The following is a 53,528-nucleotide window of genomic DNA, read 5'->3' as shown; positions in this document are numbered from 1 at the left end:
TGCGGCTGGAATGAGTGATGGCGTACGCCCGGCTTCTGACTTGTAGTTCCGATGCCGTCAGCGGGTCAAACAGGACCACGCGCTGACCACGGAGGCCGAGGGCAAGAGCTGTGAGGGCGCCGGTGGGGCCAGCGCCCAAAACATGAATCTCTGGAGGGGATGGAGCCATTCAGGGAGTCTGGCCACCCATCCCGATCCAGTGCGAGGCGATCAGCCCAGGCCGAGCAGCCCGTGAACGAAGGATTCGCCGCCCAGGGCCAACTCAGTGGCCAGCAGGGCAATGAAACCGAGCATGGCCATGCGCCCGTTCAGCTTTTCGGCGCGGTCGTGGAAACCCCAACCCTGGGTTGCTTCAACCACTTCCATGCGGGGTTCCGTGGCGAAGGCGTTGAGGCGGCCGCCGTCTTCCGTGGTGACCTGTGCACCGCGCACGACAGGAGTGGTGGGAGAGGACTGGGACATCGATGCCGCCGTTTGATTACTAAGAAGTGTAAACCAGGTTTAAGAAATGTTCAGCAGTGGCTGCTCGACGCCGGCTGTTCAACGCCGGCTGTTCAGGCGGAGTTGGCAGAGCTCCTCAAAGGCGGGGCGGAGCAGGAAGGGGTACTCGCCAACCCACATCCGCATGCCCGGCAGCCAGGCATCGCTGAGGGCTCCGATCTTTGAGAAATCCTTACGCTCGCTCAGTACCAGGCAGCGGATCAGGCTGCCGCGGCGGATCGACTGGTGCTTCTTCTCCATCGGAAAGGCCACCCTGCCGAGGTAACCCTCTTCGTCTTCAAGTTCGAGCAGCATCCAGGTGCGTCGGTTCTCCACGAGTTCCAGCCGCCCGCGGCTGTCGGCCTGCTCGTGGCGGTTTTCCACCCGCTCACGCGTGATCACGTCCGCCACCTCGCCCTCAAACAGGGCAGCCTCGGGATAGCGCCGCAGTGTGGCGTTGCGCTGGCCGGCCTGAACGATCGGGCCCCAAAGCACATAGAGAAAGAACACAACGCTGATCACTAGCCAGACGGGGCCCCAGCGGCTGCCGAGTTGCGCTTGGTTGTAGATCAGGAACGTGATCACCCCACCGATGGCGGCGATCATCAGGCGCTGCAGCACCTCCTGGGGGTTGCCGAGGGCAAAGCGGAACTGATTTCCGGTGGCAACGGCTGGGATCAGCCGTTGCAGTTCACCGGGGCGGAGAGGGATGAGCATGGTGTCGCCTTCAGATCAGGCGTTCAAGGCCATACACAAGGCTGCCGAGGCTGCCCACCTTGCGCACCGTGAGCAGCACCCCGGGCATGTAGGCGGAACGGTCGATGGTGTCGTGACGCAGGGTGTAAGTCTCCCCGGGGGCACCGAACATCACTTCCTGGTGAGCCACCAGGCCCGGCAGCCGCACGGAGTGCAGCCGCAGGCCGCTGTCCCGCTGTCCGCCGCGGCAGCCCGCCAGGGATTCATGCTCGTCCACTTCCTCGGGATTGAAGCTCTTGCCCAGCTCTTCCATCAGCTCAGCGGTTTTGATGCAGGTGCCGCTGGGGGCATCCGCCTTGCGGTTGTGGTGCAGTTCCGTCAGTTCCGCGTGGTCGTAGAACCGTGCCGCTGCGGCTGCCGCTTGTTGCAACAGCACCATCCCCACAGAGAAATTGGGGATCACGGCCCCACCCACGGACGCTTTGGCCGAGAACTCGGTGAGGTCGTTGAGTTGTTCAGGCGAGAGTCCAGTGGTTCCGATCACAGGGTGAACGCCATAGGCGATCGCCGCGCGGGTGTGCTCATAAACAACGGAGGGGTGGGTGAAATCCACCAACACGGCGCCGCTGCCGCTGTCCCGCACCGATTGGCTCACAGCGCAGAGACAGCCTTCGAAATCAGCCGTCACGGCCACCTCCAGCTCGCCAAGGCCCAGCTCCAGACCCACGTCTGCCCCTTCCTTGCCGGGGGTGTTGTCGATGGCGCCAACCAGGCTGCAGTCTTCGGCTCCCACCACAGCCTTGATCACCTCGGCGCCCATGCGCCCCAGGGCACCGGCAACAACGACGGGAATCGGAGCGGTCATGAAAGCGCAGCAGACGCTTCAAAGCCTATGGGTCGGCTCGTGTAACGGCCGATCAGAAATCCTCGCGCCCTAAGGGCCAGTCGCCGTAAGGTTCTTCACATTGCTCAAAGCGCGCTGATGTTCACACAGGTCCGCTCCGCCGATCGCCGCGTTGCTCCTGTGGAGGGCCAGAACCACAAGTCCGTCATGAAGGCGGTTTATGTGGTGCTGGAGCCCCAGTACCAAAACGCTCTCACCCAGGCAGCGACGGCTCTCAATGCATCGGGTGGCGATCTCGGGATCGAGCTCAGCGGCTATCTGATCGAAGAACTCCGAGACGACGACAACTACGCCGGCTTCTGTGCCGATGTGGCTGAGGCTGATGTCTTTGTGGCCTCCTTGATCTTCATTGAAGATTTGGCTCAGAAGGTTGTGGACGCCGTCGCCCCACACCGCGACCGACTGAAGGCGGCTGTGGTCTTCCCGTCCATGCCGGAGGTGATGCGGCTCAACAAGCTGGGCAGCTTCTCGATGGCCCAGCTCGGTCAGAGCAAGAGCGCCATCGCAGGCTTCATGAAGAAGCGGAAGGAAGCCGGAGGTGCTGGTTTCCAGGACGCGATGCTCAAGCTGCTGAACACGCTGCCCACCGTTCTCAAGTACCTGCCCGTTGAGAAGGCGCAGGATGCCCGCAGCTTCATGCTCAGCTTCCAGTATTGGCTGGGTGGAACCCCCGACAACCTGCGCAACTTCCTGTTGATGCTGGCAGACAAATACGTCTTCCCAGCTGCAGAGGGCGAGGAGCGTCCGGCGATGGAGGTGGCGGAGCCCGAAGTGTTCCCCGACCTCGGTATCTGGCACCCCCTGGCTCCCTCGATGTTCGAGGACCTCAAGGAATATCTGAACTGGACCTCCAGCCGCACCGACCTTTCTGAGGAAGCCCGCAAAGGTCCGGTGATCGGTTTGGTGCTGCAGCGCAGCCACATCGTCACCGGTGACGATGCCCATTACGTGGCCACCATCCAGGAGCTGGAGTTCCGTGGCGCTCGCGTGATTCCGATCTTCTGCGGCGGTCTCGACTTCTCCAAGCCGGTCAACGCTTTCTTCTACGACCCGCTGAATCCCGAGCAGCCCCTGGTGGATGGCATCGTCTCTCTCACCGGTTTTGCGCTGGTCGGCGGTCCGGCCCGTCAGGACCACCCCAAGGCGATTGAGTCGCTGAAGAAGCTCAACCGTCCTTACATGGTGGCGCTTCCCCTCGTTTTCCAGACCACCCAGGAGTGGGAACAGAGCGACCTTGGCCTACACCCAGTGCAGGTGGCCCTGCAGATCGCCATTCCGGAACTGGATGGCGCCATCGAGCCCATCGTTCTCTCGGGTCGCGACGATGCCACCGGCAAGGCGCACACCCTCCAAGACCGGGTTGATGCCATAGCTGAGCGGGCCATCCGCTGGTCATCGCTGCGGATCAAGCCCCGAAACGAGAAGAAGCTGGCGATCACCGTGTTCAGCTTCCCTCCCGACAAGGGCAACGTCGGTACGGCGGCTTACCTCGACGTCTTCGGCTCCATCCATCGGGTGATGCAGGAGATGAAGGCTAAGGGCTACGACGTGCAGGACCTGCCTTCCACGCCTCGTGAGCTGTTGGAGGCCGTCATCAACGACGCCGATGCCATGCAGGGCTCTCCGGAGCTTTCAATCGCCCACCGCATGAGCGTTGAGGAGTACGAGCGTCTGACGCCCTACTCCGAACGGCTCGAAGAGAACTGGGGCAAGCCCCCGGGCAACCTCAACAGCGATGGTCAGAACCTGCTGGTTTTCGGTCGCCACTTCGGCAACGTTTTCGTTGGCGTTCAGCCCACCTTCGGCTACGAGGGTGATCCGATGCGCCTGCTTTATTCCCGCAGCGCCAGCCCTCACCATGGCTTCGCGGCTTACTACACCTATCTCCAGAAGATCTGGAAGGCTGATGCGGTGCTGCACTTCGGCACCCACGGCTCGCTCGAGTTCATGCCCGGCAAGCAGATGGGCATGAGCGAAACCTGCTATCCAGATTCACTGATCGGTGCGCTGCCCAACCTCTACTACTACGCCGCCAACAACCCCTCCGAGGCCACGATCGCCAAGCGGCGGGGTTATGCCTCCACCATCAGCTACCTCACCCCTCCTGCTGAAAATGCCGGTCTTTACAAGGGCCTGAAGGAACTTGGTGAGCTGGTGGGCTCCTACCAGCAGCTGCGTGAGGGTGGCCGCGGCATTCAGATCGTCAACACGATCATCGAGACGGCACGTCAGTGCAACCTCGATAAGGACGTTGACCTTCCTGAGGAGGATGCCTCGACCCTCGACCTGGAGGGACGTGATGCCTTGGTGGGCGCCGTTTACCGCCAGTTGATGGAGATCGAAAGCCGTCTCCTTCCCTGTGGCCTGCACACCATTGGCAAGCCTCCCACCGCAGAGGAAGCCGTTGCTACCTTGGTGAATATCGCTGCTCTCGAGCGTGAGGAGGATGGGCTCCGCTCACTCCCCGGCCTGCTGGCTGAGGCGATGGGCCGCTCGATCGAAGACATCTACAAAGGCAACGACGAGGGCGTTCTCGCCGATGTGGAACTCAACCGCACGATCACGGAGACATCCCGCGCTGCCATTGGCGCCATGGTTCGCACGCTCACTGGCCGTGATGGTCGGGTCAGCCTGCGCAACAGCTTCGGTTGGTTCTACGACCTGCTGGCCAAGTTTGGTTTCAAGCTTCCCTCGCCTTGGCTGCGGGCCTGTTGCAGTGCTGGCTTCGTTCAGATCGATGCCACCGAGCTCGACAAGCTGTTTGCCTACTTGCGCTTCTGCCTTGAGCAGGTGTGCGCCGACATGGAGATGGAGAGTCTGCTGAAGGCTCTTGATGGTGAATACATCCTTCCGGGCCCCGGTGGTGATCCAATTCGGAATCCTGGTGTGCTGCCCAGTGGCAAGAACATCCACGCCCTCGACCCGCAGGCGATTCCCACCCGGGCCGCTGTGGCTGCAGCGAAGAGTGTTGTGGACAAGTTGATTGAGCGTCAGCGCGAGGAGCAGGGCACCTGGCCCGAAACCATCGCCTGCGTGCTCTGGGGAACCGACAACATCAAGACCTACGGCGAATCCCTAGCCCAGATCCTCTGGTTCGTTGGCGTCAAGCCGATGCCTGACTCCGTGGGTCGGGTCAACAAGCTTGAGCTGATTCCCCTAGAAGAACTCGGGCGTCCCCGCGTTGATGTGGTGGTGAACTGCTCCGGTGTGTTCCGCGATCTGTTCATCAACCAGATGGCGCTGATCGATCAGGCCGTGAAGATGGCTGCCGAGGCTGACGAGCCTCTGGAGCAGAACTTTGTGCGCAAGCACGCCCTCGAGCAAGCGGAGAAAGAAGGCACGAGCCTGCGCGATGCGGCGTGCCGGGTGTTCTCCAACGCCAGCGGCAGCTACAGCTCCAACGTGAATCTCGCGGTGGAGAACAGCACCTGGGAGGAGGAAGGTGAGCTGCAAGAGATGTACCTCTCCCGCAAGACCTTCGCCTTCAATGCCGACAATCCCGGTGAGATGAACCAGAAGCGGGAGGTGTTCGAGAACGTGATGAAGACGGCGGATGTCACCTTCCAGAACCTCGATTCGGCTGAGATCTCCCTCACCGATGTGAGCCACTACTTCGACTCCGACCCCACCAAGTTGATCGCTGGCCTGCGTGATGACGGCAAAGCTCCCACCAGCTACATCGCCGACACCACCACGGCCAATGCTCAGGTGCGTTCGCTGAGTGAAACGATCCGCCTGGATTCACGCACCAAGCTGCTGAATCCCAAGTGGTACGAAGGCATGCTCGACTCCGGCTACGAGGGTGTGCGTGAGGTAGCCAAGCGGCTCAACTTCACGCTGGGTTGGAGTGCCACCAGCGGTGCCGTTGACAACTTCGTCTACGAAGAAGCCAACGAAACCTTCATCAATGATCCTGAGATGCGCAAGCGTCTGCTGGAACTCAACCCCAACAGCTTCCGTCAGATCGTGGGCACCTTGCTTGAGGTGCATGGCCGCGGATACTGGGAGACCTCGGATGAGAACATCGAGCAGCTTCAGGAGCTGTACCAGGAGGTTGAGGATCGGATTGAGGGTGTTGTCACCGACTGATCGTCGACCAAGTGTTGAACATCAAAGCCAGAGTTCCTACCGGGCTCTGGCTTTTTTGTTGGCGATGAATAATGGGCAACTCAGGCGTTCAGGGGCTTGAATTCTGCATCTCTTGCGGCTTGGCTGATCTCTGACGTCTTGAAATCAATTCCAGCCCATTGTTGATACATATACAGGCTGCGTTTTCTCCCTAATCCGAAGGGTTCAAGTTCGCCATTCTCATCATTCAAGCAGCGGATTGATGTCGGTGCGTTGTTGAGGCTGCCGAGCAGTGTGTGTACACGTTTGAGTGCGCGAAGGTTGTAATCGTGCCAATTGCTGTGATCGCCCCAATGGGTGGCTGCATGCTCTTGATCTGTATGTTCTGTCTTGTAGAGATGAAACAGCAGCAGGCGATTTGGGGCGTAGATGTTGAAACCCGAAGTCCACAGTCGTGCCGACATGGCAATCTCTTCGCCAGAGAAGTAGAGCTCGGGGTCGTAGGGCACTTCGCCCACGATTGAGCCCGGGCCGAACAGGAAACCTCCTGCGATAAATGCCCCGTGGATGGGGCGATCAGGTTGTTCTTCTGGCAGTTGGAATCGGCTGATGCCTCGCAATTTGAGAATGCCGTAGGCATCAAAACCGGCGGCTGCCATCACAGGCAGGGTTGATGTCTGCAACCGGCACGGCTGATCAAAGCCGTTCGGGTAAACACTGAGAACGGCGCGCTCATCGCTGCATTCCCTCCAGGTTGTCAGAAGTAGCTCATCCCAGTGCTCCACGGCCCGCATGTGGCTGTCGATCTGCAGCAGAAAGTCTTCCCCGCTGTAAGCACTTTGAGCTTGTCGTCGGGCCCAGCAGGCTCCGCGGCTTTCAGTTGCATCGAACCTGATGCTCTTCAGGTGTGGATGATCCGGAAATGCGCTTGTTCCCCAGTGGGGTGGGTCATCAGCCGCCAGTTGCAGGCTGATGCCGAAGCGCAGGCGCTCTGGCTGGGCTGCCCGCTGAATCAGGTTGTGCAGTGTGGCCGGGAGATCCGGATCCCTGTAGGCCGCGATCTGAACAAAGATCGTGGAGCTCACCAGAGTGCAGCCGCCATGCGCAGCGTCTGGCTGATGGGCCCCACATCGTGCACCCGCAGCACGGCAGCACCCGCCTGGGCGCAGCGGCAGGCCACGGCAGCTGTTCCCCAGAGACGCGCTTTGGGTCTGGGCTCATCGAGCACGGCGCCGATGAAGCGTTTGCGTGAAGGGCCGATCAGCACCGGTCGCGGACCTGCGGTGAGTTGTTCCAGATCCCGCAGCAGCTGCAGATTCTGCTCGTGGGTCTTGGCGAAGCCGAGACCCGGATCCCAGATGATTTGGCTTTCATCAATGCCGGCTTGAATCGCAGCTTCACTGCGCTCCACCAACGCTTCTTTCACATCTGCCACGACATCGGAATAGGTCGTGAGCTGATCCATGGTTTGACTGTCACCGCGGCTGTGCATCAGCACCACCGGACAGCCCGCATCGGCGACCACCCTCAGCAGATCGGGATCCCGCCTGCCACCGCTTACATCATTGATCCAGTTGGCCCCTGCTTCCAGTGCCTTGGCGGCCACCGGCGCCAGAAACGTGTCGATGGAGATCAGCGCCTCTGGGCAGCGCTGCCGGATGCTCTTGAGCGCTGGTAGGAGCCTCCGCAACTCCTCTTCGGCGCCCACCTCCTCCGCTCCAGGTCGGGTGCTTTGCGCCCCGAGATCCAACACGTCCGCACCGCGGCTCAGCTGCCGCTGAGCTTCAGCAAGGGCCCGGTCACTCGCCAGAAATTTCCCTCCGTCGCTGAAGGAATCCGGGGTGACGTTGATCACCCCCATCACGACTGTGCGTTGGCCCCAACCTTGGGGCCAGCCGCCTGAATCAAGCCGCTTGGTAGTTGGCAATCCGTCCAAAGCTTTTGGGCTCCAAGGAAGCACCCCCCACCAGCACCCCGTCGATATCGCTCATGCCCATCAACTCATCAATGTTGCTGGGTTTGACGGAGCCGCCGTACTGAATCACCAGATCGGGGGAGCCAACCCAGCTACGAATCAGACCACAGATGCGGTTGGCTTCTTCGGCAGCGCAGGTCTTGCCTGTGCCAATCGCCCAGATCGGTTCGTAGGCCACCACCAGTTTCTCGGCATCGAGACCCTCCAGGCCCTGCTCAATCTGACGGCGGATCACCCGTTCAGCTTCGCCCCGTTCGCGTTGCTCATCGCTTTCGCCAACGCAAACGATCGGAATCAGACCGTTGGACTGGGATGACCTGGCCCGGTGGTTGATCTGTTCGTCGCTTTCACTGAAGTATTTCCGCGGTTCGCTGTGGCCCACGATCGTGTGGGTCACCCCGTGCTCCTTGAGCATGGCTGGGGAGATCTCCCCGGTGAAGGCTCCCTGGCCTTCCCAGTGCACGTTCTGGCTCGAGAGGCAGACGCGGGAGTTCTGGCTGAGTTCCGCCATGGTCGACAGCGCCGTGAATGGTGGTGCAAGCACCAGGTCGCGGTCGTCCGGGGTGTCAGCAATCAATGGCAGAAAGGCTTCCATGAACTCCCGCGACTGGGCACAGGTCATGTGCATCTTCCAGTTGCCAGCGATCACCGGTCTGCGCACGCCTTGCTTCCCCATGGAATGTGGCAGCCAACTTACGGCCCGGTCGCGTTTTCATCCCCGACAACGGACTCCTCACCAGCAAGCACAACCCGATCTCCCGGGGAAAGCTGACGGCCCCGCCGGGTTTCAACGCTCCCATTCACCTCCACTTCACCCATCTGGATGCGTTGCTTCGCTTCACCGCCGGTGGAGACCCAACCCTTCCATTTCAGGAACTGATCCAGCTTCATTGGGCAGAGTTTTGAGCTCACCATTGATACTGTGCCGCGATGCTGACCCCATCCCAGGCCGGATTTCGCCGGCTGCTGCCGTTGCTCCGTCCCCATCTGCGGGAACTGCTCTGGGGGGGCTGCTGCATGGTGATTTACGTCGGCAGCTTTCCACTGCTCGTGCAGCTGGCCGGAGATTTGTTCCCCGCACTGGGCTCGGGTGATCTGACTCGGGTGCTTCAGCTGATCGGGCTGGCGTTGCTGATCTTTGCTGTTCAGAAGATCGCCCAGTTCGCTCAGGACTCGCTTCTTGCCGGCCCTGCACTGCTGGTGAGCCAGGACTTACGGCGTGATCTGTTCCGCCGCCTGCAGACCGTCGAGCTGAGGGCGCTCGAGAAGCTTTCAGCGGGTGATCTCACCTACCGCTTTACCGAAGACGCCGATCGTGTCAGCGAGGTGCTGTACAAGACCATTCACGACACGGTCCCCAGCGTGCTGCAGCTGCTTGCTGTGCTGGGGATGATGCTCTGGCTCGACTGGAAACTGACGCTGGCCATCCTGTTGCTGGCGCCCGTGATCGTCTGGCTGATCAGTCTGTTTGGTGCTCGTGTGATGGCGGCCACGGAGCGCAGTCAGAAAAAGGTGAGCGAACTGGCCGGTCTGCTGGGTGAGGCCATCGAAGGTTTGCCCCTGGTGCGTGCTTTTGCCGCCGAGCCTTGGCTGCAGGACCGTTTCGAGACGGAAATCGATCAACACCGGCAGGCTCGCCATCGCACCTACAGCCTTGTGGCGCTCCAGCATCCGGTGGTGGGCATCATCGAGGTGGTGGGTCTGTTTGCCGTGCTCGCCCTCGGAGCCTGGCGAATCCAGACCGGTGATCTGAGTATCGCTGGGCTGAGCAGCTACCTGACGGGGCTGATCGTGCTGATCGATCCCATCGCCCACGTCACCAACAACTTCAACGAATTTCAGCAGGGTCAGGCGTCGCTGCGCCGTTTGCGGGAGATCGAGCGCGAGCCCCAGGAGGCTCCGGATCCAGCTGAGGCGCATTCCATCGGTGCTCTCCAGGGTGATCTGGTCTTTGATCAGGTGAGCTTTGGCTATGACCCGGTCCAGCCGGTGCTGCATCAACTCAACCTGCGGGTGGATGCGGGCCAGGTGCTGGCCATTGTTGGCCCCTCCGGTGCGGGCAAAAGCACTCTGCTGTCGCTCCTGCTCCGGTTCAACACGGCGCAACAGGGCGAGATTCGTCTCGATGGCACTGACATCAGCTTGATGCGCGCCCGTGCGCTGCGTCAGCAGGTGGCCCTGGTTCCGCAGCGCACAACCGTCTTTTCCGGAACCATTGCCGAAGCGATTCGGTTTGGCCGTCGTGCGACGGACGACGAGGTGCGCGATGCGGCACGGTTGGCCAATGCGGATGATTTCATCCGTGCCTTGCCCCAGGGGTATGAAACCCAGCTCGAGGAACGGGGAACCAACGTTTCCGGTGGCCAACTGCAGCGGATCGCCATTGCACGGGCGGTGCTTGGCAATCCAGCGCTTTTGCTGCTGGATGAAGCCACCAGTGCCCTTGATGCTGAAGCTGAGGCGGCGGTGCAACTCGGACTGAAGCAGGCGATGAAGGGGCGAACCGTGTTGGTTATCGCCCATCGTCTGGCCACGGTGCAGGAGGCCGATCGCATTGTGGTTCTTGAAAAGGGAGCCGTGGTCGATCGAGGAACCCACGACGAGTTGATGCAGCGTGGTGGGCGTTACCGCGAATTGTGCGAACGGCAGTTCATTCGAGATCGGCAGAAGTCCTGAAGCCCTCTACGATCTGGCCGCCGGTACACCGCCATCCCGGCGAAGAACGATGACTGATTCCGCAGCCAACAACCCCGTCTTGACCTTTGAAGGCAAGCGCTACGACCTCAACACCCTTCCTGATGAGCTCAAGGAGCTTGTGCGTGGCATGCAGGTTGCCGATGCTCAACTGCGGATGCACGAAGACACCCTCAAGGTTCTGGCGGTGGGTCGTCAGAGCTTGGCGACCCAGCTCAATGAAAGGCTCAAGTCTGTGACTCCGTTGCCCGATCAGGGTTGATTGACTGCCAATAAAAAAGGGGGGGCTCAACAGCCCCCCCTTTTTTATTGCTCGCCGCTGTGCTCAGTCGCTGAAGCTGTAGGCCTTGGTAAGTTTGAACACGGTTCCGGAAAGCAGGATCAAGGCCACGAGGTTGGGGAGAGCCATCAGGCCATTGAGGGTGTCGGCAATCGACCAGATCACGCCGCGGTCGCCTGCGACAGCACCAATCACGACAACAGCCACCCAGGTCAGACGAAAGGGCAGCACGGCGGAATCACCGAAAAGGTAGGTGGTGCAGCGTTCGCCGTAGAAGCTCCAGCCGAGAATGGTGGTGAAGGCGAAGACCACCAGTCCCAGGGTGACCACCACGCCGCTGCCGGCGATGCCGGTGTTGAAGGCAGCGATGGAGAGGTCTGCGCCGCTGAGCTTGTCGCCGGCTGCATCGAGGATCAGATTGGCTTTGGTGGTGATGATCACAAGGGCAGTCATCGTGCAGATGATCAGGGTGTCGATGAAGGTGCCCAGCATGGCCACCGTGCCTTGGCGAACGGGATCATCGGTTCTGGCAGCCGCGTGGGCGATCGGAGCACTGCCCAGGCCCGCTTCATTGGAGAAGATGCCCCGCTTGAAGCCCATCAGCACCACCTGACCGAGGGCCCCACCGGCTGCGGCTTGGCCGGAGAAGGCGTTGGAGAAAATCGTGGCGAAGGCTTCAGGCACGCTGCCCAGATTGGCCAGCAACACCAGAAGGCATGCAGCGATGTAGAGGATCGACATCAACGGAACAATGGCGGAGGCCGCCTGGGCGATGCGTTTGATGCCCCCGATCACGACAGCGAAAACCAGGGCTGCCAAAACGACTCCGGTCGCCAGCCTCGGGATGCCAATCAGGCTCAAGGCAGACGACACCTCAAAGGCCTGAACCCCATTGCCAATGCCGAAGCCCGCCAACATGCCGAAGAGGGCAAACAGGCCCGCCATCCAGCTCCAGCCGCTGCCGAGTCCGTTGCGGATGTAGTACATCGGCCCACCCACGTGGTTGCCGTCTACATCGGTTTCGCGGAACTGAACCGCGAGCACCGCTTCGGCGTACTTGGTTGCGATGCCGAAGATCGCGATGATCCACATCCAAAAGACGGCACCAGGTCCACCAACGGCGATGGCTCCCGCCACACCGGCAATGTTTCCCGTGCCGATCGTGGCCGACAACGACGTCATCAGCGCTTGGAAGGGAGTGATCTCTCCTTCCGTTTGTGATGCACCCGGCCGAAGCATCATCGAGATGCCATAGCCCAGCCGTTGCAGCGGCATGAACCGCAGGCCCACCATTAGAAGAATGCCCGTCGCGGCAATCAAAAGGACGGTGGGCCATCCCCAGACGATGCTGTTGATCGGGCCATTGATGGCCTGAATGGTCGACTCGACTCCGCCCATGCCTTTCAACAGGTTTGGGCGGATGGTCTCATAGCCGGCTTGCACCGGCAATCAACTCAGAGCGATTCGAGATCTTCAAAACGGAAGGTCTGGCTTCCGGCGGGGGTATCGCCATGGGCTTCGGTGGTCACGACCCGCTCGGTCAGCACCCAAGGGCCATCTCCAGGAAGAGCAGCGAAGCTGTCTTTGAAGCTGCTGCGGCCGCCCCGGGCTTCTCCCGTTGCCGGGTCGGCGTACTGACTGGTGTAGGTGTGGCTGAGGTAGCCCGCACCCGTGTCGGTGACATCAGTGGTGTAGATCGTCACGACGGTGCCGTGGATGTGGCGGTGAACCATGGTCACCACGTCATCTTTGATGCGGTACTTGTCTCCTTCACCCTTGCCGCCGACGAGCACTTCGGTTCCCACTTCGTTGGTGTCACCGGCGGTGAAGGTGTTCTCACCGTGGGTCTGCTCGAAGCTGCGACGCACGCGATGGATCGCGACTTCCCAGAGCTGGGAATTCACCGCCTTGAGGATCTCTTCGTTTTCAATGCCGTCCACCTTGGCTTTGAGATCGGCACCGATCTCAAACGTGCCCTCGACCCGTTGATCGCCCTGTTGCCAGATGCAGCGGCCGCGATAGCCGGAGAATCCAGGCGCCCAGGTGTAGCGGTTCTCGTAGGCGCGACGGAAGTCATCACGCAGGTCGCTTCCAGGCTTGACGGGAACGGAGGCTGTCACAGCGTTGAGGTGGCTCCCGCAACCCTACCGGTGGCCTAACGCTGCATGGCGTGCACGTCCTGCAGGGCATGGATGCTGAGCCTCGGCTGTTGCTGGAGCGCTGAGATCGCCTCCACCGCTGCCCTTGCTCCCGCGAGGGTCGTCACCGTTGGAACGGCGTAATCGAGCGCTGCCCGACGCAGGTACTTGTCGTCATGGGCAGCTTGGCGGCCAATCGGTGTGTTGATCACCAACTGCACCTGATTGGAGCGGATCTGATCCTCGATGTTGGGGCGCCCCTCGTGCACCTTGAGCACCGATTGCACCTTCAATCCCGCGTTTGCGAGCGCCTGAGCCGTGCCTGATGTGGCAGTCACATCGAACCCGAGTTCGATCAGCCGAGCGGCGATGGGCACCAGCGCCTGTTTGTCGCGGTCGTGGGTGGAGAGGAACACCGTCCCCTGGGTGGGCAGCGCTTCTCCAGCACCGAGCTCAGCCTTGGCATAGGCCATGCCGAAACTGTCGGCGGATCCCATCACCTCTCCCGTGGAGCGCATTTCCGGCCCCAGCACCGTGTCGGCCCCCGGGAAGCGCCGGAACGGCAGCACCGCCTCCTTGATCGACTGAAGCGGCGGCTTCGGCTCGCTGGTCATGCCGATGTCGGCCAGGGTTTCGCCCGCCATCAGTCGGGTTGCCAGGCGAGCGAGAGGTTGACCTGTGGCCTTGGCGACGAAGGGGACCGTCCTGGAGGCGCGGGGGTTGGCTTCGATGATGTAAACCACTTCCGACCCATCGGTGTTGCGCTGCACGGCGAACTGGAGGTTGATCAGACCTCGCACCTCGAGCGTTTGCGCCAGGGAGAGACTCCACTCGCGAATCGTGTTCAGTGCCGCCTCGCCGAGGGAAACCGACGGCAAGCAGCAGGCCGAGTCGCCGGAATGGATTCCGGCCGGCTCGATGTGCTCCATCAGACCACCCACGATCACAGCACCGGTGTGATCGCAGAGGGCATCAACGTCCACCTCAACAGCGTTTTCGAGGTACTGGTCAATCAGCACCGGATGGTCGGGCTCCACCTGAACGGCTTCGCGCATGTAGCGGTTGAGTTCCTCTTCGTCGAACACCACTTCCATGGCCCGTCCGCCCAGGACGTAAGAGGGACGCACGACGACTGGGTAGCCCACTCGTGTGGCCACGGCCCGTGCTTCCTCTTCGCTGCGTGCCAAGCCGTTGCGGGGTTGGCGGATGTTCAGATCGCGGAGGATAGCTTCGAACTGCTCGCGGTCTTCGGCCCGGTCGATTGATTCAGGGGAGGTGCCCCAGATGCTGGTGCCCGTGGCGCGCCCCTCATCGCTGTCCAGCCAGCGCAGCAAAGGAATGGCGAGTTTCAGAGGCGTTTGTCCACCGAATTGGACCACCACGCCATCGGGACGCTCCGCTTCGATCACATTGAGAACGTCCTCCAGGGTGAGCGGTTCGAAGTAGAGGCTGTCGCTGGTGTCGTAATCAGTGGACACCGTTTCTGGATTGCTGTTCACCATCACCGTGGTGATCCCTTGATCCTGCCCTGCAAAGGAGGCATGGCAGCAGCAGTAGTCGAATTCGATGCCTTGTCCGATCCGGTTGGGTCCACCGCCGAGGATCATCATCTTGCGGCCGTCCTCACGACGACTCACCTCGGACGAGGCGGGAAGGGGCTTGAGGGATCCGTCGGCCTGCAGGGTCTGCAAGGGACGCTCGTAGGTCGAGTAGTGATAAGGAGTGGAGGAAGCGAACTCCGCTGCGCAGGTGTCGACGGTTTTGAAGACGGCGCGAACATCGAGCTGATGGCGCCGCTGACGCACCGACAATTCGTCGCTTTTGGTGTGCCAGGCGATCTGTCGGTCTGAAAAACCCAGCTGCTTGGCCTCAAACAAGCTGTCGGCATCCAGCTGATCCAGGCTTTTGCCATTAATCAGCCTGGCCTCCGCCTCAATGATCCGCCGCAGTTTGGCCAGGAACCAGGGGTCAATCCTGCTGATCCGATGAATCTCCTCATCGCTGCGTCCGCGCACCATCGCCGTTCGCACGCTGAGGATGCGCTCCGGAGAGGGGGTCCTGAGCTGACGATCCAGCTCAGCATCCGTAAGCTCCGGTTCCTCCCGGTCGCCTCCCCAGCCCGAGAATCCGGTTTCCAGGGAACGCATGGCTTTCTGGAACGACTCTTCGAAACAACGGCCGATGGCCATCGCTTCGCCCACCGATTTCATTGAGGTGGTGAGCACCGCCGGACTGCCTCGGAATTTTTCGAAGGCGAAGCGTGGAATTTTGGTGACGACGTAATCGATCGTCGGTTCGAAGCAGGCAGGCGTCTTTCCGGTGATGTCGTTGAGGATTTCGTCGAGGGTGTAACCGACGGCGAGGCGAGCGGCGATCTTGGCGATCGGGAAGCCGGTGGCCTTGCTGGCCAAGGCCGACGATCGGCTCACCCTGGGATTCATCTCAATCACCACAACGTCACCGTTGTCGGGATTGATCGCGAACTGGATGTTGCTGCCGCCCGTCGCGACACCGATCTCCCGAATGATGGCGATCGATTGGTCGCGCAACCGCTGGTATTCCCGGTCCGTGAGGGTCTGGGCTGGAGCCACCGTGATCGAATCCCCGGTGTGCACCCCCATGGGGTCGAGGTTTTCGATGCTGCAGACGATCACGACGTTGTCAGCCAGATCACGCATCACCTCAAGCTCGAATTCCTTCCAGCCCAGGAGCGATTGCTCGATCAGAATCTGAGACACCGGACTCGCTTCAAGCCCGCTTTTGCAGATTGCTGCGTATTCCTCGGGGTTGTAGGCAATGCCCCCGCCACTTCCCCCCAGTGTGAAGGCGGGCCGGATGATCCGGGGGAAGCTTCCAATCGCGGCCCCGACGGCTTCGGCTTCTTCTTGAGATGAGGCGATGCCCGAAGGGCAGACCTTCACCCCGATGCGCTCCATGGCCTGCTTGAACAGCAGACGGTCTTCCGCCTTCTGGATTGCTTTGAGATCGGCACCAATCAACTCAACGCCAAAGCGTTCGAGGGTGCCGTTTTCCGCCAGGGTGACCGCCAGGTTGAGGGCGGTCTGCCCGCCCATGGTCGGCAGCAGAGCATCCGGGCGCTCCTGATCGATCACCCGTGTCACCACGTCCGGCGTGAGTGGCTCGATGTAGGTGCGATCGGCCATCTCCGGGTCGGTCATGATCGACGCCGGATTGGAGTTGATAAGGATGACTTCATATCCCTCGGCTCTGAGGGCCTTGCAGGCCTGGGTTCCGGAGTAATCGAACTCACAGGCCTGGCCGATCACGATCGGACCAGATCCCAGCAAGAGAATGCGACGCAGATCAGACCGCCTCGGCATGGGAAATCGTCCTTGGCCAAACAGATCAAGCCTCTCACGCGGCCTTGCCCCAACCGGGGGACTTGGCCTCGCTACGGTGAAGGGAGATCAGCACCAGAGTTGCAATGAGTGAGCTCCAGCGCCTGAAGGGGCTGCTGCCACCGGAAATGCAGAGCTGGGTGTTTGTGGAATCAGCTGCTGCAGTCGATCCTCCATTGATCACCCTTGAGGAAATCGGCCGGGATGAAGTGGAGATCCAGGTGGATCTCGACGAATGGGACGCCCTGGCGTTGGATCACCGCAATTTGCTGTTCTGGCATGAAGTTGGTCGGATCCAGAACGACACAATTCCCCGGGACGGTTGGGAGATGGCTGCTCTGGCCATCGGTCTCGGCGGTGCCATCGGTGAATTGTGGGTTCAGGACGGCCTGCTGTTGTTGATGGCCCTTGGCCTGTCCGGCTTTGCGGGGTATCGGCTTTATCTGAAGAACAATTCCGAAAAACGCCTGCAGGACGCCATCAGTGCAGACGAGCGTGCGATCGATCTGGCCTGCCGATTTGGTTACAGCGTGCCGAACGCCTATCGCAGTCTTGGAGGCGCATTGAAGGAGCTGGTCGAAAAGACCCGCAAGAAGCGCCGCCGCAGCTACTACGAAGACCGGCTTGAGGCGCTGCGCAAGAGTGCCAGTAAGGCCAGAGCTGAAATGGCCCAACAGGAGGGCTCACGCAGCTCCGTTACCAGCGAGAACGTTTATGGATAGCGAAAAGCTTGCTGAACTGGTGGCCGATGCCTGCGATGACCGCAAGGCCACCGACATCCGTCTGATTCGTGTTGATGAGGTGTCCAGCCTGGCGGATTGGATGGTGATCGCAGGCGGTCAGTCCGACGTTCAGGTGCGTGCCATTGCCCGGTCGGTTGAAGACCGCCTGGAAACTGAGGCAGACCTGCTCCCCTTGCGCAAGGAAGGGCTGAATGAGGGGCGCTGGGCGCTTCTTGATTACGGCGATGTGATCGTTCACGTGCTGATGCCCGATGAGCGCGGCTACTACGACCTTGAGGCGTTCTGGAGTCACGGCGAAAGCCGAACCTTCTTACCGTCGGTGAAGTAGCCGCTTGATCCATGGCAGAAGCGGTGTCCTGCCCCGTTCCACCGGAGCAGCGGCCTCTTGAGGAGTTTCAACAGCTCTGCGAGTCGTGGTTCTTCTCCTGGCCAGCGGGTCAGGAACCTCGCCTGAGCCAACGCCTAGCAGGCTTCTGGCTGCTGATGTTGCCGGTGTGCAGCCTGATCGCCAGTGGTAGTTGGACCCTGAAGCAGGATCCGCCCCGGCTCCTGGCCGCAGCCGCTGTGGCCGCTCTTGTGCTTCCCCTGCTGTTGCTGGTGCGGCAATGGCTGGGCTGGACCTACGTCATGCAGCGGCTTCTGCGTGAGTCCGTCGACTACGAGGAATCCGGCTGGTACGACGGGCAGACCTGGGAAAAGCCTCTGTCTTGGCGGGAACGCGACCTGCTGGTGGCCCGGCATGAGGTTCGTCCGATCCTGGGTCGTCTGGGACGGGCCATGGCCACCTCAGCGGGTTTGATGCTGGCCGGTGCCAGTCTCTGTCAGGCTCTCTGAACCAATCGGGGTTCCGATGACTTTGCCTTCGGGCTTCAGCCCTGCAGCCCGGACCGGGTCAGCCCCCCTTGAGGTCTGCTTGCAGCGCGGATCGATCACGGAATCGGTGCATCGCGTTCATGCCGTGGTTTGTGATGGCCGAGGACGGGTGTTGATGTCGGCAGGAAACCCCGGCTTGGAAAGTTTCATTCGTTCGGCTCTTAAGCCTTTTCAGGCCCTGCCGTTTCTCAGCAGTGGAACCGCCGACCAACTGGATGTTGATGAACGGGGCATCGCCATCAGCTGCGCGTCCCATGCGGGCACCAATGCCCATGCCCGGGAAGCCTTCCGGTTGCTCTGGAAAGCGGAGTTGGACAGCGCCTCACTTCAATGCCCTGTGCCGAATGGGGCTGATAGTCCTCTTCAGCACAACTGTTCCGGCAAGCACGCTGCCTTCCTGGCCACCAGCCGAAAGATGGGCTGGCCGATCGAGACCTATCTCCAGCAGGACCACCCTCTCCAGGTCGAAGTGAACCGCAGGGTCGCTGAACTGATCGGCTTGCCTGCTGAGGAATTGGTTGCCGAGCGGGATGACTGTGGCGCTCCCACCCTGGTGTTGCAGTTGGCTCAGATGGCCTTGCTCTACGCCCATCTCGGTGCCTCACAACATGCCGAACTCGAGCAGATCAGTCGGGCGATGCTGAGTCACCCCGACCTTGTGGCTGGTGAGGGTCGTTTCGACACCGAGCTGATGCGGCGTAGCCACGGCCAGGTCCTGAGCAAGGGCGGTGCAGAGGGCATTCAATGCCTCAGCCGCGTGGGTGAAGGTCTTGGAGTAGCCATCAAGGTGGAAGACGGCTCCCGTCGTGCCAAGCAAGCGGTTGCACTGCATCTCTTGCGTCAACTCGAGTGGCTCACACCCATGGGGCTAGACGAGCTCGATGAGCAGGTGCTGGTCGTGAACCCGAGCGTCAAGCTCAGCGTGTCCGGTGCCTTGCAGTCGTGACTTTGCGGTCATCTGCGACACCGACATGTATGATTTTCGGGTCGCCGCGGGGTAGAGCAGTCTGGTAGCTCGTCGGGCTCATAACCCGAAGGTCGGGAGTTCAAATCTCCCCCCCGCCACCAAATCTGATTGAATCAACAATCTCCCTCCTGGGAGATTTTTTTTGTCTGTCGTGCCTCCATGAGCAGTCGCTCCATGAACTGCGATGGCCCCTGGGACGCCATTGTTGTCGGCTCGGGAGCGAGTGGCGGCGTGGCCGCCATGACCCTGGCTGAAGCAGGAGCGCAGGTGCTTGTGGTGGAGGCAGGACCTGACCTCAACAGCACGCAAGCCTTCGGGGCTGAACCGGGAAATCTGCTGCGTCGGATCGTGGGCCTGACCAGCGGCAGCCATCGCCAGCAGTCCCAGCATCCCGGCTACTGGAAAGCCAACCCTCGTCTGTATGCCGACGAGCGTCTGCATCCCTATGAGCACCCGGCGGATCAGCCGTTTCTGTGGACGCGAGGTCTGCAGGTTGGCGGTCGCAGCCTCACCTGGGGTGGCATCACCCTGCGTCTCTCGGATGAAGATCTGGCTGGTGTGAATGTGGAGGGTGAACAGGTCCGTTGGCCGTTGCGCAGTGGTGAGCTGACACCGCACTACGCCGAACTGGAGCGCTGGCTGGGCGTTTGTGGTGGGCGCGATGGTTTGCAGCATCTGCCGGACGGTGAAACGCAACCGGCTCTGGCGGCGACGCCGGCGGAACAGCGTTTTGCCGAAGCTGTGCAGCAACGGTTGGGCTATCCCGTGATCCCCTCGAGGGGGTTTGGTCCGGCGCCGCAGGGAGAAGATCCCGCCTGGCCCCGCTCCAGCAGTCGCGGCAGCAGCCTTCCTCGCGCCATGGCCACAGGACGCACCCAGCTTCTCTCTGCGCATCTGGTGGAGCATCTCTTGATGGATGCCGGCGGAGATAAAGCCATTGGTGTGGTTGCCGTTGACCAATCCAATGGCAACCGCAGGGCGTTGAAGGCGGATCTCGTGGTCCTGGCCGCTTCCACGATTCAGTCCGTCTCCATCCTGTTGCGCTCCCGTCGTGGCGAACAGAGCAACGGTTTGGACGACCCCTCAGGACGACTGGGCACACGCTTGATGGACCATGTCTCCACATCGCAGTTTTTTGCCTTCCCCGAGCCTGTTCAGCGGGAACAGCCCATGCTCACGGGCGCTGGAAGTTTTTTCGTTCCGTTTGGCCGACACCTGCCATCGGCTGATTTTCAGGGCGGCTACGGCCTCTGGGGTGGCATTGGACGGTTTGATCCGCCGCGTTGGTTACGGCGTCGCCCTTCAAGCATCACCGGGTTCCTGATTGGTCACGGCGAAGTTCTTCCCAGGGCTGACAACAGGGTGACCCTGAGTGAGCGCACGGATCGCTGGGGCGTGCGTGTCCCCTCGATTGCCTGCCGTTGGAGCAGCAATGAACTTGCCATGGTGAGGCACATGCGCGCCTCGATCCAGGCCTGCATCGCCGCCGCCGGAGGCGAAGCCAAATCGATCAAAGACCTCTTTCACCTCCCCTTGGTAGAACCTTTCCTGGAGGGTGCTGTTGCGCTGTCTGAAGGTGCAGCCCCCCCCGGGTATTACATCCATGAGGTGGGAGGAGCTGCGATGGGGAGAAGCGAGACCAGCAGCGTCGTTGATTCCTCCAACCGTCTTTGGCGTGCTCCCAACGTTCTTGTGGTGGATGGCGCCTGTTGGCCGACGTCGGCCTGGCAGAGCCCAACGCTGACGATGATGGCCTTGAGCCGTCGGGCCTGCCTGCTGGCCCTCAGTGGTCGGGGCGGATGAACAGATCGTGGAGGTAGCGCTCGGTCACGGCGCGGTCGTCACAGCCGTTCTGAAACAGAAAGTGGGCGAGAGCAGAACTCATCACGCGGTATTGGTCCCAGGTGGGGTGCTCCCCGATGAAATCCTTCATGCCTCTATAGAGCACCTCGGGGATTTCCGTCTCAAGGCTCACGAAGCTGGCTTTTGAAGCAGTCCCGTGCTCCGTGGTCCCCATTTCATGGCATCGCTCGAGGTGATTTCGATCCATTCCGTCCAGCTTGTCTCTGTCCAACGCCCACCAAGAAAGCCACATCACCGGCGCTTGCGTCAAAGCCGTCGCCATTTGTTGAATTGCGGGTGAGATGAGATGAGACAGCAGTCTGTGACTGGGTTTGGGAGTGCGGGAAGTGACAAGGTGCGGTTGCTCTAGGTCGAATAGACGGTCTGTCAACCCGGTGGCGCAATTCCCTCGGAAATTCACAGGTTGACCGTCACAGCCGGCGAGCCAACCTCAGCCTGTGGAAAACGACGTTTTTTTATGTGGAAAAAGGGGGTGAACCCTGGCGAAGCAATTTCGATAAGAAAACCTGATCTTTACTTCGTCGCTGCTGTCGCTTTCGAGAACCGTGTCATTGGCGACAAGCCATCAGTAGGTTCTCTTTGGATCCATGGAATCAATCTTTAGGCGCGCCGTTTTTGCGCTTCAACGTGGTAGGGCCCAGGGGATGGTCGGCGTGGGGATAAGGGGGGTGATGGTGGTCATGGCTGTGGTCTGAGCCATGGCTGTGATCTGAAGAGTGGCTGTGGTCATGGGCAATCGGGATGCCGTCGGGTTGGCAGGCACCCGTGCACTCCAGTTCGCAAAGCGTGCAGCTTTCCGAAAGGCCTTCCACATGGTGGTGGTGGCTTTCCTGGGCGCGTCCCACGTCCTGTTCGAAGCCCAGCACCTGGGCGCGGTACTTGCAGAGCGAGCAGTTCATGGCGGTGTCCCCCCGCAGCACCTCCTCGACCCGTTCCTTGAAGGTGTCCACCACGAGTGTGTGGTTTCCCAGATAGCCCGCAGAGAGAAACTCCACCTCGGGGTGATCGGCAGCCACAAGCTCGGTGTGTTGGCGGATTCGGCTCACCAGAACCCCTGAAAAGAGGAAATAGGGCACCACCACCACCCGGCGGAAGCCCAGTTTCACGGCGTGACGCAGCCCCGGTTCCACCAGGGGGAAGGTCACACCGGAATACACCGTTTCTCCCCAGCCGAAACCAAATCCTTCCACCAGCAGCCGCGTCACCTTGGCCACGTTGGAGTTGGCGTCTGGATCCGAGGAGCCTCGACCCACCACCACCAAGAGAGTTTCGGCCAGGGGAACGTCGTGCTCAGCGGCATTCAGGCACTCCTGAACGCGAGCCCCGGCGGCCGACACCATCAACCGGTCCACCCCCAGCTCCCGGCCGTAATCGATCGGTAACCCCGTTTTGGCCGTGTACGTGTTCAGAACGGAGGGGATGTCGTTCTTGGCATGCCCCGCTGCGAAAAGCATGGCGGGAATGGCCAGCACCTTGGTGACGCCTTTCTCGCGGAGCGCTTCAAGACCATCCCGAAGGATGGGGCGGGCAAATTCCAGGTAGCCGTGTTCCACCGGCATCGGGGCCAGCCGAGGCCGCAGGGCGTCCACCATCTGGGCGAACTCTTCAACGGCCAGTCGGTTGCGACTCCCGTGGCCGCAGATCAGAACGCCAAGACGCTCGTTGTCGGTTTCCGCGTGCTGTTCGGCCAAAAGGTCGCTCTGCTGTTCCAATGGTTTGACGATATCGGTCGCATCGCAATGGATTCAGACCGTCCCGTTTTCTTCAACGCGCAGGCGGCTGATGCGAGGCGATCCGGTCTGGTCTCCCCTCGACCAGCGGAGTTGGCTGAGTTAGTTCAGAACTGGTCCGGTCCCCGGCCGCTGCGTCTCTGTGGCGGGGGCACCACATCTCGGGCCGCCGTGGCCGACCACTGGACCCTGGATCTGCAAACCCATTTCCAACGTGTGGAGTGGCAACCCGCGGATCAGTCGGTCTGGATTGGCGCGGGCTGCCGCATGCGAGACGTGCTGGAGGTCTTGCTTCCCCACAGCCGAACCGTCGCGGCTGGTTTGTCGGGTCTGCCTGGGCTTGGCTATGTGCTCACGGGTGGCATGGGACCGCTAAGCCGGCAGGTGGGGCTTGCTGTGGATCAAGTGCTCGAGATCCATGGGGTCTGGGGTGATGGCAGCCCCTTTGCCCTGTCTCGGGTTGACGATGCCGGTTCGCTGGAGTGGAGAGGCCTCTGCGGTGCAGCCCCGTTTCTGGGGGTGGTGAGTGCGCTGCGCATGGCCACCCAGCCGCTCCTGCCGCTGTGGGTGGAGCAATGCGTGGTGTCTCCGGATCAACTGCCAGAGCTCATGCTCAGGGCCGAAGCATCAAACGCCAGCACCAGTCTGCAGTGGCATTGGGAGAGGGCTGACGAGGTGCAGTTGCTCCGGATTGCCGATGCCCCCTGGACCGGTGCGCAGAAGATCGAAGGGTTGCACCAGCTCCCACCCTTGCGGGGATCGGCTCCGATGCCTTCGCGATCTCACACGGAGGTGGTTGGCTTGCTGGGGCCGGCAGCTGCTGAGCTCTGGAGGGTCGTGATGCCGGATTTATGCCGTTTGCTGCAGCATCGTCCTCATCCCTTCTGCAGCCTGGCCTGTCAGCAGCTGGGGGCGGCAACGCAACAGGTTGCCGCGGAGGCCAGCTCGTTCGTGCATCGCACTGCCGAGTGGAAGCCCTGGATCACCGCCGCCTGGACTCCTGGAGATGCCCCGGGCCAGAGACGCAGTCTTGCTTGGTTGGAGGAGGTCTGGCAGGTCCTTCAGTCGGTCTGCCCTGGTGTGCATCTGGCGCAGTTTCATGACCATCTGCCCTTCCATCACAAGGAGTTGGAGGCGGCGTTCGGCCCCTGGTTGCCCGAGTTGCGAAAGCTGAAACAGCGCTTGGATCCAGCAGGCACCCTGCCGACGCTCTGATTTACGGTCGCCCCTAATCGGCATCCTTTGATGGCCAAACGATCCAGCCCAACCCTGATGAATCAGTGGTTGGCCAACTCCAGCAAAGATCTGCTCTCGGGTCTGGTGGTGGCTTTCGCGATGATCCCCGAGGCCATTGCCTTCTCTGGGATCGCTGGGGTGGACCCCAAAGTGGGCCTGTTCGGAGCCTTCTGCCTGTCGCTGACCATCGCCGTCGTGGGTGGTCGCATGGCCATGATCACCTCAGCCACGGGCTCCACCGCCCTGTTGATGACAGGCCTTGTGGCCACCGGTGAAGCCCGGGGGCCAGGTCTGGGGGTCCAATACCTGATGGTGGCGGGGCTGGTGACGGGTCTGCTGCAGATCCTCTGGGGGTATCTGCGTCTTGCATATCAGATGCGCTTTGTTCCCCAAGGGGTGCTGAGCGGCTTCGTTAATGCGCTGGCTTTGCTGATTTTTCAGGCCCAGCTGCCCCAGCTCGGTCTCAACCTTCACGCTGGAGATGGTGACCATGGGGCCTCGTCGTTGCTCCCCCACGGCGGCCAGATCCCCGTCGTCTGCGGCTTGGTCCTGCTGGGCCTGGTGATCATCTATGGCCTTCCCCGGATCACCCGGGTGGTGCCTTCACAGTTGGTGGCCATCATCGTGTTGACCGCGATCAGCGTGGGATTCAGCTTCGATATCCCCACGGTCAGCAGCCTCGGCACCCTTCCTTCAGGTCTGCCCTCCTTCAGCCTTCCTTTTGGTGAAGGTGGTGTTCCCTTCAGTCTGGACACCCTTGGCTTGGTGCTTCCCACCGCCTTGGCCATCTCTTTGGTGGGTCTGATGGAAACCTTCCTGACCCAGGACATCCTCGACGACAAGACCGACACCACCACCAACAAAAACGTTGAGGCCCGGGGCCAGGGCATCGCCAATATCGTTTCCTCCCTGTTCGGTGGCATGGCCGGTTGTGCCCTGGTGGGTCAGTCCGTGATGAATGTGGACAACGGCGGCCGCACGCGACTGTCCACCCTGTTCTCGGGGGTGAGCCTGCTGGCGATGATCCTGCTGGCTGGGCCCTGGCTCAAGCAAATTCCGATGGCGGCTCTTGTGGCCGTGATGATCAGCATCGCTGTCAGCACTGCTGACATCAACGGTCTGCGCAACCTGCGTCGCATCCCCAAGAGCGACACCTCGGTGATGCTGATGACTTTTGCAGTCACCATGCTCACCACCCCGCACAACCTCGCCCTTGGCGTGTTGGCAGGCGTGGCGCTGGCAGGAATTCTGTTCAGTCGCAAGGTGGCCAAGGTGATTCAGGTGGAGGCCGTCGAGATCAGCGATCAGGAGCGGTTGTACCGGGTGCAGGGGCAGCTGTTTTTTGTGAGCAAGGTGTACTTCCTCCAGGGATTTGATCTTCACGACCATCCCGAGCGCATCACGGTTGACCTCTCCCAAGCCCACATCTGGGACCAGAGCGGCGTGGCTGCGCTGGATCAGCTCATCCGCAAATATCGCAGCGGTGGATCCGTTGTCAGCGTGATTGGCCTGAACGAGGAAAGCCTTGATCTGTTCGAGCGGATCGGTGGTCAGGAATCAGCCCATGCATGAGCCTCGGCTTGGTTGGCAAGACAGGCCCTGAGGTCTTGGCGCATCGCCATGATCCGCTGCTGGATCTGTACGTCCGCAGGGTTGGTCTCCACGTACTGCTCGGTGACGTCGTTGCTGATGCTCATCAACAGGCATAGGGTTTGAACATCACCGCCAGACCGTTGCTGAGCACTCTCTAGAAGGAAGCCCAACAGCGCCATCTTGTTGTTGTAGGTCCCAAGGTCGTGCTCGTCCCCCGCGACAGCAAAGGGAGTCGTGCTTCCAGCGATCAGTCCTGCCAAAAGGCAGGCCCAGACCTTCATTGCAGCCAGGCTGATTGCCATGAACCTAGGTCGGATGTGGGGGATGTGCTGGGGATCTGGGACAATCCCTCCCGATCCGTACCAACGCTGATGTTCCGATCAAGTTCACGTGTTCTGATCGTTGCGCTGGCCGGGTTGTCCTCGTTCCTGGCGTCCTGCGCGTCACTGGACAGTGCAGCTGGCTCGCGTCTGGATCTGGTCAAAGCGCGTGGTGAGTTGCTTTGTGGGGTGAGCGGCAAGATTCCAGGCTTCAGTTTTCTCAGTCCTGATGGTCGTTACACCGGCCTGGATGTCGACATCTGCCGTGCCATGGCTGCCGCTTTCGTTGGTGATGCCGAGAAGGTTCAATACCGGCCTTTAACCGCGCCCGAGCGGTTCACGGCCTTGCGATCGGGCGAGATCGATCTGTTGTCTCGCAACACCACCCACACCCTCAGCCGCGATGCTGTGGGGGGCAATGGGCTGCGCTTTGGACCTGTGGTGTTCCATGACGGACAGGGGGTGATGGTGAATGCCGCCAGCGGAGTGCGTTCGCTGGCTGACTTGAGCGGCAAGTCCATTTGCGTGGGATCGGGCACCACAACCGAGCAAAACCTCAACGACGCCTTCGCCTCCGAGGGGCTTCCCTACACACCGATCAAATATCAAGATCTCAATCAGGTGGTGGGCGGCTACCTCCAGGGGCGCTGCGCAGCCATGACGTCTGATCGCTCGCAACTGGCGGCGGCACGCTCAGGGTTCAGTGATCCCCAGGCGCATCAGATCCTCGACGACCGGATCAGCAAGGAGCCTCTGGCTCCAGCTGTGGTGGGTGGGGATCAGCCAATGGGTGATGCCATGACCTGGGTGATCAACGCTCTGATCGAAGCCGAGGAACGGGGTATCACCCAAGCCAATGTTGATGCGGTGGTGAAGCAAGCCGCAGCTGACCTCTCCCAGACCGCTCTGCGGCGTTTCCTGGGGGTGGACCCAGGTCTGGGTCGCAAACTCGGACTCGCCGATGACTTTGTTGTTCAGGTGATCCGTGCCACCGGCAATTACGGCGAGATCTACAACCGCCATCTCGGACCCGACAGTGCCGTGGCGATTCCCCGGGGGGCGAACCGGCTGTCCGGTGAAGGTGGTTTGATGATTTCCCCACCGTTCACCTGATGCGGCAGCGTCGTCTCCTGGTTCAGGTTGCTGTCGCCGCCGTATTGCTGGGCCTTGTGGCTCTGCTGGTCAACAATCTGGCGGTCAACCTGATTCGAACGGGCTTGGGACTGGGTTTTGGCTGGCTGGGCCGACCCGCTGGTTTTGCTCTGGCGGAAACAGCTCTCCCCTATGCCCCATCTGATAGCTACCTCTGGGCCCTGACCATTGGTTGGCTGAACAGCCTCAAGGTGATCGCGGCTGGCCTGGTCTTGGCCACCGGCCTGGGTGTTGCTGCCGGTGCAGCCCGCGGTAGCAACAACCGTCTGCTGCGCAGCCTGGCCGGAAGCTACGTGGCCTTGATTCGTCAGATTCCTCTGCTGCTGCAGTTGCTGTTCTGGTATTTCGTTGCCTTCCTTGGCCTTCCCTCGGTGCCGATCGGTGGGTTGATCCGGCTTTCGAATCAGGGCATTCAGTTGTTGGGCCTGAACCTCAGCGTTGAATTTTGTGCGGTTCTTGTGGGGCTCACGGTGTTCACGGGTGCATCTATTGCCGAGATCGTGCGCGGTGGCATCAATGCGGTGCCGCGGGGCCAGTGGGAGGCCTTCCGCAGCCTTGGGCTTGGAGAAGGGCTTGGGCTGTGTCGGATTGTGTTGCCTCAGGCCCTGCCGGCGATTCTTCCTGCGCTCACGAGCCAGTACCTCAATCTCGCCAAGAACAGCACCCTGGCCATTGCCGTGGGCTACGCCGATCTTTACGCCGTCAGTGACACCACCATCACCCAAACCGGCCGCGCCATTGAGGGCTTCCTGCTGTTGTTGCTCAGCTTTCTGCTACTGAATCTGTTGATTAGCGGCGGCATGGCTGCCTTCAACCGTGCCGTGCTGGATCGTCTGAACAGGAGCCGCTGATGAACCGTTGGTTGGATCGCGGGATCACCCTGCTGCTGCTGGCTCTGCTCGGATGGGCTGGCTGGTCCATGCTGCATTGGCTGCTGGTGGAAGCCGACTGGTCTGTGGTGACCACCAATCTCCCGCTGTATGCAGTGGGCAGTTTCCCTGCGGATCAACGCTGGCGTCCGTTGCTGTGGATGGCAGCACTGATCACGCTGACGCTGCTGACCCTCACTGGTCCGAAGCGTGGCTGGGTTCGCCGTTGGTTGCCGTTGGTTTGGATCGCGATGGCACCGCTGGGGCTCTGGCTGTTGGCCGGAGGATTGGGTCTGCTGCCGGTGGGGACGCGCAGTTGGGGTGGTCTGACGCTCACGCTGCTGCTCACTGGAGGCAGTGGAGCTTTGGCGCTTCCGTTGGGGATCCTCCTGGCCCTCGGCCGGCGCAGTGAGCTGCCGGTGCTGCGTTGGAGCAGCGCCGCTTACATCGAGTTGATGCGGGCTGTGCCCTTGATTGCGGTTCTGTTCTTTGGACAACTGCTGATCCCGTTGTTTCTGCCTCCAGGGCTTGAGATCAATAGAGTTCTGCGGGCGGTTGTGGCCTTCGCCTTGTTTGCAGCGGCCTACATCGCAGAGGATGTTCGCGGAGGCCTGCAGGCGATTCCGCCCACCCAGCGGGAAGCTGCAGCCGTGCTGGGGCTGTCGCCGCGCCAAGTGCTGCAATTGGTGGTGCTGCCTCAGGCGCTGCGGGTTGCACTTCCATCGCTCACCAATCAGGCGGTGGGTCTGCTGCAAAACACAAGCCTGATGGCCATTCTCGGTTTGGTGGAATTGCTGGGCATCAGCCGCAGCCTGTTGGCGAATCCTGCTTTCGTCGGCCGCTATCTGGAGGTCTACCTCTGGCTTGCTGCGGTTTACTGGCTGGCGTGTACCGCCATGGCGCTGCTGGCCCGCCACCTGGAAGTTCAGCTTGACCCTGCCCGCTCCGCTTCATGACTGTCGCCATTCGTGCCACTGATCTGGTTAAGAGCTATTCCCAAGGGGTTCGAGCTCTCGATGGCGTCACCCTTGAGGTGAACAGCGGCGAAGTGCTGGTGGTGATGGGGCCTTCCGGCTCCGGCAAGAGCACGCTGATTCGTACGTTCAACGGTCTGGAGTCGTTGGATGGCGGCGCCTTGGATGTGCTTGGGGTTCGCTTGGACGCCACCCATGCAGAACGTCAGGTGCGGGAGATCCGCAAGCGCGTGGGGATGGTGTTTCAGCAGTTCAACCTTTTCCCTCACCTTTCCATCCTCGAAAACATCACCCTTGCCCCGATCAAGGTGCAACAGCGTGCCAAGGCGGCTGCCGAGCAGTGGGCAATGGATCTCCTTGACCAGATGGGCATTCGCGAGCAGGCCCACAAGTACCCGGCGCAGCTCAGCGGTGGTCAGCAGCAGCGGGTGGCGATCGCCCGGGCTCTGGCCCTGGATCCTGAGGTGATGCTGTTCGATGAGCCCACCAGTGCCTTGGATCCGGAGCGGGTGAAGGAGGTGTTGGATGCGATGCGCCGGCTGGCGAAAGGCGGCATGACGATGGTGGTGGTCACCCACGAACTGGGCTTTGCCCGTGAGGTGGCGGATCGGGTGATGTTCATGGATCGGGGCCAGGTGGTGGAGACCTCTGATCCAGAGACCTTTTTCAGCAATGCCAGGGAGGAACGCAGCCGCAGGTTCCTCAATCAGATGCAGCACTGAACGGTTTGCCCAACCGTGTGACGTGCTTCAGGCCGATTGTCGTTCTCTCCAAGCCTCAGTGGGCTTTCGGCTGTGCTTGTCCACCGTTGAATTTTTGCTGACCGTCCTAGGTATCGACTGCTTGCCCTGCCAACGGAAGTAGGCCGTCACGCAGATCAGCCAAAACGCCACAAAAGCAAGGGTCAGTGCCAGTCCGTGCATCCGAAAGAACGTCAGCACGACATGGATGGACAGGGCGACTGAGCCTCCCAACAGAAACGTATTGCTCAGGAACGAAGCGACGGTTGCCTTGAAGGATTTCAACTCTGTCGCGCCAATCCGGCTCACATTACCGAGCAACAATTGTGATGCCAGCCCCAATGTGGTTGCCTCAGAGCCCCCCGTTGCTTCGTTGCGCAAAAAAAGCCCCTCCGGGTAGGGGAGGGGCTGTAAGGAATTCAGCTTGGGTGATGGATCAGTTGATCACTCGTCAATCTGGTCGGCAGCTTCGCTGTGCTCCGCAGCTGCACCCGTAGGGATCAGACGGATGGCTTTCTTGCCAAGCTTGATTTCGAACTCGTCGCCGGGTTCGAGGTTCAGCATGGCGGTGTAAGCCTTGCCGATCAGCAGATTGCCATTGCCCTGAACTTTGGCGATGTAGCTCAGTTTGCGACCACCTTTGCCAATCGCAGCACCACCGCTGCTCAGATTCACGCCCTTGGCCTCGAGCAGGGCCTCGTAGAACGCTGTGAAATTAAGGCGATCGCCACCATCTTTCTTGTCAGAGACATATCCGCAAGCTCTCACCAGATCGGATTTGGAAACATCTCCAAGTTCTTTGACCTTGGCAAGCAGCTCGGAACCGGTCAGCATTTTAAATGCGTCTCAATACATACATAGTTCATAACTGGTTGGCTGGCTGGATGTCAATCAATCGAGCCGATATTGCCAAGGCTCAGTGCTTTGAAAGGTTTGTATCTAGGGATGCGTCTCTGTGGTCTGGCTTTTGAGACTGCTCTCCTGCGATGAAGCTTGCGGGCTGATGTTGAGGCGTCCTCAGTGGTTTAAACCTCAGCACTGTCTGACGGTTCAGAAACGATCGTGTACTCGACACGATCATCATCAGAGCAGCAAAAATCCCCGTAGTAACGCTCGAGTTCATCGTAGGCAGCTTTGTAGCTGTCAAAGCGCAGCCTTGTCAGCTGATCCTCTGATTGATCACCGCGCACGATGCGATGGCGTGAAGCTGGTTGCATCAGCTGAATCCACGCGGCCAATCAAAAGTCAGATTAAGCCTGGGGCTGAGGCATCAGTCACCACAGCTTTCTAGGGTCGATTGATCTGATGGAGGTGTCCATTCTTCGGTTCTTGCTGGAGCTTGTGCCCTCCCTTCTGATTGGGTTCTGGGCTGGTCGTCGCCATGAAACCCTGTCCACTTGCTTGGCCGCACCGCTGGTGAGGTTCGGTGTGCCGATCAGTGTGATGGGCCTGCTGTTGAAGGGTGGCCTCAGCGGCGACATGTTGCAGGCCGCAGGCCTTGCGGTCTTTGCCATGGGTCTTGTTCTGCTGGGGGCCGCGCGCCTGCCGGGATTGGCTGAGCTGGCGTCTCCCACGCTGCGGCTTTGCAGCTGCACTGGAAACACGGCCTATTTCGGGGTTCCTCTCGCCCTGGCTTTCCTTCCCGATGAGGCTCTGCCCATCAGCATTGGCTACGACCTCGGGGCGACTCTGCTGGTCTGGAGCCTGGGACCGCTGCTGATCGAGGGGCAGGTGGATGGTCCCCAACGATTGCGAGGGTTGCTGAGCAGCGTTGCTGGGAGTCCGGCAACCCGCGGGCTCATCGGAGCTTTGCTGGTTCAGGCGACCCCATGGTCTGCATCGGTGGCCGATGCGCTGTGGTGGCCTTCGCGCTGCGTGATTGTGCTGGCTCTGATGGTGGTGGGCATGCGCCTGGGCAGCATTCATCGCCAGGGCATTGCGCCGGAGGCACGTCCTCTGCAGCTGCTGAAGCCACTTGTGGCCAAGCTGCTGCTCTACCCGTTGCTGCTTTGGCTTCTGGCGTCTCTGCTGCAGTTCAAGTCTTTGATGGTTCAGGCGGTTGCTCTGCAAGGAGCCGCGCCGACGGCAATCTCTCTTTTGCTCATCGCAGAATCAGTGGGTGCTGATCAGGAGCGGGCCGCAGGGCTGGTGTTTTGGAGCACCTTGCTGGCCTTAATCACAGCGCCTGCATGGGGTGTGCTGCTGCGATCTCAGTTCTGAAAACGGCGAAAGGTGAGGTTGATGCGGGTGCTCTGCACTTTGCGCCGCTGAGGAACACTGTGCATCCATCGGCTCTGACAGCCCGGGTGCATCACCAGAAGGTCACCATCGGCCAACGGCAGAGACATTTTTAAGTGTGCAGTTTTGCGGTGGCGGAGCTGAAAATCCCGCGTTGCCCCGAGTGAAAGGGAGGCAATCGGAGCCCGCTGATCAATTTCCGGTTCGTCATCGGCGTGCCAACCCATGCGGTCATCGCCATGGCGATACCAATTCAGCAGGCATCCGTTGAAGTTGGTTTCACAGGCTTCATTCACCTGGTGCAGCAATGGCTTGAACCATGCAGGCCAGCCATCACCGGTGTGCATGGCACCGCTGTAGCGGTAGTGAATTCCTTCATTGGCAAGAAACACCGTCATTCGCGGGACTGGGTGGCGCTTGCCATAGACCTGAACCACGGGCTGCTCCCACTGAAGCTGGTGTTCAAGCTGTGTTTGCCAGTGCCTGGCAAGCTCTGGCTTCAGCCAACCCCCATGAAGGGACCAGTCCGTTTCAGCTGCAGCTGGATGGATGGTCATTCGTGACGTCGGATGACGAGGTCGGTTCGTTCCCGAGACTGTCCCATACATTCGGTGGCATGGGAGCCCGAATAACCCAAGACGAATTCCTCAAGCGCGCCGTGCAGCGCTTCGGTGATCAATTCGATTACAGCTTGATCCGCTGGCGCAGTTACAAGAGTCCTGTTCAAATCCGTTGCAACGCCCATCCGGTTCAACCGATCACGATTACACCGGAAAAGCATCTGCAAACCCTGGGTGGATGCCGTCATTGCCTTCGCGAGAGACGCATCGCCTCGCTGGAGCGGGAACTCAATCGCAAATCCGCTGAGCGTCCAGATGGCATCGCTCAGGAGCCTTCGGCCAATCTGGAACCCACTCCGAAACGACACGGTTAAGGGGTGCTGCTGCAACCAAGCCTGATCAGGCCTTGAGGCTGACCCGCTGATAGCAGAACCAGAGCCACTGCTGGAAAAGAAGGTTCCGGTGGGAGCGCCAGAGAGTCTGGGGTTGGGCCGCATCGAAATTTTCGGGCGGCGGAACATCTCCCCGGGCTCGGTCGCGTTCCATTTCTCCGAGGATCCGCCCCACGTTGTATTCGGGGTGGCCGAGGTGCATCAGCTGCCGCTGATCCGGTGTCTCGAAAATGGTGTAGCCCACCTGTTCGCCATGGGCGAGCAAGCGAAGACGTCCGTCCCGTTCGGCGGCTTCCATCGCGGCATCCGGCAGCCCGGCATGTCGGCTTTGGGGGCAGACGAAATGGTCGTCCTGGGTTCCCATCAATGGATGCCCCGGGACAAGGCTGCGCATCGGGTAGATCCCGAACAGCTTCTGCTGGAAGGCCACCTTGTCGACGCCCGCAAGGTAGGCGAGGGCGAAACCGGCCCAGCACAGTCCGAGGGTGCTGGCACAGGTGCTGCGCGCTTCCTCAATCAACTGGACCAGTTCGTTCCAGTAACTGACCTGTTCAAAGGGCAGGTGTTCCACTGGGGCACCGGTGATGATCAAGCCATCCAGAGGACCCTGGGACAAGGCTTCATCCCAGCTCACATAGAGCTGGTCGAGATGGTTCTGATCCCAGCTCTTGTAGGCGTGGGAGTTGAGGCGAATCCATATCGGCTCGATCTGCAGAACCGATAGGCCCAGCGGATGCAGCAGGTTGAACTCGTACTGCTTGCCCAGCGGCATGATGTTCAAGATGCCGATCCGCAGGGGCCGGATGTCCTGGCGTTCAGCCTGTTCGGGCTCAATCCAGGAAATCCGGTTGCGTTCAACCTCCGCGATTTTGTGGTAACTGCCAGGAAGGATCAGCGCCATGGAAGCTGGGACGTCATTCAGCTGAGAACGGCGAGGGCCTGTTCGAAGTCGGCCTTGATGTCGTCGATGTGCTCGAGTCCGACGGAGACCCGCACCATCGTGGGGGTCACGCCAGCTGAAGCTTGTTCCGCCTCACTGAGTTGTTGGTGGGTCGTGGACGCGGGGTGAATCACCAGCGTTTTGGCATCGCCCACGTTGGCGAGGTGGCTGGCCAGCTTGAGGCTGTCGATGAAGCGAACCGCATCGTCGTAGCCACCGTTGAGGGAGAACATCAGCATGCATCCCATGCCGCGGCCTGTCAGGTATTTCTTTGCGGCAGCGTTGTAAGGATCACTGGCCAGACCGGGATAGCTCACATGGGCGATGGCGGGATGGTCCTGCAGCCAGGTGGCCAGGGCCATGGCGTTTTCGGTGTGGCGCTCAACGCGCAGGCTTAGAGTTTCTAGGCCCTGCAGCAGCAGGAAGCTGTTGAACGGACTGACGGCCGGCCCCCAATCCCGCAGGCCCTCCACCCGGGCCCGCAGGGCGAAGGCGATGTTGCGGTCATCGGGCAAGCCCAGCATTTTGCAGACGTCACTGCCGAAGCCAAAGGCATCCCAGTGCACCAAGCCGTGATAAGCCGCGCTGGGCTGGCTCATCAACGGGAACTTGCCGTTGCCCCAGTTGAAGGTGCCGGCGTCCACGATCACGCCCCCCAGGCTGGTGCCGTGGCCCCCGATCCACTTGGTCGCACTTTCAACAACCACATCAGCGCCGTGGTCAATTGGTCGCAGCAGAGCTCCACAGGCTCCCAGGGTGTTGTCGACGATCAAGGGGATGCCTTTCTCTTTGGCAAGCGCTGAAAGACCCTCAAAGTCGGGGATGTTGAAGCGGGGATTTCCCATCGCTTCCACGTAGAGCGCCTTGGTGTTGTCGTCGATTTGCGCTGCAAAGCTCGCGACGTCGTCGCCTTCGGCAAAGCGCACGTCGATTCCCAAGCGCGGGAACTGCACTTTGAACTGGTTGTAGGTGCCGCCGTACAGGTAAGACGTTGAAACGAAGTTGTCTCCCGCCTGCATGCAGTTGGTGATCGCCAGGAACTGAGCCGACTGGCCTGAGGCTGTCGCCAATGCGGCCACCCCGCCTTCAAGGGCGGCGACGCGTTTTTCAAACACGTCGGTGGTGGGGTTCATCAGGCGGGTGTAGATGTTCCCGAACTCCTTCAGACCGAAGAGGTTGGCTCCGTGTTCGGCGTCATTGAAGACGTAGGAGCTGGTCTGATAGATGGGAACCGCCCGCGCATTGGTTGCACTATCCGGGGACTGCCCGGCGTGCAGCTGCAGGGTCTCGAAGCGGTGAGACATGGTCATCGGCGGGGCCACTGCCCCAGTTCTAGTCGTCAGAGAGCTCGGGTTTGTCGGTTTCCGCCAAAGAAGGGAATGTGTTGCGGATCACCTCTTGAATATCGCGGTGCGCTTCGCTGCGGAATCCAGCCACGCCATCGGCGCTGAGCAGGGGATAGGTGCGATCACTTGCATCCACCTCGCGCAGATGCTTCCAGCGGTTGCTGCTGTCTTCTGCTTTCAGCGCAATCAGGGGCGCCTGGAAGTCGTAAGCCTTGGTGTTGCCGAGAGCAGCCACTTGGGCCGTGAGCTTTTCACGCACAGGGCTGAGGGCTTTGGCTTTCAACGTGTCGGGCAAGCCGAGCACGGGCTCGTAATGGTCGAGCAAACGGAGTTCAGCCTCCAGCAGCACCGGCCATGCTCCGCGCTCACCGTCGCCAAGGCCCATCCCCGCCTCGGCTTCGGTCATCGCATCGAGATGGAAGCGCAGCCAGCGGTAGTAAGTCTTGTCTTTGATTGATTTCTTGGCGGCGGCCCGTCCGGTCACAATCGCCGGCAGAGCTTTTTCGGCTTTGCGCAGGAACAGGCGATCCTCCCGTTCCAAATTCATGGCCCCCCAGCGCTGCCGGTATTCCCACAGCTCGACGTAGCGAGCCACATCAGCCTCGGACCAGCCGAGACCCTTCAGTTCATCACCGCGATGGGAGGTTTCCTTGGACACCCGCTTCCTGGATCACGCCAGGTCTCAGCGTAGGTGTCGATGCTCACCCGTTTGGTGATCTGCTGGCTGGGTTGGCCTGAAGATGCTGCTCAACCGTGATGCGCTGCGGTTGGTTGTAACCCACCGGCAGCCAAAGATCACCCGCCGCTGCATTGAAGTGGATCTCCCAGTGATACAGGCCGGTGTAGGCCGCAGGGTCCTCCTTCATCAGTGAGGCATAGAGCAGCACGGCGCGGCCGTAGTAATCGCTGTTGTTGTAGCCCCAGAGGCCGCGGCGAATGTCCTGCAGTCCGCCCCGCCTCACCAGGTAACGCGCTGCTGCCTGGATGGCGTCGTGGGGATCGCGGATGTTCCCGGCGCCAATGCCGGGTTCGGCCCAGGTGGTGGGCAGGAACTGCATCGGGCCCTGGGCATTGGCCACGGAGATGCCATCGATGCGTCCCATGCCGGTTTCCACGAGGTTCACGGCCGCCAGAACCTCCCATTCGATCCCCGTCGCCGCCTCGGCCTTGCGGTAATAGTTCAGCAGATTCGCCGCTGGTTCGGGCTGGATGATCCGCCAGGCGGGGAGCATCGTCGGTCCACGGCCGCGGCTCATGCGAACGAATTCACGCCGTGCCGCCAGGTGGCGTTCCGCCACGCTGCGCCAGCCCGGGGGTAACGCGTCAACGACCTGCTGAGATCTGGGTTGGTCCGTCGACAAGACCCGGTAGATCACCTGTTGTTGGTGGCCGAGATCGGGCAGGGCCTCGGCCGCTGTGGCGGGATCCCTCAGCGCCTGTTCAACGGCCGCCAGCAGTGTTGCCAGCTCGGCTGGCTCAGCGGGCACAAGGGGGTACTCCCGGCCATCTTTGGTTTTCGGTTGGCTGGCCTGGGCAGGAAGCAGCACAGGTGATTTCACCCCTGGCTCAGTCACCCCGGGCTTGCTGACAGCCTGCTTGGAGACAGCTTGCTTCGAAAGAACCGATTCGGCTGCGGCCTGCGGCTGTTTTGGTCTCAGCCACAGCCCGCTCAGCAGGCTTGCCGTGATGGCCGAGACAATAAGCACATTGCGGCTGCGCATGGTGGGGCAGGGGCGCTTTGTCGACCCTACCGGTGCGGTTCAGGCGGCAAGAAAGGTGCTGCGGTCGTGAAAGTCGGCCTTGGAGCCGTGGCGGAGGGCCCAATGGCTCAGCCCCTCCTGTCCACGGTCGATCACGGCCGTCAATGCCAGGTCTGGGCAGACGTCTAGTCTCCACCAGGGCTCCAATGCAATCCGGGCATCGAGCCGCAGTTGGTGCAACCCGCGTTGCAGCCGCACCGTTGGGGGTCTGCTCAGCTCCTGTTGCGTTTGTTCACTGCGGTAGCCATCGAAGCGATAGAGCGCCCAATCGCCATTGGCAGCCAGATTCACTTCCCAATAACGCTGCTCTCCGGGGGCAGCGATGAATGCTTCGAAGCAGGTGGTGGTCCAGAGCTCATCTTTGCGCTGCCCCTGTTGGGGCCCGTCGTTTAGTTCCTCCGGCAGCTTTAGGACGCCAATGCCCTTGGCCGCGCGGGCCAGAACCCCGTAGCTGAGTTCCAGCCAGCCCTCGCGCCTCCACACCAGTTCCGCGCTGATCTGGACCCCCGCTGGAATGGACTGTTCAAAGGGAATCAGGCGGCAGGCCTGACGCAGCATCACGGCAGAACGCGCCATCTCAGAGGCTTGGACTTGGCTGATGCTTCAGCCGCACAACCAGTTGCTCCAGGGCGTTGAACTGTTGCTCCACCGCTTCGGTGAGACGGAACTGCACCAGGGCCCTTTGCAGGTTGTGCCCAGGTCGATCGCAGCGGAAATACACATCGCCCTCCAAATGATCCGTGAGAAAGCGCAGGCCAAGCTCGAGGGGGATCAGGCGGATGCAGTGGGGCAGATAGTGCAGGTCCCAGTCACTCAGGAACCCACCAGCAACGGAGAGGTAGCCCGTGAGGATCGCCTCACAGAGCTCCATGTCGAAGCTCACATCGTCGAGGCAGAGGGTTTCCTCACCGGCTGGATTGCAGCAGGAGCGCACACAGTCGCCGATGTCGTAGTGAACGAGCCCCGGTTTGACGGTGTCCAGATCGATCAGACCGATCGCCTGGCCGCTGGCCTCATCGATCATCACGTTGTTGATCTTGGGGTCCCCATGGATGGGGCGGTGATGGAGTTCACCGCGGCTGAGCGCTGCTTCCAGCACATCGACGCCCTGACGACGTGCCTCGATGAACGCACAGGCGTCACGTTCTGCAGGCCCCAGGCGGTCTGTGGCTTTGGCGACCGCATCGAAGTGTTGGAGGTAGGCCGGCGTGACGTGGAAATTCTCGAGGGTGTCCGCCAGTTGATTGATGGGCAGATCGCTGATCAGGTGATGGAACATTCCCAGCCCGTAGCCCACTTCCTGGGCATGGGCACTGTCCCGGATGACATCGCTGGTGGTCGCTGCGCCGATGTACGTGATCGAGCGCCAGAACTCTCCGTTCTGTTCGATCCAGGGGGAGGCCTCTCGCCGACAGGGAACCACCCTGGGCACTTCCCAGCGCCGCCCCTTCAGTTGTGGGGGTGGAGAGGCGAGACGACGTTCCATGTGGTCGCCCAGGGCCTGCAGGTTCTGCATCACCAGGTCAGGCCGATCGAACACGTTTGTGTTCAGGCGTTGCATGACGAAGGCGCCGTCCTCGCCCTCGTGGGTCACGAGGAACGTTTCGTTGACGTTGCCCGAACCAAGGGAACGAATGGCTTTGATCCCCTCGCGAGGATGGAAGCGATCGGCGATGGCTTCCAGGTCCTCGGTCATGAACGGTCGCATGGGTCTCACATGGCACCTTGCCGTTCTTCCGGTGCCTTGCCCCATTCAGGTGTGCAGAACCACAGCCGACTCAGGCATCGAGCTGGCTTTCGATCACATCCATGAGCTCCAGGTAGGCCGGTCCCCCGGTCTCACCGTTCTCGTCCAGAGCCATCTTGCTGCCCATGGCCTGATTGGCGTTGTTGGCAATCACGGCATTCACCACCAGCTCGAGGGCTTTGGGAACATCGAGGTTCTGAAGTGCCTCGGCGTAGCGACGGCTGTGGCTGGGCCGCACGGATTCCTGGCAGTAACTGGAGAGTTCACGGCTTTCCGTCATCACCCGGTAGGCGGTCTCCTTCACGCCTGCCCGCCCGTAAATCGCCATGTACAGCAGGTTCACCATCGAGGCGTCGTTGGCTGGGATGGCGTACTTGCGGGCGATCTGAGGCCAGTACCGCAGGGATTTGAGCCCCTCCAGTCCACCCTTGCGCAGGCCTGCGGCTTCACACCACTGCTCCAATTCCTCCATGGAATGGGGGCAGCGGCCTTGATCGCGCATCGCCTTGGCCATCACTTGCCCGGCCTGGAAGTTGCGGGTGGGGCTTCCGGAGACCGGCAGCATCATGCTGCCGCGCACATCGGCCACCATCGCCGTGAGTTGGCTGAAGGTGTGGTCACGCACCCGCTCAAAGTCGCCATCGCGCACCAGGGTGGATTCAATCCTGGGGACGGCGTAGCCCAGTTCCGTGAGCGGAAAGGGCTGCCGGTGGTACAGCCGTTGACGGTCGGGGCGTGCCATCGACACGGTGGCCGCCTGGTCCAGGCACTGGTTCAGCAGCAGGGTCAGCAGCGTTGGCAACACCCCGGGATTGTCCTGATGGAAGCCGTAGCCGAAACCGGCGAACACCGAGGCCATGTTTTTGGCGGCCTTGATGAACTGCCCCTCCACGTTGTGAACACCGGCGGAGACCTGGATGTTCGGGGACAGTTGATCCATCAGTTGAGCCCCCAACATGGCCGTCAGGGCATTGGGATGGCAGAAATTGGCGGTGAAGCTGTCGAAGGGGTTGCGCAGAGCCCCATGGCGATGGAAGCCGGAGAAGAAGGCGAGCTCGGGTTGTTGTTCGCACAGCACATAGGCGCTGTTGCTGATCGGGTCATGGCTGAAGGATCCCGCCAGGCAGGCCAGCACCACCTGCTCCCGATGGAGCTCCTTGCGCAGGCGGCAGGCTTCCTGGAGGTCTTCTTCGATGTGATTGCTGTTGGCGCTGAGCACCACAAGCTCGCAGCGCTGGATCAGATCGCTCAGGGTGTTGGTAACCAGCTCACCTCCGATGCGCTGGCCGCCCATGTTGAGCACGGTCTCCACGTGCTCATCGTCCATCGTTGCAATCGTCTCCTGGGGGAAGGCTCCCAGGAGGTCCCGGCCGGGGCGAGGGGCCAGCAGCAGACGCCCTTTGGCGTTCTGCATGGCGCAGTTGTAGGCCAGCGAAGCTGGATAAAGCCCGACGCTGTAGAACCCCACCTTGCCGGTCGAGAGCTCCTGCACGCGCCGACGGATTGCGCCGGCGTCGAGGCTCTGATCGAAGAAGGAATTGCGCATGCCGGCAAGACTAAGCAGCGTTCCTGATGGGGCTGCTCACAGCAGACAGACGCCAGTCCCTTGGGTGATGCCGAGTTTTGTCAGGACGCGTTCTGTCCTGACCCAATCCAATCGGCCTTGATTACTGCGATTACTGCAACTTGTTTTGGCGGTCTAAGAACCATCGAGCAGGGCAGAAAGTTAAATGCAAGCAGAACGTGAAAATTCAACGGCAATTGAATGATTCAAAGGCCCATGATTACTCTGTAATTCGGGTTGGATCGTGTTCGCTCATTGAGAGCTTGGATTTCGGGATAAGCCGAGAGATCTTCGTTGGGATAGAAAATGGGGAGATAGCCGAGGTATGCATTGACGGCGCAGTCTGCTGCGGTCCAGGCATTCCCCACTAAAAACTGTTTCTTGGTGTAGATATCATTCAGGGTTGCCATCAGTCGGGGAAACTCCCGTTCCTTGTTTGAGGGAACGAACAAGGCGATCGCTAAAGTCGAGTTTGCAAAAAGAATCCACTGGCTGATCGAAGCACGTGTTGCGGCGTCATGGACTTCGTTGGCGTAATTCTCAGATAAATACTGAAGAATGGCGCCTGACTCAAACAGCACCAAGCCATTGGTGTCGTCTTTGAGGGCCGGCAATTTGCCGAAAGGATTCACTTCCAGATAGCTCGCTGCAAGGTTTTGACGAGCTGCTAGGTCAATGTTGACGTATTCGTAAGAAATTCCTTTTTCTGCCAAGTACCATTTCGGCATCGAAACACGGGTCTTGGGGCCTCCGTAGAGATAAAGCGTCATCCCTGGTCTTTAATTTTATCCATTTTATCTCCTGGGATTGACCGGTGTCGTTGTTGCGTGGTGCAAGCTCTGGTCGGGTTTGATATCAATGTTGCCTTCCTTGTTGGACGCATTGATGGGGATCCCGTTGTGCTGGACATGTGACATGTCAATCCTTTGCGTCGGCGTACAAGCAAAAAACATCTGGTCGACAGCGGCCTGATGGGGCTGGGCGGGCGTTATCACGGGCAGGACCGGTTCAAACACGCTGTAATGCGCTCAAACCATTGCCTGTAGGCCTGTGACCAGCCGTGATCTGCTGATGGCGTAGCGCTGGCCTGCAGCGGTTGTGTTGTCCAGCCTGGTACTGGCGGTCACGGCCGCCAAGCTGTTGAGTCGGCCCATTCCCATCGCGATCAAGGGCGGATTGCAGGTCCACAAGTTGGTGCTTCCGCCCAGTGTCACCATCCGCTCCGATACGGCTTTACCTGTTGTGGTTCAGGAGCAGGTCACCATTGGTGGCGCTGCGCCCCTGGCGATCGAAGGCCCGGTGACCATCAGCGGAAATGCCCCTCTGGCGGTTGAAGGAGATGTGTCCGTCACAGCTGAAGACCCGCTTGTGGTACGGGCAGACGTGTCTGTCGACAACAAAGTCACCATCGGCGGCAAGGTCGATATCCAGGGCAAGGTGAAGCCGACCTTGCTTCCTGTTCCGGGGCTCTGATCAGCGGTTGCGGGGGGCCGCGCCGCTGCCAATGGTCAGCCCCTGCTCCCAGCGGTGGAGTTGCCGCAGTGCCAGGGCCGACAGTGCGGCAGTGACCAAGCCGGTGCTGCTCCAGCCGCTGCCCTGCTGGATGCCCACAAGCACGGCGGATCCCCAGAGCAGGGCCCAGGCCCAGGGGCGTGCCGCACGAATCCGCTTCAGCGCCGACGAGCAGCTGCGGCAATGGATGGTGTGGCTGTTGTATCGATCCATCAGCGCCGTGGTGCTTTGCCGTGGAGGTAGGGGTTGTCCTGCAAAGGGCTCGCCGCCGTTGGCGTTCAACCAGCGATGCAGCGCCGCCACGTAGACGTCTGCCGTTGTGGGCATGAAAAAACTGCGTTCCACGGCGGGGCTGCCGCCGGCTCGCTCCAGCACCCGCTCCTGCCAGTGCAGGAACACCTGATCGTCTTCCAGCACCTTGTGATTACCGATGTGTTGCAACCAGCGGGGTCTTAATCCGATCAACAGCCGGGGGACGGCGGATTGGAACTGGAAGGGGAAGCGGGCGAAGAGGCGGCACTCGCCGCGGCGAATCGGAACGGCGTAGACCACCGTGAGAATTCGCCCGAAGCCCTTGGCGGTGAGGTCATGCCACATCAGCTGCGGGGCATGAAAGGTGGTGGATTGGGCGCCGAGTTTGCCCCGACGCGGCCCCTCCTCCCAGTGGGCCGTGAAGCCGCCGGCGTCTTCCCCCGTGATGGAAGCTTCCACCGGCGCGGCGTTCTCCCGTTTGCCGACGGTCTTGTGGTGGGTGAAGGGAACGTGGCTCACATCCAGCACGTTCTCCAGCAGGGTCACGGCATCCATCGGCAGATCCCGGAAGGTGTCCTGCACCGTCCAGCTGTCGGGGTTCTCCTCCAGGGCTGGCACCAGGGGGAGCTGACTGGGGTCCGCGGCGTCGGGGGCCCCCATCCACACGAACAGCAGCCCCTGCCCCGTGGCTGTGGGAAGGCTGGCGCAGCGGGATCGACGGTTGTTGGGCTGGGTGTTCTCAAGAGCCTGCGGCACGCGCTGGCACTGGCCGCCGCCGTCGAAACTCCAGCCGTGATAGGGGCATTCCAGTAGCCCTTCCTCGTTGATCCGCCCTTCGCTGAGTGGCACCAAACGATGGGGGCAGACATCCGGGAAGACCCGCCAGCTCGATGCGGCGCGATCCCACCAGATCACCAGATCCCGTTCCAGCAGTGTGAACCGGCTCGGCTGATTGGGGTCGAGGTCCTGCTCATAGCTGATCGGCCACCACTGTTCGGTCCATGTGGGGTGCATGGCAGGAGCATCAAGGCCGTCATGTTCGCTAGCCGGATGGCTTGGCTGCGGTGTTTCGCTTGTCATCCGTGCTTCTGACTGCCTCCCCCCCCCACTGGACTTCTTACGGGTTTGGCACTAATCAGTTGCGCGATGAAAGTGCACCGCTGTTCCGTCGGCTGCAGCGACCTCCCCTGAACCTCCATGCCCCGTTTGACGCCCGACCAGTTGCTGCAGGAGCTCACCGGTGCTGAGGATCTGCTGATCGTGCAAGACCTTGACGGCGTCTGCATGCAACTGGTGAAGGATCCACTGACGCGGCGCATGGACCCGTCCTATGTGGATGCGGTCGCCGCTCTGGATGGTCAATTCGCTGTGTTGACCAACGGTGAGCATGAAGGGCGGCGCGGGGTGAACCGCCTCGTGGAGCAGGCCCTGGGGAATTCCGATCTCCCCAGACATGAGGGCCGTTATCTGCCAGGCCTGGCGGCTGGAGGGGTGCAGCTGCAGGATCGCTTTGGCGACTTGAGCCACCCCGGGGTCTCGACGGCGGAAATGGCGTTCCTCGCTGCAGCCCCCACCCGAATGGAAGCTCTATTGATGGAGCGATTGCCCGGCCTGCTGCCGCAGCTGGGTGTGGATGATCTGGCCGAGGTGGCCAAAGCCGCGGTGTTGGACACCCAGGTGTCACCCACCATCAATCTCAACGGGATTTTTGAACTTGTCCCCGCTGATGTCAGCACTCAGCAGGCCCTGCAGATGATGCTCTCGGAGCTGATGCATCAGTTGCTTGCTGAGGCGGCAGGCCAGGGTCTGGAGGAATCGTTCTTCCTGCATGTGGCTCCCAACCTGGGCCGTGATGCGCAAGGTCAGGAACGGATCAAGCCCGCTGTTGCAGGTGATGTGGGAACCACCGACATTCAATTCATGCTCACCGGGTCCATCAAGGAGGCCGGCCTTCTGGTGCTGCTCAATCAGCACATCCAGCGCCGTTGGGGTGAATCTCCCTTGGGTGAGACGTTCAATGTGCGAACGGCTCCCCACGATCCCGAAGCGCTGTTGGCGTTGGTGCAGCAGCGCATCCCCGCGGAACGGATGCCGTTGCTGGTGGGTGTGGGAGACACGGTCACATCCACGGCATCGGCTGATGGCACGGGCTGGTTGAGGGGTGGCAGTGATCGCGGTTTCCTCAACCTGCTGCAGGACCTCGGTGCCTGGTGCGGTCGATCCAATCGCGTTGTCCTTGTTGACAGCAGCCATGGAGAGGTGGATCGCCCCAGCCATGCCGATCGGACTTTGCGAGGCATCACCGATCCGGAGGATCCCCTGCGGATTGACACGCTCATGCCCGATGGCCCGGAGCAGTACATCGCCTGGTTCCGTCAGCTTTCTGAGCGTCGTCGGGTGGGTTGAGCAGCTGCGCAGCAGCGGGAGCATCCGTTTCTTTCGCCAGGACATGTTCTGTCTGGAAGAATCAGCCTCATCCGCGTGGAGCCGGTGGCTGTTGTTGAGACCGTTTTCCCGCCCCTGAAGCGCGGACAGCTCACAACGTTGCAGGTAAATCTCGGCTACCGCTGCAACCAGAGTTGTGCCCACTGCCATGTCAATGCAGGGCCCACCCGCACCGAGATGATGAGTGCGGATCTGCTGGCGTTGATTCCGCAGATCCTTGAACGGCATTCCATTTCCTGCCTCGATCTCACGGGGGGAGCACCGGAGTTGCACCCGGGTTTTCGCGCGTTGGTGCGCCAGGCACGTTCACGCGGCACCACCGTGATTGACCGCTGCAATCTCACGATCCTCAGCGAACCCGGCCAGGACGATTTGGCTGAATTCCTGGCGGAGCAGGGCGTTTGCATCACCGCCTCCCTGCCCTGTTACAGCGCTGAGAACGTTGACCAACAGAGGGGCGATGGCGTGTTTGAGCGCAGCATTAGCGGACTGCGCCAGCTCAATGCCCTGGGCTATGGAACGGGTGATCCAAACCGGCAGTTGGATCTCGTCTACAACCCGCTGGGTCCGGTGCTGCCTCCTCCCCAGCAAGCCTTGGAGGCGGATTACAAGAAGGTGTTGGGCGGGTTGGGAATCCGTTTCGATCGTCTGCTCACGTTGGCGAACATGCCCATCCAACGTTTCGCCAAGCAACTGGAACGCAGTGGAGATTTGCAGCGTTATCAGACCCTTCTTGAGGATGCGCACAACCCGGACAATCTGGGGGCTGTGATGTGCCGTCAGCTGATCAGTGTGGATTGGCAGGGCCATCTCTACGACTGTGATTTCAATCAGCAGCTCGGCCTGCCCTGCCCCGGTGAGGTGCGTCACCTTCGGGATTTGATCCACCTTGAAGCTGTTCCGGCGGATCAGTCCATCCATACGGCCCCGCATTGTTTTGGCTGCACGGCTGGCGCCGGGTCAAGTTGTGGCGGGGCGCTTCAGGGCTGATCAGCGCGTTATGGGCATAGTGGGTGGATCCTTGAAGAGGCCACCCCGTTGCAACGCATCTGTTTTGCGGTTATCGCGTTGATCTTGTCTGCGACATCGGCTATGGCCGGATCCCACGGCAAGCCCAAGCAGGCGATGTTCAAAACGCAGGCTGAAGCTGAGGCGGCGGCCCCAGGCTTTGGCTGCACCGGTGCTCACCAGATGGGTGAAATGTGGATGGTCTGCGACAAGCACGGTGAAGCGGATCACCAAGGAGCTCACTGATCCATGACTGAAGGCGGGCACTGCGGCAGCAAGCCGAAGCGGATCGCGATCGGCGTTGCTCCCCTCGGCACCATCTCCATCGGCATCGTGCCGATGGGGGTGATCTGCATCGGTGTGGTGCCGATGGGTGTGGTTTCGATTGGTGTGGTGGCGATGGGCGTGATCAATGCCGCCATCGTGGGGATGGGATTGGTGGCGGTTGGTGTCAACACCATGGGGGTGATCACCGCAGGCCCGATGAGCATGGGCTTGATTCAGATCCGCTCCACCACCAATCCCCGCTATCTGGCTTATCCCAGTCGCGAAGAGGCGGAGGAACAGGCGCGCCAATTGGGTTGTGAGGGTGTGCATCGCATGGGCGATCGCTACTGGATGCCCTGCAACGAGCATCCTCAGTAAGCAGCCCGCGCTTCCGCTTCACAAAAGCTTCGGAAGACTTCTGTTGCTTACGCCTTTTCAGAGGCTGTGCTGCTGGCTTCAGTGTGTGAAACAGGGCGCATCTGATGTCACCATCGTCGCCACGCCAACGTCTTCAAACCCTGCTGAGTGCCCGATGGTTGGAGATGGGTGAAGTGTCATTGATCCATCACCGCCAGGTTCAGATCTTGCTGAACACGTTGAGACGCGAAAAGGAACTGGTGTCCGTTCAGCTGATCGAGCTTCTGATGGCTGATCTCTACGACAAGGAATTTCGTGCCGAATGATTCCGGTGATGCGATCTATCCCTGACATTTGGGGCAAATCGCACGCACGTTCAGGCTCGACTCAATCAACTGAAAACCAACATGGGCAGCGGCGGCAGCTCCTGCTGCCAGCACGGGTTCACTTTCGAATTCCTCGGTGCGGCCGCAGCGGATGCACACCACATGGTGATGTTGGCGGTGATCGTCAACGGCAAGCTCGAAGCGTCGACCCCCTTCGCTGAGCTCCAGTTCCTGGAGCAGACCCATATCGGCCAGCAGGCGCAGGGTGCGATACACCGTTGCCAGAGACACCTTCATCTCAAGGGCCGCCAGCTGCTGGTGCACCTCTTCGGCACTGAGGTGGCAGCCGGACCCACAGCGCTCGAACAGCTCAAGAACCCGTTTGCGCTGCGGGGTCAGACGGCGACCGTCCTGATGCAGCCCCTGCTGCAGGTTGATGTCCGTTGCGGCAGGCGCGGAGGACGATGTCACAGCTTCTCCTCGCTCATTCTCAAGAGTAGGCCTTAATGAGAGTGATGTCTCGCCCTCAGGATCATGCCCCTCGTCGGATCCCAACGGTCGCCGATGAGGACGATGAACGTTGGTGATAGCGTCCGCCGACACTGTTGTTCTGGTCGATGGAAACCCACGTCCTCACCTTCACCATCACCAAGTCATTTGCCGAATGGGTCGCCACCTATGACGCATCCCTGCCGCTTCAGAAAATCGCTGGCATCACCTCGCTCTACCGGGGTGTCAGCAAGGACGACCCCAGCAAGGTCTGCGCGGTGATGCAAGCCGCTCCCGGGGTGATGGAGCAATTCATCGCCGACAACACCGACATGATCGCGGCTTCGGGGCACGTGATTGAGAGCACCGTGAGTCAGGTGTTCGTCGCCAGCTGATGGCCTGGCGTCCTGCCCGGGCCTGGACCAGCCAACACCCGGTGGCCGGTTACCGCCATTTCGAGCTGATCACGCAAGGCGGGCGTGGTCCGCAGCGATGGGTTGAGTTGGCGGCTGTGCTGGCTCCGTCGCATCGCGAGCGGGTGCTCTGGAGTGAGCTCAAGGATCCAACCCGCTGGAGCAGCGGCTGGCAGTCCATTCCGGAGAGCGATGAGGATCCTTCACCTCAGTGATCCACACCTGGTGGCGGCTGATCAGGGGCAGGTGCGCGGCCGGCCTGCCCTGGCTCACTTCGAGCGAGCTCTCCAGCTTGGTGGGGCCTTGAACCCCGATCTGATGCTGGTGACGGGGGACCTTTGCCAGGACGAAAGCTGGGGTGGCAATGCCCGGCTGCTGCTCGATCTGACGCCAGATGGAGCCGTTCAGCACCGGGTGCTGCGCTACAGCAGCATCTGAATTCAGCCCATTCCCTTCTGCGACTCGCGGAAGGCCTTGAGTTTGTCGATGTCCTTCTCTTCGTCGATGGAGTAGTCCGTCAGGATCAAGGCCTTGCCGATGGTCCCGAGGGCGTATTCGATCCGGTCGAGGTCGCGGCGTCCGTCGTCATCCAGTCGTGCTGCACGAATCACCTCAGGGCGCAGCTGGTCGGCCAACTGCTCTAGCGCCGCTGCGATCGCTTTGGCCTGCTGGAGCGGCGCGGAGTCACCCATGAATCCTGAACAGATGCAATCTGACGACTCTGACAGTTCCCCTCAGAATCCTTTGGCCGTGGGTCGCTGACTCGAGAGCGAAACGTTGCCCAGGGGTTGTTGCTGGGCGGCGGGCTGCTGCATCGCTGTGGGTGGAACACCGGGGGCCGCCACCACATTGAATGCCAGCGACCAGCGTTCCCCGTCCCCGCGGAAGGGCATCACCGAATGGGGTTGCCAGGCCGGAAACACATAGAACTCACCGGGCACAGGCAGCACATAGTGCGCCATGCCGGTGCGGAACGATTGAATGTGCCAGTCTTCCGGACCGTGGAAGCAGAGTTGGCCATCAAAACTGTTGGCGTTGATCTGCGGTGGGACCTTCAGAAAGATCACTCCGGAGAAGCTGCCGCCATGGGTGTGGGTGGGGTTGTAATCACCGGCGGTCTGGCAATTGAGCCAGAGATTAATCATCTGCAGGCGGTAACGACCGGGAACCCAGGGGCCGCGACCCTGGGGAGGCTGACGGTCCATCACATGGCGGATCCAGCGATCACATGCCGGCAGCAGGTGGTTGTTGCTGAGCTCCTGCACGCCGGGTTGATCAGGTCTCAGTTCGCGCTGCTGACGCAGTTGACCCGCCAGCTTCGCTGATGCATCGGGGCTGGACTCGGGATGGGCGAGCACGCTTTCGCTCAGCGCAGTCAGCTGTTGGAGCAGAGGATCCGGAAGGGTGCCCCGAAGGATGGAGCGGGGAAACAGATCGAGAACGTCCACCAAGGCTTGGTCTGCTGCAGGCCATCGTGGCAGCCCCAAAGTGGGTGCACCGTTCATGACGATCCTGATGCTGCACCACGTCCTTCTGGTGCCTGTGCTGCTGGGGAGTTGTGTCGCTGCAATGGCCGCTGATCTCCCTGGGCAACAGGGGCCCACAACAGCGCTGCTGCAGGGCGGCCCACTGCAGCTCAGCACCCGTCGTACGGCCGAGCTGTTCCCGGACGGCAACCGCATCTGGAAGGTTGAACTGCATCGAGGCCCGCGCTTGTTGGCCAGCTGGCCAGCGGCCAGTGGTGTGGCCCGGCGTCAGAGTGCTGATCGTCGCTGGAGCCCCGGCAATGCAGCCCCTTTGCCCGCTGGTGAGTACAGCCTGGGGCGTCCGGAACCGTGGGGGCATGATCTCTGGTTTGACCTGACCCCTCGCTTCGACACGACCCGAAGTGCACTGGGCATCCACCGCTGTTACCCCGGCACGGGTTGCATCTGCATTCCCGAGCGAGATGATATCGATGCGCTCGCCAGTTGGGTCAAGGCCACTGGGATTCGCAGCCTGAAGGTGGTGAACTGATGCGACAGCCTTGACGTGCAGCTGTCCCAAATTCGGTCTCGAACGGAATTTGTGAATGTCGAAAAATCGTCGCCGACAGTCCTGCAATCTCGTTCTTTTCGGCTCATGATGCGTGGGCCAAGCCGCTAAGGGGCTTGGAAGCCGGGCCGAGCGATGCCCGACGGGAACTGCGATTTGGCTTCGGCATTGGCTGAGGTCAAATCCGTTCGTTATTAAGACATTTGGGTGTGTATCCCTAAATACCGATCCGTCCGTCAACGTACGTTCGTGGTCGAATCGCTCCGGTGGTGCATCACCGTCGACCACACAACATTCTTTGATCACGACACGTTTGAGTGGCCTGGAGCACCGACGTTCCTCCTAGAGCTCCTTAAAAGGAAGGCAAACCATCGGCTTGATCGGATTCATGGACGTCAGCATCTGGATGCTCGTCGGATTCCTGCTGGCGGCCTATTCCGTGGTGGCGAACGATTCGCTCCAGACCCTCGGCACTTATCTCTCCTCCAACCGGAAACGCACGCCGAAGCCCGTTCAGATGCTGTTCATTTGCACGGTCACCTGTGGAGTGCTGCTGTTGGGCTGGTTCCTCAACAACGGTGATCCCACCTGGGGGCGCCTCAGTGTGCCTGGCAAGGAGTTTCCTTGGCCCGAGCCGTTCACCTGGGTCTACGTGATTCCACCGCTCGCTGTTGTGGCCTTGACCCAGTGGGGAGTACCGGTGAGCACCTCATTTCTGGTGTTGTCATCGTTCATGTCAGCCAACATCGGCACGCTGCTCAGCAGCTCGCTGACGGGGTATGGCCTCGCCTTCGGCGTGGGTCTGGCGGCCTATGGCCTGGGGTTGTGGTCGCTGGAGCGCTGGGTGTTCTGTCGTTCCCAGGACGGCAAAGACCCCAGCAAGGTCTGGTACGGCCTGCAGTGGTTCTCCACCGGCTTCCTCTGGTGCATGTGGCTGGTGCAAGACCTGGCCAACATTTTCGTGTTCCTGCCGCGCCAGTTGGACCTCGTCCCGATGCTCATCTGCACGCTGGTGATCTGCGTGGGCCTCTGTGTTCTGGTGGCCACCGGGGGAGGGCCGATCCAGGCCGTGCTCCGCACAAAGACCAACAGCTCCGATTTGCGTTCAGCCACGCTGATTGATCTGTTGTTCGGTCTTTGCCTGCTCTACAAGGCCTTCATCTCCAGCTTCCCCCTCAGCACCACTTGGGTGTTTCTGGGGCTGATCGGCGGCCGTGAGTTGGCCCTGCGGATCAAGCAACAAACATCAGATCTCCCGTTCACCAACAGTGAGGGGGGCAGTCTGGCCAAGGTCATCGGCACGGATCTCTGGAAAGCCGCCGTTGGCGTTGTGGTGAGTGTGGTGATCGCCCTCAGCATTCAGCCCCTCGCTCAGCTCACCGCAGGCTGACCCCAGTGGTCAGCGCTCTGATCCATGGCTAGGTCAGAGAGGGATGAGCCTCTCCATGGCCCGTTGTGTTGTCTTGTCGCTGTTGCTGCCCTGGTTGGTGGGCGGGTCTGGCTTGGCCAGACCTGAGCCGCAGCTCAGCGCCAGGCAAACCATCCTCGAGGCGAATCGCCACCTGATTGCCGATGGCTGGCGTCCCGCGCCGGAAAAAAAGCCAACGCCTGAGGAGCGGCGCTGGGCCTCTGTAGCTCTCGAGAGCCTTTCGGCCTGTTCCGGCACGGGCGTTGGCTTCTGCCGCTTTGATTACCGCCGAGATCTACAGCGGCTGTCGGTGGTGACGGTGCCCAGTGAACCGGGCCGGCCGTCGGTTGGTCGTGTTGAGCGTTGGTGGTGATCAGGGGTTCAGCGGTTGCTCTTGCCAGAGCGTGTCCGCGCTCCAACGCGTGCGTTGATGGGGATGGGGGCCGAGGTTGAGCCGCTCAACGCTGATCACCTGCAGCTTCAGCACCACGAAATGCTCTGGCAGCGGTGCAGTTTCAGCCAGTTGATCGGGGAAGGCCGCCGTGGGTTCCAGTGGATCCGCCGGGGTGGGCCAGCCCCAGACAGCTCGTCCTGTGTCGGAGAGCTTTTGCCAGCGCTGCTGGCAGAGCTCAGGTTGTTCGGTGGCTTTGATCAACGTCACCTTTCCCCGCAGGCGGTACTGCTGGCGAGCTTTGGGGAACAACCAGCACAGTTCAGCTGCTCCGTCGTTGGCAAGTTCCGTCACCTTCTCGCTGCGCTGATCGCTGAACAGTTCGAGCTGGTCTGCACCGGCCCAGCCGCGGAACACCAGGGTTCGCACCCGAGGTGCGCCATCGCGTCCTGTTGTGGCCAGTTGCACCCAGCGGGCTGCAACGGAGCGTCCCTCCCGCTGCATGGCCGCGCGCAGCAGAGGTCTCCAGGGGGGCATGGCCCGAGTGATGGGCTCAGTGATGGCCCCAGAGATTTCCTCAGTCATGGAAGGTCGAACAAGCGAGCCTGCTCGGCAGCAGCACGCACCACGATGGCGTGGCGCTGCACCAGGGGAGCGAGAGCGTCGTAGCCTCCGCCGATCACCGTTGCGGTTGGAATCCTGCGGCGCAGACAGGCATCGAGCACGAGTCGATCGCGCATCTTTAATCCCTTATCGCTGAGGGCGAGTCGGCCGAGCCGATCATCGCGATGGGGGTCGACGCCCGCGTTGTAGAGCACCAAGTTCGGGGCGATGCTGTCCAAGGCATCGGGCAACCGGTCGGCAATGGCAGCGAGATAGTCGTCATCGCTGGTGCCGTCGGCGAGGGGGATGTCGATATCCCCGTCCACTTTGCGCAAGGGAAAATTGCTGGCGGCGTGCACCGAGAGGGTGGTCACCCTGGGGTCGTGTTGAAAGCAGGCTGCCGAACCATCCCCTTGGTGCACATCGAGATCCACGATCAGAATTCGCCGCACCTCCCCTGTTCCCAGCAACACCCGAGCGGCGACCGCACAGTCGTTGAAGATGCAGAAGCCACTCCCGAAGCCGGGGTGGGCGTGGTGGGTGCCGCCCGCCAGATGAGAGGCCAAGCCCCGCTTGAGAGCCAGTCGTGCCGTCAACAGGGTCCCGCCCACGGCAAGCCAGGTGCGCTGCACCAAAGGCCGCGTGGCCGGCAGCCCGATGCGACGTTGCTCCGGTCGGGTCAGGTGATCACGGCTGAAGGCTTCGTGATAGCTGCGTGGATGAACGCTCTCAAGATCTCTGCGGGAGATGCTCAAGGGCCGATGCACCTCGTCGGCCTGCACGACCCCCTGCTCCAGCAGGAGTTGATGCAGCAGCCGGAACTTCGCCATTGGAAAGCGATGGGTGCTCGGCAGCGGCGCGGAGTAGTGCGGGTGGTAAACGACCGGAAGCGGCAAGGGGTTGTCTCACCCGGGATGGCTCAGCCCCATTCAAGGGTCAGGCAGGCTGTTGGTGCAGCAACCAGTCGTTGAAGCCGCTGGTGTTCAGTTCGCTGATGCAGCTCTGCAGTTTGCTCAGATGGCTTTGCTTGATCTGGGTGAGTCGCTGCCCTTCCGGGGTTGTGGGCCCGACGCGGATGCGCTGCTGATTGAGCAGATCCATCTCGCGGTCGAGATGTTCCATCAGGTTGAGCAGGGCGTAGCCCTGCTTGATCTTCTGCGCGCTGAGCTGCCTAGCGAAATGACCCATTGGGCAGCCCTTAAGGATTGCTTAATTATCCCATGATGAGGCGCGCTGGACTCATGAAGGGGTCTTGGTCAGTGTGTGAGGGGTGCCTCGTTCCCCGAATGAAGTGTGATGGCAGTGGTCTTGTGAAGGATGACCAGGTTGTGGTGAGGCATCCCCAGGTGTGACTGGCGTTTGCGCTGCTGCTTCGGCCCGGACTGGTTAAGGTCCGCAGAAATGGGGACATGACATGGGTGACTACACGACAGCGATATGGGTCACCATTGGCCTGACGGTCGCCCTCACCGTTCCTGTCGTTTGGCAATTTCTGCAGCCTAACGATGATGATTTCGGTGATCTCACCCGCAGAAAGTGAGCCAACATGACGCGGTCACCATCCGTTGCTGGCGATTGACGGGTGAAACAGCACTCGAGGACATGGTTCTCGGGGTTGATGAACGTGCTGTTCGTGATGGGATCAATGTTCTTACGTCCGACGATTTCGATGCCTGTCTGGCCATCGTGGTCTGTCGCATCGGGCCCAATTTCTATGCGCACCTCTCGCAGGTGGCGGGGCTTTACAAGGGTGACGCCAGTGGCATCTGGGACCGCAGTCGCGGTTCCGGTGCTCCCGCAGGGACGGCCTATGAGGTCAAAC

The 53,528-nt window shown here is 61.0% G+C and carries 63 protein-coding genes and 1 tRNA gene (2 of these 64 cut by a window edge); 31 read left to right on the top strand and 33 right to left on the bottom strand.

Going from position 1 to position 53,528, the window contains the following annotated elements:
• From DXY02_RS02760 to dapB, 4 genes are all read right to left on the bottom strand, one after another.
• Positions 1–169, bottom strand: partial view of an FAD-dependent monooxygenase gene (locus DXY02_RS02760; RefSeq protein ID WP_114987900.1) — the 5' portion only. The gene continues 977 nt to the left of window position 1, outside the view; only the first 169 of its 1,146 coding nucleotides appear in the window; its start codon is at positions 167–169; its stop codon lies beyond the left edge, outside the window.
• Positions 170–210: 41 nt separating this feature from the next.
• Entirely contained in the window at positions 211–462 is a 252-nt protein-coding gene (locus tag DXY02_RS02755) for a high light inducible protein (RefSeq protein ID WP_114987899.1), read from the bottom strand.
• Between the two features lie 78 nt (positions 463–540).
• Positions 541–1,197 (bottom strand): hypothetical protein, encoded by a 657-nt coding sequence (locus DXY02_RS02750; RefSeq protein WP_114987898.1) that lies wholly within the window; start codon positions 1,195–1,197, stop codon positions 541–543.
• 10 nt (positions 1,198–1,207) lie between these two features.
• A complete protein-coding gene (gene dapB / locus DXY02_RS02745; protein ID WP_114987897.1) occupies positions 1,208–2,041 on the bottom strand; it encodes a 4-hydroxy-tetrahydrodipicolinate reductase in 834 nt (277 codons plus the stop codon).
• Positions 2,042–2,158: 117 nt separating this feature from the next.
• On the opposite strand from dapB, the gene DXY02_RS02740 reads away from it, so the two are divergent.
• Positions 2,159–6,169 (top strand): magnesium chelatase subunit H, encoded by a 4,011-nt coding sequence (locus DXY02_RS02740; RefSeq protein WP_114987896.1) that lies wholly within the window; start codon positions 2,159–2,161, stop codon positions 6,167–6,169.
• Between the two features lie 80 nt (positions 6,170–6,249).
• Here the strand turns inward: DXY02_RS02740 and DXY02_RS02735 are convergent, their stop codons facing one another.
• From DXY02_RS02735 to DXY02_RS02720, 4 genes are read right to left on the bottom strand one after another with little or no spacing between them, the layout of a single operon-like run.
• Positions 6,250–7,233, bottom strand: a complete 984-nt coding sequence (locus tag DXY02_RS02735) for a GlcNAc-transferase family protein (RefSeq protein ID WP_114987895.1) — start codon at positions 7,231–7,233, stop codon at positions 6,250–6,252.
• On the bottom strand, positions 7,230–8,009 hold the full coding sequence (gene folP, locus DXY02_RS02730) for a dihydropteroate synthase (protein ID WP_244276125.1): 780 nt from the start codon (positions 8,007–8,009) through the stop codon (positions 7,230–7,232). The genes DXY02_RS02735 and folP overlap by 4 nt, the downstream gene beginning before the upstream one ends.
• Before the next feature lie 43 nt (positions 8,010–8,052).
• Entirely contained in the window at positions 8,053–8,784 is a 732-nt protein-coding gene (gene tpiA / locus DXY02_RS02725) for a triose-phosphate isomerase (protein WP_114988016.1), read from the bottom strand.
• A 32-nt stretch (positions 8,785–8,816) separates the two neighbouring features.
• Positions 8,817–9,014: an RNA-binding S4 domain-containing protein gene (locus tag DXY02_RS02720; RefSeq protein ID WP_041435023.1), complete on the bottom strand. Its 198-nt coding sequence runs from the start codon at positions 9,012–9,014 to the stop codon at positions 8,817–8,819.
• 39 nt (positions 9,015–9,053) lie between these two features.
• Here DXY02_RS02720 and DXY02_RS02715 point away from each other — a divergent pair, with 39 nt between their 5' ends.
• Both DXY02_RS02715 and DXY02_RS02710 read left to right on the top strand, forming a co-directional pair.
• On the top strand, positions 9,054–10,799 hold the full coding sequence (locus DXY02_RS02715) for an ABC transporter ATP-binding protein (protein WP_114987893.1): 1,746 nt from the start codon (positions 9,054–9,056) through the stop codon (positions 10,797–10,799).
• A gap of 49 nt (positions 10,800–10,848) precedes the next feature.
• The gene (locus DXY02_RS02710; RefSeq protein ID WP_114987892.1) at positions 10,849–11,079 is read left to right on the top strand and encodes a DUF6447 family protein; all 231 of its coding nucleotides are present in this window, start codon (positions 10,849–10,851) and stop codon (positions 11,077–11,079) included.
• Positions 11,080–11,142: 63 nt separating this feature from the next.
• On the opposite strand, the gene DXY02_RS02705 is transcribed toward DXY02_RS02710, so the two are convergent.
• Genes DXY02_RS02705 through carB form a run of 3 tightly spaced genes read right to left on the bottom strand, consistent with a single transcriptional unit; the run spans position 11,143 to position 16,576 of the window.
• Complete coding sequence (locus DXY02_RS02705; protein ID WP_114988015.1) at positions 11,143–12,495, bottom strand: sodium:alanine symporter family protein; 1,353 nt, start codon at positions 12,493–12,495, stop codon at positions 11,143–11,145.
• A gap of 56 nt (positions 12,496–12,551) precedes the next feature.
• Positions 12,552–13,217, bottom strand: coding sequence for a DUF3386 domain-containing protein (locus DXY02_RS02700; protein WP_114987891.1), 666 nt, complete (start codon positions 13,215–13,217; stop codon positions 12,552–12,554).
• A 35-nt stretch (positions 13,218–13,252) separates the two neighbouring features.
• Positions 13,253–16,576, bottom strand: coding sequence for a carbamoyl-phosphate synthase large subunit (carB, locus tag DXY02_RS02695; RefSeq protein WP_114987890.1), 3,324 nt, complete (start codon positions 16,574–16,576; stop codon positions 13,253–13,255).
• 104 nt (positions 16,577–16,680) lie between these two features.
• Between carB and DXY02_RS02690 the strand changes: the two genes are divergently transcribed.
• The 6 genes from DXY02_RS02690 (at position 16,681) to DXY02_RS02665 (ending at position 20,980) form a co-directional block, all read left to right on the top strand.
• The gene (locus DXY02_RS02690; protein WP_011364772.1) at positions 16,681–17,316 is read left to right on the top strand and encodes a DUF3318 domain-containing protein; all 636 of its coding nucleotides are present in this window, start codon (positions 16,681–16,683) and stop codon (positions 17,314–17,316) included.
• Positions 17,309–17,665, top strand: coding sequence for a ribosome silencing factor (gene rsfS / locus DXY02_RS02685; protein ID WP_038554011.1), 357 nt, complete (start codon positions 17,309–17,311; stop codon positions 17,663–17,665). Before DXY02_RS02690 ends, rsfS begins: the two co-directional genes overlap by 8 nt.
• 11 nt (positions 17,666–17,676) lie before the next feature.
• Complete coding sequence (locus DXY02_RS02680) at positions 17,677–18,171, top strand: CGLD27 family protein (RefSeq protein ID WP_114987889.1); 495 nt, start codon at positions 17,677–17,679, stop codon at positions 18,169–18,171.
• Between the two features lie 16 nt (positions 18,172–18,187).
• The gene (locus DXY02_RS02675) at positions 18,188–19,156 is read left to right on the top strand and encodes an asparaginase (protein ID WP_114987888.1); all 969 of its coding nucleotides are present in this window, start codon (positions 18,188–18,190) and stop codon (positions 19,154–19,156) included.
• A 45-nt stretch (positions 19,157–19,201) separates the two neighbouring features.
• A tRNA-Met gene (locus tag DXY02_RS02670) sits at positions 19,202–19,278 on the top strand.
• A 58-nt stretch (positions 19,279–19,336) separates the two neighbouring features.
• Positions 19,337–20,980 carry a GMC oxidoreductase gene (locus DXY02_RS02665; protein ID WP_114988013.1) on the top strand — a complete coding sequence of 548 codons (1,644 nt, stop codon included), beginning with the start codon at positions 19,337–19,339 and terminating at the stop codon, positions 20,978–20,980.
• On the opposite strand, the gene DXY02_RS02660 is transcribed toward DXY02_RS02665, so the two are convergent.
• Positions 20,961–21,227: a DUF2811 domain-containing protein gene (locus tag DXY02_RS02660; protein ID WP_114988014.1), complete on the bottom strand. Its 267-nt coding sequence runs from the start codon at positions 21,225–21,227 to the stop codon at positions 20,961–20,963. The two genes, DXY02_RS02665 and DXY02_RS02660, sit on opposite strands and share 20 nt — an antisense overlap.
• 406 nt (positions 21,228–21,633) lie before the next feature.
• A complete protein-coding gene (locus DXY02_RS02655) occupies positions 21,634–22,731 on the bottom strand; it encodes a sirohydrochlorin chelatase (RefSeq protein WP_114988012.1) in 1,098 nt (365 codons plus the stop codon).
• Between the two features lie 132 nt (positions 22,732–22,863).
• On the opposite strand from DXY02_RS02655, the gene DXY02_RS02650 reads away from it, so the two are divergent.
• Positions 22,864–23,985 carry an FAD-binding oxidoreductase gene (locus DXY02_RS02650; protein WP_244276124.1) on the top strand — a complete coding sequence of 374 codons (1,122 nt, stop codon included), beginning with the start codon at positions 22,864–22,866 and terminating at the stop codon, positions 23,983–23,985.
• Between the two features lie 30 nt (positions 23,986–24,015).
• Positions 24,016–25,578 (top strand): SulP family inorganic anion transporter, encoded by a 1,563-nt coding sequence (locus DXY02_RS02645; protein ID WP_114987886.1) that lies wholly within the window; start codon positions 24,016–24,018, stop codon positions 25,576–25,578.
• On the opposite strand, the gene DXY02_RS02640 is transcribed toward DXY02_RS02645, so the two are convergent.
• Complete coding sequence (locus tag DXY02_RS02640) at positions 25,557–25,901, bottom strand: hypothetical protein (protein ID WP_244276123.1); 345 nt, start codon at positions 25,899–25,901, stop codon at positions 25,557–25,559. The genes DXY02_RS02645 and DXY02_RS02640 overlap by 22 nt on opposite strands.
• A gap of 69 nt (positions 25,902–25,970) precedes the next feature.
• Here DXY02_RS02640 and DXY02_RS02635 point away from each other — a divergent pair, with 69 nt between their 5' ends.
• The 4 genes from DXY02_RS02635 to DXY02_RS02620 are packed head-to-tail and all read left to right on the top strand — an operon-like array spanning position 25,971 to position 29,636.
• On the top strand, positions 25,971–27,032 hold the full coding sequence (locus DXY02_RS02635) for an amino acid ABC transporter substrate-binding protein (RefSeq protein ID WP_114988011.1): 1,062 nt from the start codon (positions 25,971–25,973) through the stop codon (positions 27,030–27,032).
• The gene (locus DXY02_RS02630; RefSeq protein ID WP_114987884.1) at positions 27,032–27,922 is read left to right on the top strand and encodes an ABC transporter permease subunit; all 891 of its coding nucleotides are present in this window, start codon (positions 27,032–27,034) and stop codon (positions 27,920–27,922) included. The genes DXY02_RS02635 and DXY02_RS02630 overlap by 1 nt, the downstream gene beginning before the upstream one ends.
• Positions 27,922–28,896, top strand: coding sequence for an amino acid ABC transporter permease (locus DXY02_RS02625; RefSeq protein WP_114987883.1), 975 nt, complete (start codon positions 27,922–27,924; stop codon positions 28,894–28,896). The genes DXY02_RS02630 and DXY02_RS02625 overlap by 1 nt, the downstream gene beginning before the upstream one ends.
• Positions 28,893–29,636 carry an amino acid ABC transporter ATP-binding protein gene (locus DXY02_RS02620; RefSeq protein WP_114987882.1) on the top strand — a complete coding sequence of 248 codons (744 nt, stop codon included), beginning with the start codon at positions 28,893–28,895 and terminating at the stop codon, positions 29,634–29,636. The genes DXY02_RS02625 and DXY02_RS02620 overlap by 4 nt, the downstream gene beginning before the upstream one ends.
• 27 nt (positions 29,637–29,663) lie before the next feature.
• Here the strand turns inward: DXY02_RS02620 and DXY02_RS02615 are convergent, their stop codons facing one another.
• From DXY02_RS02615 to DXY02_RS02605, 3 genes are all read right to left on the bottom strand, one after another.
• Entirely contained in the window at positions 29,664–29,996 is a 333-nt protein-coding gene (locus DXY02_RS02615) for a hypothetical protein (protein WP_206749621.1), read from the bottom strand.
• 102 nt (positions 29,997–30,098) lie between these two features.
• The gene (locus tag DXY02_RS02610; RefSeq protein ID WP_114987880.1) at positions 30,099–30,488 is read right to left on the bottom strand and encodes an AbrB family transcriptional regulator; all 390 of its coding nucleotides are present in this window, start codon (positions 30,486–30,488) and stop codon (positions 30,099–30,101) included.
• A gap of 191 nt (positions 30,489–30,679) precedes the next feature.
• A complete protein-coding gene (locus DXY02_RS02605) occupies positions 30,680–30,871 on the bottom strand; it encodes a hypothetical protein (protein ID WP_114988010.1) in 192 nt (63 codons plus the stop codon).
• An 88-nt stretch (positions 30,872–30,959) separates the two neighbouring features.
• On the opposite strand from DXY02_RS02605, the gene DXY02_RS02600 reads away from it, so the two are divergent.
• Positions 30,960–31,874 carry an AEC family transporter gene (locus DXY02_RS02600; protein ID WP_114987879.1) on the top strand — a complete coding sequence of 305 codons (915 nt, stop codon included), beginning with the start codon at positions 30,960–30,962 and terminating at the stop codon, positions 31,872–31,874.
• Here DXY02_RS02600 and DXY02_RS02595 read toward each other — a convergent pair.
• Positions 31,865–32,449 carry an alpha-ketoglutarate-dependent dioxygenase AlkB gene (locus DXY02_RS02595; RefSeq protein ID WP_114987878.1) on the bottom strand — a complete coding sequence of 195 codons (585 nt, stop codon included), beginning with the start codon at positions 32,447–32,449 and terminating at the stop codon, positions 31,865–31,867. The genes DXY02_RS02600 and DXY02_RS02595 overlap by 10 nt on opposite strands.
• A 59-nt stretch (positions 32,450–32,508) precedes the next feature.
• On the opposite strand from DXY02_RS02595, the gene DXY02_RS02590 reads away from it, so the two are divergent.
• Positions 32,509–32,826, top strand: a complete 318-nt coding sequence (locus DXY02_RS02590) for a hypothetical protein (protein ID WP_114987877.1) — start codon at positions 32,509–32,511, stop codon at positions 32,824–32,826.
• Between the two features lie 25 nt (positions 32,827–32,851).
• On the opposite strand, the gene DXY02_RS02585 is transcribed toward DXY02_RS02590, so the two are convergent.
• The 8 genes from DXY02_RS02585 to DXY02_RS02550 all read right to left on the bottom strand — a co-directional run bounded on the left by DXY02_RS02585 (position 32,852) and on the right by DXY02_RS02550 (position 40,971).
• Complete coding sequence (locus DXY02_RS02585) at positions 32,852–33,745, bottom strand: homoserine O-succinyltransferase (protein WP_114987876.1); 894 nt, start codon at positions 33,743–33,745, stop codon at positions 32,852–32,854.
• A 17-nt stretch (positions 33,746–33,762) separates the two neighbouring features.
• The gene (locus DXY02_RS02580) at positions 33,763–35,088 is read right to left on the bottom strand and encodes an O-acetylhomoserine aminocarboxypropyltransferase/cysteine synthase family protein (RefSeq protein ID WP_114988009.1); all 1,326 of its coding nucleotides are present in this window, start codon (positions 35,086–35,088) and stop codon (positions 33,763–33,765) included.
• A gap of 28 nt (positions 35,089–35,116) precedes the next feature.
• On the bottom strand, positions 35,117–35,788 hold the full coding sequence (locus DXY02_RS02575) for a hypothetical protein (RefSeq protein ID WP_114987875.1): 672 nt from the start codon (positions 35,786–35,788) through the stop codon (positions 35,117–35,119).
• A gap of 43 nt (positions 35,789–35,831) precedes the next feature.
• Positions 35,832–36,851 (bottom strand): lytic transglycosylase domain-containing protein, encoded by a 1,020-nt coding sequence (locus DXY02_RS02570; RefSeq protein WP_114987874.1) that lies wholly within the window; start codon positions 36,849–36,851, stop codon positions 35,832–35,834.
• Between the two features lie 39 nt (positions 36,852–36,890).
• Positions 36,891–37,466, bottom strand: a complete 576-nt coding sequence (locus tag DXY02_RS02565; RefSeq protein WP_114987873.1) for a DOMON-like domain-containing protein — start codon at positions 37,464–37,466, stop codon at positions 36,891–36,893.
• A gap of 1 nt (position 37,467) precedes the next feature.
• Entirely contained in the window at positions 37,468–38,586 is a 1,119-nt protein-coding gene (locus tag DXY02_RS02560; protein WP_114988008.1) for a phosphotransferase enzyme family protein, read from the bottom strand.
• An 82-nt stretch (positions 38,587–38,668) separates the two neighbouring features.
• Positions 38,669–40,183, bottom strand: a complete 1,515-nt coding sequence (locus DXY02_RS02555; protein WP_114987872.1) for a hypothetical protein — start codon at positions 40,181–40,183, stop codon at positions 38,669–38,671.
• A gap of 224 nt (positions 40,184–40,407) precedes the next feature.
• Positions 40,408–40,971: a glutathione S-transferase family protein gene (locus tag DXY02_RS02550; RefSeq protein WP_114987871.1), complete on the bottom strand. Its 564-nt coding sequence runs from the start codon at positions 40,969–40,971 to the stop codon at positions 40,408–40,410.
• Positions 40,972–41,299: 328 nt separating this feature from the next.
• Between DXY02_RS02550 and DXY02_RS02540 the strand changes: the two genes are divergently transcribed.
• Positions 41,300–41,674 carry a hypothetical protein gene (locus DXY02_RS02540; RefSeq protein ID WP_371639868.1) on the top strand — a complete coding sequence of 125 codons (375 nt, stop codon included), beginning with the start codon at positions 41,300–41,302 and terminating at the stop codon, positions 41,672–41,674.
• On the opposite strand, the gene DXY02_RS02535 is transcribed toward DXY02_RS02540, so the two are convergent.
• Complete coding sequence (locus DXY02_RS02535) at positions 41,675–42,979, bottom strand: Rieske 2Fe-2S domain-containing protein (protein ID WP_114987869.1); 1,305 nt, start codon at positions 42,977–42,979, stop codon at positions 41,675–41,677.
• A gap of 183 nt (positions 42,980–43,162) precedes the next feature.
• Here DXY02_RS02535 and stpA point away from each other — a divergent pair, with 183 nt between their 5' ends.
• The 5 genes from stpA (at position 43,163) to DXY02_RS02510 (ending at position 46,368) form a co-directional block, all read left to right on the top strand.
• Entirely contained in the window at positions 43,163–44,371 is a 1,209-nt protein-coding gene (gene stpA / locus DXY02_RS02530; protein ID WP_114987868.1) for a glucosylglycerol 3-phosphatase, read from the top strand.
• Positions 44,372–44,446: 75 nt separating this feature from the next.
• Positions 44,447–45,400 carry an arsenosugar biosynthesis radical SAM (seleno)protein ArsS gene (arsS, locus tag DXY02_RS02525; protein WP_114987867.1) on the top strand — a complete coding sequence of 318 codons (954 nt, stop codon included), beginning with the start codon at positions 44,447–44,449 and terminating at the stop codon, positions 45,398–45,400.
• Positions 45,401–45,502: 102 nt separating this feature from the next.
• Positions 45,503–45,664: a DUF3721 domain-containing protein gene (locus DXY02_RS02520; protein ID WP_244276121.1), complete on the top strand. Its 162-nt coding sequence runs from the start codon at positions 45,503–45,505 to the stop codon at positions 45,662–45,664.
• 3 nt (positions 45,665–45,667) lie between these two features.
• Positions 45,668–46,063: a GLTT repeat protein gene (locus DXY02_RS02515; protein WP_045172888.1), complete on the top strand. Its 396-nt coding sequence runs from the start codon at positions 45,668–45,670 to the stop codon at positions 46,061–46,063.
• A 104-nt stretch (positions 46,064–46,167) separates the two neighbouring features.
• A complete protein-coding gene (locus tag DXY02_RS02510) occupies positions 46,168–46,368 on the top strand; it encodes a hypothetical protein (RefSeq protein WP_114987865.1) in 201 nt (66 codons plus the stop codon).
• Between the two features lie 15 nt (positions 46,369–46,383).
• On the opposite strand, the gene DXY02_RS02505 is transcribed toward DXY02_RS02510, so the two are convergent.
• A complete protein-coding gene (locus DXY02_RS02505; RefSeq protein WP_114987864.1) occupies positions 46,384–46,839 on the bottom strand; it encodes a Fur family transcriptional regulator in 456 nt (151 codons plus the stop codon).
• Between the two features lie 146 nt (positions 46,840–46,985).
• Between DXY02_RS02505 and DXY02_RS02500 the strand changes: the two genes are divergently transcribed.
• From DXY02_RS02500 to DXY02_RS02490, 3 genes are read left to right on the top strand one after another with little or no spacing between them, the layout of a single operon-like run.
• A complete protein-coding gene (locus tag DXY02_RS02500; protein WP_114987863.1) occupies positions 46,986–47,252 on the top strand; it encodes a DUF3764 family protein in 267 nt (88 codons plus the stop codon).
• Entirely contained in the window at positions 47,252–47,485 is a 234-nt protein-coding gene (locus tag DXY02_RS02495; RefSeq protein WP_114987862.1) for a TIGR02450 family Trp-rich protein, read from the top strand. The genes DXY02_RS02500 and DXY02_RS02495 overlap by 1 nt, the downstream gene beginning before the upstream one ends.
• Positions 47,463–47,708, top strand: a complete 246-nt coding sequence (locus DXY02_RS02490) for a metallophosphoesterase (protein WP_244276120.1) — start codon at positions 47,463–47,465, stop codon at positions 47,706–47,708. The genes DXY02_RS02495 and DXY02_RS02490 overlap by 23 nt, the downstream gene beginning before the upstream one ends.
• Positions 47,709–47,710: 2 nt before the next feature.
• Here DXY02_RS02490 and DXY02_RS02485 read toward each other — a convergent pair whose 3' ends face one another.
• Both DXY02_RS02485 and DXY02_RS02480 read right to left on the bottom strand, forming a co-directional pair.
• Entirely contained in the window at positions 47,711–47,962 is a 252-nt protein-coding gene (locus DXY02_RS02485) for a hypothetical protein (RefSeq protein ID WP_114987861.1), read from the bottom strand.
• A gap of 42 nt (positions 47,963–48,004) precedes the next feature.
• On the bottom strand, positions 48,005–48,718 hold the full coding sequence (locus tag DXY02_RS02480; protein WP_114988006.1) for a putative 2OG-Fe(II) oxygenase: 714 nt from the start codon (positions 48,716–48,718) through the stop codon (positions 48,005–48,007).
• A gap of 55 nt (positions 48,719–48,773) precedes the next feature.
• Here DXY02_RS02480 and DXY02_RS02475 point away from each other — a divergent pair, with 55 nt between their 5' ends.
• The 3 genes from DXY02_RS02475 to DXY02_RS02465 all read left to right on the top strand — a co-directional run bounded on the left by DXY02_RS02475 (position 48,774) and on the right by DXY02_RS02465 (position 51,085).
• Positions 48,774–49,286, top strand: a complete 513-nt coding sequence (locus DXY02_RS02475) for a hypothetical protein (RefSeq protein ID WP_244276119.1) — start codon at positions 48,774–48,776, stop codon at positions 49,284–49,286.
• A 406-nt stretch (positions 49,287–49,692) separates the two neighbouring features.
• Entirely contained in the window at positions 49,693–50,694 is a 1,002-nt protein-coding gene (locus DXY02_RS02470) for a hypothetical protein (protein ID WP_244276118.1), read from the top strand.
• 43 nt (positions 50,695–50,737) lie between these two features.
• A complete protein-coding gene (locus DXY02_RS02465) occupies positions 50,738–51,085 on the top strand; it encodes a hypothetical protein (protein ID WP_244276117.1) in 348 nt (115 codons plus the stop codon).
• Here the strand turns inward: DXY02_RS02465 and DXY02_RS02460 are convergent, their stop codons facing one another.
• The 3 genes from DXY02_RS02460 to DXY02_RS02450 are packed head-to-tail and all read right to left on the bottom strand — an operon-like array spanning position 51,086 to position 52,894.
• Positions 51,086–51,688 carry a pyridoxamine 5'-phosphate oxidase family protein gene (locus DXY02_RS02460; RefSeq protein ID WP_114987859.1) on the bottom strand — a complete coding sequence of 201 codons (603 nt, stop codon included), beginning with the start codon at positions 51,686–51,688 and terminating at the stop codon, positions 51,086–51,088.
• Positions 51,685–52,602: a histone deacetylase gene (locus tag DXY02_RS02455; protein ID WP_114987858.1), complete on the bottom strand. Its 918-nt coding sequence runs from the start codon at positions 52,600–52,602 to the stop codon at positions 51,685–51,687. Before DXY02_RS02455 ends, DXY02_RS02460 begins: the two co-directional genes overlap by 4 nt.
• Positions 52,603–52,642: 40 nt before the next feature.
• Complete coding sequence (locus DXY02_RS02450) at positions 52,643–52,894, bottom strand: hypothetical protein (protein ID WP_114987857.1); 252 nt, start codon at positions 52,892–52,894, stop codon at positions 52,643–52,645.
• A 226-nt stretch (positions 52,895–53,120) separates the two neighbouring features.
• On the opposite strand from DXY02_RS02450, the gene DXY02_RS13040 reads away from it, so the two are divergent.
• Together DXY02_RS13040 and DXY02_RS02445 are read left to right on the top strand one after the other, a co-directional pair.
• On the top strand, positions 53,121–53,246 hold the full coding sequence (locus tag DXY02_RS13040; protein WP_006850800.1) for a hypothetical protein: 126 nt from the start codon (positions 53,121–53,123) through the stop codon (positions 53,244–53,246).
• Positions 53,243–53,528 carry the 5' portion of a hypothetical protein gene (locus DXY02_RS02445; RefSeq protein WP_114987856.1) on the top strand. It continues 113 nt past the right edge of the window, so only the first 286 of its 399 coding nucleotides appear in the window; its start codon is at positions 53,243–53,245; its stop codon lies beyond the right edge, outside the window. The genes DXY02_RS13040 and DXY02_RS02445 overlap by 4 nt, the downstream gene beginning before the upstream one ends.

Source organism: Synechococcus sp. N19, from assembly GCF_900474045.1.
In the GTDB taxonomy this organism is placed as follows: Bacteria; Cyanobacteriota; Cyanobacteriia; order PCC-6307; family Cyanobiaceae; genus Parasynechococcus.
This window is presented reverse-complemented; position numbering and strand designations above follow the sequence as displayed.

Bases quoted from the DNA above. Each gene is read 5' to 3' on its own strand.
- DXY02_RS02755 (WP_114987899.1), bottom strand. From the start codon at position 462: ATGTCCCAGTCCTCTCCCACCACTCCTGTCGTGCGCGGTGCACAGGTC.
- DXY02_RS02750 (WP_114987898.1), bottom strand. From the start codon at position 1,197: ATGCTCATCCCTCTCCGCCCCGGTGAACTGCAACGGCTGATCCCAGCC.
- dapB (WP_114987897.1), bottom strand. From the start codon at position 2,041: ATGACCGCTCCGATTCCCGTCGTTGTTGCCGGTGCCCTGGGGCGCATG.
- DXY02_RS02740 (WP_114987896.1), top strand. From the start codon at position 2,159: ATGTTCACACAGGTCCGCTCCGCCGATCGCCGCGTTGCTCCTGTGGAG.
- folP (WP_244276125.1), bottom strand. From the start codon at position 8,009: ATGGGGGTGATCAACGTCACCCCGGATTCCTTCAGCGACGGAGGGAAA.
- DXY02_RS02720 (WP_041435023.1), bottom strand. From the start codon at position 9,014: ATGAAGCTGGATCAGTTCCTGAAATGGAAGGGTTGGGTCTCCACCGGC.
- DXY02_RS02715 (WP_114987893.1), top strand. From the start codon at position 9,054: ATGCTGACCCCATCCCAGGCCGGATTTCGCCGGCTGCTGCCGTTGCTC.
- DXY02_RS02710 (WP_114987892.1), top strand. From the start codon at position 10,849: ATGACTGATTCCGCAGCCAACAACCCCGTCTTGACCTTTGAAGGCAAG.
- DXY02_RS02705 (WP_114988015.1), bottom strand. From the start codon at position 12,495: ATGGGCGGAGTCGAGTCGACCATTCAGGCCATCAATGGCCCGATCAAC.
- carB (WP_114987890.1), bottom strand. From the start codon at position 16,576: ATGCCGAGGCGGTCTGATCTGCGTCGCATTCTCTTGCTGGGATCTGGT.
- DXY02_RS02690 (WP_011364772.1), top strand. From the start codon at position 16,681: ATGAGTGAGCTCCAGCGCCTGAAGGGGCTGCTGCCACCGGAAATGCAG.
- rsfS (WP_038554011.1), top strand. From the start codon at position 17,309: ATGGATAGCGAAAAGCTTGCTGAACTGGTGGCCGATGCCTGCGATGAC.
- DXY02_RS02680 (WP_114987889.1), top strand. From the start codon at position 17,677: ATGGCAGAAGCGGTGTCCTGCCCCGTTCCACCGGAGCAGCGGCCTCTT.
- DXY02_RS02675 (WP_114987888.1), top strand. From the start codon at position 18,188: ATGACTTTGCCTTCGGGCTTCAGCCCTGCAGCCCGGACCGGGTCAGCC.
- DXY02_RS02665 (WP_114988013.1), top strand. From the start codon at position 19,337: ATGAGCAGTCGCTCCATGAACTGCGATGGCCCCTGGGACGCCATTGTT.
- DXY02_RS02660 (WP_114988014.1), bottom strand. From the start codon at position 21,227: ATGGATCGAAATCACCTCGAGCGATGCCATGAAATGGGGACCACGGAG.
- DXY02_RS02645 (WP_114987886.1), top strand. From the start codon at position 24,016: ATGGCCAAACGATCCAGCCCAACCCTGATGAATCAGTGGTTGGCCAAC.
- DXY02_RS02640 (WP_244276123.1), bottom strand. From the start codon at position 25,901: ATGGCAATCAGCCTGGCTGCAATGAAGGTCTGGGCCTGCCTTTTGGCA.
- DXY02_RS02635 (WP_114988011.1), top strand. From the start codon at position 25,971: ATGTTCCGATCAAGTTCACGTGTTCTGATCGTTGCGCTGGCCGGGTTG.
- DXY02_RS02630 (WP_114987884.1), top strand. From the start codon at position 27,032: ATGCGGCAGCGTCGTCTCCTGGTTCAGGTTGCTGTCGCCGCCGTATTG.
- DXY02_RS02625 (WP_114987883.1), top strand. From the start codon at position 27,922: ATGAACCGTTGGTTGGATCGCGGGATCACCCTGCTGCTGCTGGCTCTG.
- DXY02_RS02620 (WP_114987882.1), top strand. From the start codon at position 28,893: ATGACTGTCGCCATTCGTGCCACTGATCTGGTTAAGAGCTATTCCCAA.
- DXY02_RS02610 (WP_114987880.1), bottom strand. From the start codon at position 30,488: ATGCTGACCGGTTCCGAGCTGCTTGCCAAGGTCAAAGAACTTGGAGAT.
- DXY02_RS02605 (WP_114988010.1), bottom strand. From the start codon at position 30,871: ATGCAACCAGCTTCACGCCATCGCATCGTGCGCGGTGATCAATCAGAG.
- DXY02_RS02600 (WP_114987879.1), top strand. From the start codon at position 30,960: ATGGAGGTGTCCATTCTTCGGTTCTTGCTGGAGCTTGTGCCCTCCCTT.
- DXY02_RS02595 (WP_114987878.1), bottom strand. From the start codon at position 32,449: ATGACCATCCATCCAGCTGCAGCTGAAACGGACTGGTCCCTTCATGGG.
- DXY02_RS02590 (WP_114987877.1), top strand. From the start codon at position 32,509: ATGGGAGCCCGAATAACCCAAGACGAATTCCTCAAGCGCGCCGTGCAG.
- DXY02_RS02585 (WP_114987876.1), bottom strand. From the start codon at position 33,745: ATGGCGCTGATCCTTCCTGGCAGTTACCACAAAATCGCGGAGGTTGAA.
- DXY02_RS02580 (WP_114988009.1), bottom strand. From the start codon at position 35,088: ATGTCTCACCGCTTCGAGACCCTGCAGCTGCACGCCGGGCAGTCCCCG.
- DXY02_RS02570 (WP_114987874.1), bottom strand. From the start codon at position 36,851: ATGCGCAGCCGCAATGTGCTTATTGTCTCGGCCATCACGGCAAGCCTG.
- DXY02_RS02565 (WP_114987873.1), bottom strand. From the start codon at position 37,466: ATGGCGCGTTCTGCCGTGATGCTGCGTCAGGCCTGCCGCCTGATTCCC.
- DXY02_RS02560 (WP_114988008.1), bottom strand. From the start codon at position 38,586: ATGACCGAGGACCTGGAAGCCATCGCCGATCGCTTCCATCCTCGCGAG.
- DXY02_RS02555 (WP_114987872.1), bottom strand. From the start codon at position 40,183: ATGCGCAATTCCTTCTTCGATCAGAGCCTCGACGCCGGCGCAATCCGT.
- DXY02_RS02550 (WP_114987871.1), bottom strand. From the start codon at position 40,971: ATGACGCTTTATCTCTACGGAGGCCCCAAGACCCGTGTTTCGATGCCG.
- DXY02_RS02535 (WP_114987869.1), bottom strand. From the start codon at position 42,979: ATGCACCCCACATGGACCGAACAGTGGTGGCCGATCAGCTATGAGCAG.
- stpA (WP_114987868.1), top strand. From the start codon at position 43,163: ATGCCCCGTTTGACGCCCGACCAGTTGCTGCAGGAGCTCACCGGTGCT.
- DXY02_RS02520 (WP_244276121.1), top strand. From the start codon at position 45,503: ATGGCCGGATCCCACGGCAAGCCCAAGCAGGCGATGTTCAAAACGCAG.
- DXY02_RS02515 (WP_045172888.1), top strand. From the start codon at position 45,668: ATGACTGAAGGCGGGCACTGCGGCAGCAAGCCGAAGCGGATCGCGATC.
- DXY02_RS02510 (WP_114987865.1), top strand. From the start codon at position 46,168: ATGTCACCATCGTCGCCACGCCAACGTCTTCAAACCCTGCTGAGTGCC.
- DXY02_RS02500 (WP_114987863.1), top strand. From the start codon at position 46,986: ATGGAAACCCACGTCCTCACCTTCACCATCACCAAGTCATTTGCCGAA.
- DXY02_RS02495 (WP_114987862.1), top strand. From the start codon at position 47,252: ATGGCCTGGCGTCCTGCCCGGGCCTGGACCAGCCAACACCCGGTGGCC.
- DXY02_RS02490 (WP_244276120.1), top strand. From the start codon at position 47,463: ATGAGGATCCTTCACCTCAGTGATCCACACCTGGTGGCGGCTGATCAG.
- DXY02_RS02485 (WP_114987861.1), bottom strand. From the start codon at position 47,962: ATGGGTGACTCCGCGCCGCTCCAGCAGGCCAAAGCGATCGCAGCGGCG.
- DXY02_RS02475 (WP_244276119.1), top strand. From the start codon at position 48,774: ATGACGATCCTGATGCTGCACCACGTCCTTCTGGTGCCTGTGCTGCTG.
- DXY02_RS02470 (WP_244276118.1), top strand. From the start codon at position 49,693: ATGGACGTCAGCATCTGGATGCTCGTCGGATTCCTGCTGGCGGCCTAT.
- DXY02_RS02465 (WP_244276117.1), top strand. From the start codon at position 50,738: ATGAGCCTCTCCATGGCCCGTTGTGTTGTCTTGTCGCTGTTGCTGCCC.
- DXY02_RS02460 (WP_114987859.1), bottom strand. From the start codon at position 51,688: ATGACTGAGGAAATCTCTGGGGCCATCACTGAGCCCATCACTCGGGCC.
- DXY02_RS02450 (WP_114987857.1), bottom strand. From the start codon at position 52,894: ATGGGTCATTTCGCTAGGCAGCTCAGCGCGCAGAAGATCAAGCAGGGC.
- DXY02_RS13040 (WP_006850800.1), top strand. From the start codon at position 53,121: ATGGGTGACTACACGACAGCGATATGGGTCACCATTGGCCTGACGGTC.